This is a genomic window from Lysinibacillus mangiferihumi, assembly GCF_003049665.1.
In the GTDB taxonomy this organism is placed as follows: Bacteria; Bacillota; Bacilli; order Bacillales_A; family Planococcaceae; genus Lysinibacillus; species Lysinibacillus mangiferihumi.
Map to the genome: position 1 here is coordinate 1 of NZ_PYWM01000003.1, position 57671 is coordinate 57671.

The following is a 57671-nucleotide window of genomic DNA, read 5'->3' on the forward strand; positions in this document are numbered from 1 at the left end:
AGGGCTGAAAAGTCTGCAAGTTCGTTACGAAACTTTGCGTTACTCATCTTAATTGAACCGCCGTATACGGAACCGTACGTACGGTGGTGTGAGAGGTCGGGAGTTAATCACTCCCTCCTACTCGATTAGTACATCGTGTGTGGATAGAATGATTTTGAAACGCCACAAAATCTGTGCAAAACGCCACTAAATCAGAGAGAATCGCCACATAATTAAAATAAAACGCCACTAAACTAGTTTGAATCGCCACTAAAACGGACACATAGTAGCCACTTTCATCCGAGCCAAGTTTGGAATAAATATGTTACAGTAATGTTTTCATATAGGATGAAAGACAGATGTTTTTTCTTATGAAACTGTATTTTTACACGTCAGACGCGCCAAAAAATGTTATGATAAGTGTAGTTTTGTGAAAAACTTGATTTTAGTAAAGGAGCCGAAAATAATGTCATCAGCTTCTTATTTAACTGTAAAAGCGTTAACGAAATATATTAAACGAAAATTCGATGCAGATCCACATCTTCGTGAAGTTTATGTCAAAGGGGAGTTATCCAATGTTAAAGTACACCAATCGGGGCATATTTACTTTACGTTAAAAGATGATGGAGCACGGATTGCAGCAACGATGTTTAAAACTGCCGCAACAAAATTAGCATTCGAGCCAAAAGAGGGTATGCAAGTATTTATCCGAGGGGATGTAAACGTTTACGAAGGCTATGGTACATATCAATTATATGTGCAGGAAATGCAACCAGATGGAATCGGAAGCCTGTTTGTTGCTTTTAATCAACTGAAAGAACAGCTTCAAAAAGAAGGGCTTTTTAAACCTGAATGGAAACAGCCAATTCCAAAGTTTCCTGAAAAAATAGGTGTTTTAACATCCACTACTGGAGCCGCGATTCGAGATATTTGTACAACCTTAAAGCGACGGTATCCGCTTGCTGAAATCTTCATTTATCCAACCCTTGTACAAGGGGCACAAGCAGCACCAAGCATCGTACACAATATTGAACGCGCTAATCAAGATGCTGTTTGTGACGTCTTGTTAGTAGGACGGGGTGGAGGATCAATTGAAGATTTATGGGCGTTTAATGAGGAAGCTGTAGCACGTGCTATTTTCGATAGTCGGATTCCCATTATTAGCGCAGTAGGGCACGAAACGGATACGACGATTGCCGATTATGTAGCAGATTTACGTGCACCGACGCCTACTGCTGCCGCTGAAATGGCAGTTCCTGACCAGCAGGAATTGTATCAACGAGTGTTGACTCAAAAATCGCAGCTTCACCAAATCGTGAGGGCGCAACTTATAACGGAGCGACAACGTCTAAATAAGCTACAACAGTCCTATCCTTTAGCGATGCCAGAAAGATTGTATCGTCCGTTTACCGAACGGTTAGCACAGCTTGAAACAACTTTACAAAAAGCGATGCAAGTAGATTTGATGAAAAAAGAAGCACAACTTCAAAAATTGCATAGCGCAGTAGAGCAGCAATCACCAAAAAAAGCGCTCGTTTTTCATCAAAGGGAATTAGAACAGCGCATTCAACAGCTAACACGTTCTGCAACACATTACGTAACAAAGCAAAAACAACAATTTGAGGCATCAGTAAGAACACTCGAAGCATTAAATCCGCTTGCTATTTTAACAAGAGGATTCACAGTCGCTTATAAAGATGACAAAGTGTTGAAATCGTCTACTGACTTAAAGCGGCAAGATCAACTAACATTGGCCTTCCACGATGGGAAAGTAATTGCCGAAGTGACAAATGTCTTGCCAAATAATAAGGAGGAATAGCAATGGCGAAGAAACAACAAACATTCGCAGAAGCAATGACGGCACTTGAAGAAATAGTCCGCCAATTAGAGCAGGGTGATGTGCCATTAGAAAATGCTATTGATTTATATAAACAGGGCATGGAGCTTTCACAGTTTTGCCATAGTAAACTACAGCATGCCGAGGAACAGTTAATTTCAATTGTTCAAGAAACAGGTGAAACAACAGTATTTGATCCGCTAAAGGGAGAGAACTAGTTAAAATGAACGAACAATTAAAACATTTTATTCAGAGCAACACACCACAAGTGGAGGCTGAGATGTTTGCACTTGTTGAGAAAATTGACGCACCAGCTCATTTAAAAGAGTCGATGCTATATTCATTAAAGGCAGGAGGCAAACGCATTCGCCCACTGTTTGTATTAGCAGTTTTAGAAATCTACGGTAAAGACCTAAAAGCAGGGCTTACAGTCGGTGCTGTTATTGAAATGATTCATACGTATTCTTTAATTCACGATGATTTACCGAGCATGGATAACGATGATTTCCGTCGTGGCAAACCAACTAACCATAAAGTGTTTGGCGATGCCCTTGCAACACTTGCAGGCGATGCGTTAAATACGCTAGCGTTTGGCATTTTAGCGCGCATGGATCTTTCAGCGGAGCAACGAATAGAACTTGTCAATCTTCTAAGCGTAGCAGCAGGTGCTGAAGGGATGGTTGGCGGTCAAGTACTGGATATGGAAGGTGAGCAACGCCAACTAAGCCTAACGGAACTAGAACATGTACATGTCAATAAAACAGGTGCACTTTTACGATTTAGTATTGAATCGGGTGCAGTATTAGCCAATGCTTCTCAAGAAGACCGAGCTACTTTAAAAGAATATGCGCATCATATTGGGCTGGCATTCCAAATCCAAGACGACATATTAGATATTGAAGGCACAACAGAGGAATTAGGCAAAACAGCAGGGAAGGATGTAGCGAGCGATAAAAGCACATATCCTGCATTACTAACATTAGCTGGAGCCAAAGAAAAACTTGCTGACCATTATCAGCTAGCTATTGCAGCACTGGATAACTTACAAGTAGATGTCAGCTTACTGCGTGAGTTTGCGGCCTATATTGTTCATCGTAAAAACTAAGAGAAAAAATGGGCGTTAAAGGGAAAGAATATGCTAGAATAGGTGAGGACGTTTGCCAAGAGGCAAACAATAAAGTGTTCGTACTTTTAGCATATGGATAACACTGTTATAATGGTGGAAACACGATTGCGGTGAATAATTTATTGAAAAGGTGTGTGAGAAAGGTGGATTTAAACAAGATTTCTAGTCCATCCTTTTTAAAAAACTTAGATAAGAGAGAGCTTGAACAACTTGCAAAAGAAATTCGAACTTTCTTAATTGAAAAATGTTCTGTCACAGGTGGTCATATCGGCCCGAACCTGGGTGTTGTGGAGCTGACAATTATGCTTCATAAAATGTTTGACAGTCCAAAAGATAAGTTTTTATGGGATGTTGGCCACCAAGCTTACGTGCATAAAATTTTGACAGGTCGTGCGAGTCAATTTGACACTTTGCGTCAGTTCAAAGGGCTTTGTGGTTTTCCAAAGCTTGTGGAGAGTGAACATGATGAATGGGAAACGGGTCATAGCTCGACATCGTTGTCAGCAGCCATGGGTATGGCAGCAGCACGTGATATTAAAAACGAAAAAAACTTCGTCGTACCGATTATTGGGGACGGAGCTTTAACTGGCGGTATGGCTCTTGAGGCATTAAATCATATAGGGCATGCAAAAACTAATATGATTGTCATCTTAAATGACAACGAAATGTCCATTGCACCGAATGTTGGCGCATTACACAGCGTATTAGGTCGCTTGCGAACTGCCAAAGAATATTCAAAAGCCAAAGAAGAATTAGAATCGTTAATTAATAAAATTCCGCTTTTAGGTGGGAAGCTAGCTTCAACTGCTGAACGCTTGAAAGATAGTTTGAAATATCTAGTCGTTTCTGGTGTCTTCTTTGAGGAATTAGGCTTTAAATATTTAGGACCAATTGATGGTCACGACTTTGAGGCGCTTGAAACTACTTTATCCTATGCTAAAAAAGTAAAAGGCCCAGTGCTTGTGCATGTCATTACGAAAAAAGGAAAAGGCTACAAACCAGCGGAAGACGATACAATCGGGAATTGGCATGGGACAGGTCCATATAAAATGGAGACCGGTGCCTTTGTTAAATCTGAAACAAAAGGTCCTGCGTGGAGTAGTTTAATCGCTGAAACCGTTCGTAAAATTGCACATGAAGATGAACGCATTGTGACGATTACGCCAGCGATGCCTGTTGGCTCAAAATTACAAGGGATTCAAAAAGACTTTCCTAAACGCTTTTTTGATGTCGGCATAGCTGAACAACATGCCGCAACGATGGCTGCAGGTCTTGCTACTCAAAAAATGAAGCCGTTTTTAGCGATTTATTCAACATTTTTACAGCGTGCATATGACCAAGTTCTACATGATATTGCGCGTCCAAATTTAAACGTTTTCATTGGGATTGATCGTGCTGGCTTAGTTGGTGCAGATGGTGAAACACACCAAGGTGTCTTTGATATAGCATTCCTTCGCCATATTCCCAACATGACGATCATGATGCCAAAGGATGAGAATGAAGGTCAACATATGGTGAAAACAGCCATTGATTATAACGGGGGACCGATTGCCCTTCGTTATCCACGTGGAAATGGGATTGGTGTCCCGCTCGATGAGGAGCTTATGACTTTACCAATAGGCAGTTGGGAAGTGCTACGTGAGGGGAAAGATGCGACGATATTAACATTCGGCACAACTATTCCAATGGCAATGGAAGCAGCGCATATGCTCGCGCAACAAGGCGTAGAAATTGAAGTGGTGAATGCTCGCTTTATTAAGCCGATGGATGAAGATATGCTGCATCGTATATTTACTAGCAATAAACCAGTGCTAACGATTGAAGAAGCGGTATTACAGGGGGGCTTTGGTAGTGGTGTCTTAGAATTTGCGCACGACCATAGTTATTTCACTGCAATTATTGATCGAATGGGCATTCCAGATCAATTTATTGAGCATGGAAACGTAGACCAACTGCTAGCGGAAATCCATATGACAGCAGAAGATACAGTAGCACGCATGCAAGTGTTACTACAACAAAAACAGCAAGTAGGTTTGAACAAATAATGACAAAACAACCGAAAGAACGTGTAGACATTTTACTTGTAGAGCGTGGGCTTTGTGAGACGCGCGAGAAGGCAAAACGGTCCATTATGGCGGGCCTTGTCTTTTCTAATGAAATACGCATCGACAAAGCAGGAGAAAAAATTGCAATCGATGCACCGCTGCAAGTAAAAGGTTCGGATTTAAAATATGTGAGCCGTGGTGGCTTGAAACTAGAAAAAGCTTTGCAAATTTTTGATATGTCTGTAGAAGGGAAGCTGATGCTTGATATCGGCTCCTCTACAGGCGGTTTTACAGATTGTGCATTACAAAATGGTGCTCGACATTGTTATGCCTTAGATGTTGGCTCTAATCAGCTTGCGTGGAAAATTCGTTCAGATGAACGTGTAACGGTTATGGAAAAAACGAATTTCCGCTATACAACAGCGGCAGATTTGACGGAAGGTTTACCTGAGTTTGCTACAATCGATGTGAGTTTTATTTCACTATCATTGATTTTACCGGTGCTAAAAACGGTTTTAATGCCAGGTGGGGATGTCATGGCACTTGTTAAACCACAGTTTGAAGCAGGTAAAGAGAATGTTGGTAAAAAGGGTATCGTCCGTGATAAAAAAGTCCATCTTGATGTTCTAGAAAAAACCGCTGCTATGGCAACGGAAGTCGGCTTTGTTGTGAAGGATGCTTCTTTTTCGCCGATTACTGGCGGTGAGGGGAATATTGAATTTTTATTCCATTTAGTGAATCCTATAGGGGATGAAAGTATTCCACCATATACAGCTTTTAATGCACTCGTTGAAGAAGCGCATAGTGCACTAAAATAACACGTGCTCATTAAGTAGAGCCGTGTTTTTTCTTGTGCTTTTATGCTGAAAATGGTAGTGTAATTATACAAATATTTAACTATTTATAAGAGGTGAACGATATGAATAAAGGGCAAAGACATATACGGATTCGTGATATTATTGCAAATCATGAAATTGAAACACAAGATGATTTAGTCGATTTTTTAAAGGATGCAGGCTATAATGTGACACAAGCAACGGTCTCACGTGATATTAAAGAACTGCACTTAGTAAAAGTACCTTTGCAGGATGGACGCTATAAATATAGCTTACCCGCAGACCAACGATTCAATCCAGTACAAAAATTACATCGTGCATTAGCGGATGCTTTTGTGAGCATTGACGGAGCATCGCATTTCTTAGTAATGAAAGCACTCCCAGGTAATGCGAATGCTATTGCGTCATTACTGGATCATTTAGATTGGCCTGAAATTTTAGGTACGATTTCAGGGGATGATACTATTTTAATTATTTGTCGCGATGAAGCCGAGCGAGAAAATACAAAAAATCGCTTATTGGACATGCTATAAGAGTGAAACGAAAATCGATGGTTAACAGTTGCTTGCCCGTTTTTTAAAAAAGCGGTCATTTTGCATCTGATAGCAGAAGTTATAATAGCAGTTGAATTTAATTCAGAGGTGACAATTTGTGTTAAGAGAGCTTAGTATTCGAAATTTTGCCATCATTGAGGATTTAACGGTTAGTTTTTCGGATGGTTTAACTGTACTAACAGGAGAAACTGGTGCTGGGAAATCCATTATTATTGATGCGGTACATTTACTTGCTGGTGGTAGAGGTAATTCAGAATTTATTCGTCATGGTGCTAAAAAAGCTGAATTAGGCGGGTTGTTTCAAATATCAAGTACTGCACATCCTGTATATAAGAAACTAGAGGAAGCAGGCATTGAAATAGAAGAAGATTCTATTATTTTACGCCGCGATCTAAATGACTCTGGCAAAAGTGTTTGTCGGGTAAATGGCAAATTGGTACCTTTATCGGTTTTACGAGATATTGGTGCAAGTCTAATTGATATACATGGTCAGCATGAAAATCAAGAACTAATGGATGAAAAACAACATATTCATTTATTGGATCAATTTGCAGAAGCGCAACTATCACCGATTCTTGAACAATACAGTATTCAATATAACGAATATCGGGCATTAAAAAAAGAATTAGCCTCCATTTCTATTGATGAGCAGTTAATGGCACAACGCATTGATTTGTACCAATTCCAAATGAAAGAATTGGAAGATGCAAATTTAAAGCTTGGTGAAGAAGATGAGCTGTTAGATGAACGTCGTCGTCTAATGAATTTTAATAAAATTTTCGAACGTTCGAGTGCTGCCTATGAAGCAATTCAGGGAGAGACAAAAGGGCTTGACTGGATCGGTACAGCGATGGGCGCATTAGATGATGCGGCGGTCATCGATGAACAGTTTAAAGAGGCATCTGAGTCGGTAACAACTGCTTTTTACGCTTTACAGGATGCCGCCTATCAGGTGAAAAATGTATTAGATGAGTTAGAATTCGATCCTGCGCGATTAAATGAAGTTGAGCAACGCTTGGCACTTTTCCAAAACTTAAAGCGCAAATATGGCTCCACTGTTGAAGAAATGCTCGCCTATTATGAGAAGATTAAAACAGAGCTTAGTGAGCTTTTGAATCGTGATGAAATATTGCAATTAAAAGAACGAAAAGTACTTGAAATGGAAGTAGTATTAAGTGAACTTACTGAAAAACTTTCGCATGTTCGAAAAGCAGCAGCCAATGATTTAAGCGAGGCTATCATGGCAGAGCTACGTGAATTACATATGGAAAAAGCAAAATTTATTGTAAATTTTGATGCTTTACCTTACTTTGATGTCAATGGTAAAGACCAAGTGATCTTTTATATTTCAACGAATGTCGGGGAACCACCGAAATCTTTACCGAAAATTGCTTCAGGTGGGGAATTGTCGCGTATGATGTTAGCATTAAAAACGATTTTTTCTTCTTCCAATGGTGTAACATCCATTATTTTTGACGAAGTGGATACTGGCGTAAGTGGTCGTGTAGCGCAAGCAATCGCTGAAAAAATTGCAGCCATTTCTGTTAATTCTCAAGTTCTGTGTATTTCGCATTTACCTCAAGTGGCGGCGATGGCTGACCATCATTACTTCATTAAAAAAGAGGTTGAACATGATCGGACATTTACTTCTTTAGCAGAAATCGATACAGATGCTCGTATTGAAGAAGTGAGCAGAATGATGTCAGGTGCAGAAATTACCGATTTGACTTTACAGCATGCGACAGAATTGTTAAAAATGGCTAATGAGCGAAAAAAACAAATGCGCTAAATTAATAAGAAAATCCAGAGGCAGTCCAATGTTTCTGGGTTTTTTTCATTTTGCACAAATATTTACCGCTTATAAGAACCGCACAACAACACATAGTATAAAGACAAAAATCAAAAGGAGGTGTCGTATGAATCGTCGTTGGCGTCAATTTGTCATTTTGCCTATGCTCATCGTTTTGTTATTTATGCCCATTCAGGCTTTTGCGGCCAAAAAATTAATACCGATGGGTGAAGCAATTGGAATTCAACTTCAGTTATCACATGTCTTTGTTGCTCATGATGTGTTGTTAGCTTCCAATCAATGGATGAAAGGAGGCGCCGTTATCGAAAAAATAAATGATACAACGGTAAAAACACTCGCTGATGCCAAGCAAGCCATTGCTCGCCATGGGCTACAAAAATGGACGATAAAAAGTGAAGGAAAAGCAGTAACAGTTGACTTACAAAAACAAGAAGCAGAACATGTCATCTCTTTTTTAAAGGATGAAACAGATGGAGTAGGGACATTGACATACATTGATCCAGAGACATTAAATTACGGAGCATTAGGCCACCAGATTGTCGACTCAACTCTCCAAGAAGCACCTGTCTTCCGAGCAGGCTCCATTTTCTTAGCATCCATTCATCAAATCCGTAAAAGCCTACCTGGTCAACCCGGCTATAAAATTTCCTCCATTGAAAAACATCAGGAACGATTAGGGAGTATTGATAAAAATACGGTTTATGGAATTTTTGGCCGATGGGAAGATAGCTATCAACAAAGATTGCCCAAAGCCATCGAAATTATGCATGCAAAAGATATAAAATTGGGGAAGGCTGAAATTTATACAGCTATTGAAGGAAGTAAAGTCGAAACATTTTCCATTGAAATTACAAAAGTTGAAAATGAACGGCTTGAATTTATCGTTTCTGACGAAAAGCTTATTGAAAAAACAGGTGGCATTTTACAAGGTATGAGTGGTAGTCCCATCATACAGGATGGTCGTTTCGTTGGCGCTGTCACACATATGTTTGTTGAGGAACCGAAAAAAGGGGCTGCTATTACAGTGGCAGAAATGTTAAGAAAATCTTCATGAATGGGATGGAGCTGCCTTTGGTAGCTCCGTTCTTTCATGGAGAAAATAGGATATTTTAGCTCTTTCCCTAAGTATTTCATGGCTTTTGTGAACACTTTAGCGATACTTAAAAAAAAGTGTAGTTTTATCAGCATTTTTTCACTAAAATAAGTGATAAGTGTATTCGACAATTTGCTGTTACATATCGTAACTTGTCGAGAAAAAAAGAAAGTATCGGACTACATACTCATTTTTGGAAATTGAAAAGGTTTTTAACCCAAAAATGTCGAAAATTCCACAGTGTGTCAAAAAGACATTAGGGGTAACGGTTTTATGCTTTGAATAGTCAAAGCAAAGTCCAGAAGGAGGAATGGAAATGACAAAGGTAAAAGTGGCGATAGCAGATGATAATCGAGAATTATTAAAAACAATGGAGCATTATTTTCAAGGACATCCCGAAATTGAAATAATTGCAACGGCCTCGAATGGGAAAGTATGTCTTCAAATGCTTGAAGAATACACACCTGATATTTTATTACTGGATATAATTATGCCTCATCTAGATGGATTAGCAGTATTGGAAGCGATGTATCAAAATGATCGTATGTCTTCGATACAAGTCATTATGCTCACAGCATTTGGTCAAGAAGATGTAATGAAACAGGCAGTGGATTTAGGAGCATCGTACTTTATGCTAAAACCATTTGAATTCGACCAGCTTGTCCAAAAAATATTACATTGTGCTGGCCAAAAGGCTTCTATACCGAAAAAGGCGAGTGTATTACAGCCGACAACTCCTCAAAAATTAAATCAGCATCAGCTTGATAGCACCATTACAGCGATTATTAAAGAAATTGGCGTACCTGCTCATATTAAAGGTTACTCATATTTACGGGAAGCGATACAAATGGTGTTTGAAGATATCGAGTTATTAGGGTCTGTGACGAAAATTCTTTATCCAGAAATTGCAAAGAAATTCAACACAACACCGTCACGTGTAGAACGTGCGATTCGTCATGCCATTGAAGTCGCATGGAATCGTGGCAATTACGAGTCCATTTCGTCGATGTTTGGCTACACAGTGCACCACTTAAAGTCGAAGCCGACAAATAGCGAATTCATCGCCATGATTGCAGACAAGATTCGTATAGATATGATGGCGAGTTAATTAACAGTTATAACAGTTTACAGGACTTATTTAGAGAGATTCTTTAAAAATTTATAAAGTAGCTATAACAGTCATTACATTAAATTATGAAACACATTCATTTTTGGGATATCCCATTTATGGAGGTGTTTTTTTTTTTTTTTGCGAGATTTTGGCAAGAAACAAGTAATTAAAACGATACATATGCAAAAAAAGACGTTTTCAGGCAGATTTTAAAAATATTAATGCTTTATAAATAATGTTAATTTTTCGTTATAAATCTGTTAAAATCCTTATTTTTTGAAAAATATATGTTTTAAAATAATAGCGAGAAAAAATAAGGAGGTTAGATATGAGCCAAATTGAATTAGTTAAGATTTCAAAGATATACCAAAAAAAGCAAGCTGTATTGAATGAAATCGATTTAACAATTAACGAAGGTGAGTTCTTTGTCCTTGTTGGACCTTCTGGGTCTGGAAAGAGTACGTTACTTAGAATGATTGCAGGCCTTGAGGAAATTTCTGAAGGTATATTGAAAATGAATGGCAAAATAGTAAATCATATTCCACCAAAAGATCGGAATTTATCAATGGTTTTCCAAAATTATGCCTTATATCCGCATCTTTCTGTAGAACAAAACATTCTCTTTGGTTTACAGGCAAAAAAATTGAAGAAACAAGAGCGACAAAGAAGATTATATGAAGCTGCGGAAATGATGGGATTAATTGAATTGTTGGAACGTAAACCAAGAGAGTTATCCGGAGGTCAAAGGCAACGTGTAGCATTAGCGAGAGCGATTGTAAGTCAATCACCACTATGTTTAATGGATGAACCACTTTCAAATTTGGATGCAAAGTTGCGTGCGAATATGCGTGTTGAAATTCGTAGATTGCAAAAAAAGTTAGGAATGACAATGATTTATGTTACCCATGACCAAGTAGAAGCAATGACAATGGGAGACAGAATAATGGTCTTAAACGATGGGAAAATTCAACAAGTTGGAAAACCAATTACGCTTTATAACGAACCAGCTAATTTATTTGTTGCTTCTTTTATCGGTTCTCCAAAAATGAATTTGGGAAAAGCGATTCTTTCAGAAGATGGCAAGCAATTAGTAGTTGAAGGTCAACTTCATCTTGACATAAGTTCTATATTTGGTGAGGAACTACCGACAAATAGACAGTTAACGATTGGCATTCGAGCTGAGCATCTACTACCAGGAACAATTGAAAACATAAACTATCTTTTGGAAGCGGTGAATGTAGAACAATTAGGGAATGAAACATCAATAGCATTTGAGGTTGGTGCCGAGTTATGGACGGCTAGGTGGTCTGGACAATGGTTCATCAAAGTAGGGCAAAAAGTGCCAGTACAAATATTGCCCGAAAATCTATTATTCTTTGATTCGGAAACGGGCAATTTAATTCACTCAGTTTCTAAAGGTAGAATGCAAGAGGTTTTAACAACATGCGTATGACGAATTCTACTACTAATAATACAAGTAATACCCATCTTCTAGAAATAGAGCAAGTTAAAAAGAAAATCCGAATGAACAACTTTTATAAAGGGATGTTGTTTTTATTACCTTCTATTATGTTGTTTAGTGTTTTCTTGTTTTATCCTCTGTTTCGGACTATCTATTTAAGCTTTTTCTTAACGAAAGCAAGCGGTGATACGACTATATTTGTTGGGCTCGAAAACTATGTGAATATGTTCGCCTCACCTCTTTTTTTGAAAAGCATGAAATCTACGTTTTTATTTGTCTTCTATACGGTGCCCACTACCATCCTTATTAGTTTGTTCCTTGCTGTAATAGCCAATGAAAAACTAAAAGGAATTGGCTTTTTTCGAACGATATTTTCCTCCACTATGGGCGTATCCGTTGCCGCGGCTTCTGTATTATGGTTGTATCTGTTTAATCCGACGGTGGGATTATTCAACCAAATACTCGATATCTTTGGGTTTGAAGCGATTGGTTGGCTAACAGATCCAAAATGGGCACTTCTTTCTGTCTCTGCTACTACAATTTGGATGAACATAGGTTTTACCTTTTTAATTTTATTAAGTGGGTTGCAATCGATTGATTCATCTTTATATGAAAGTGCTGATATCGAAGGGGCAGGTTACTTCTATAAATTACGCAGAATAACTATTCCAATGCTGTCGCCCACGTTATTTTTTGTAATTACTGTAACAATTATTAATGCATTTCAATCGTTTGGGCAAATTGATATCTTAACACAGGGTGGACCAGTAAATGAAACGAATTTACTTGTTTACTCGATTTATCGAGAGGCTTTTGTAAATTATAGGTTTGGTTCAGCAAGTGCACAAGCCATTGTATTGTTCGTTTTAATCTTATTCATGACATACTTACAATTTAAGCTAGGTGAAAGGAAGGTTCATTACCAATGACAATGTCTACCAGCAGAAAAGTCATTTTTTATGTCATTCTCATCCTTTCAGCTTTACTGTTAGCTGGACCTATGATTTTGGCATTCGTGCTGAGCTTGATGACCAATCAAGATATTTTAACCGGTAACATACCGACTGCACTCACCGTTGACAATTATATTCGAGCATTTGAACGTTCACCTTTACTTAGTTATTTAATAAATAGCTTATTAGTGTCTATTGTTATTATGCTTGGACAACTACTGTTATCGAGTTTAGCAGCTTATGCCTTTGTGTTTTTAGAGTTTAAAGGGAGAGATATATTATTCTATATTTTTATTGCAACTTTGATGGTTCCATTTGAGGTTTCGGTTATTCCTAATTTTCATTTAATCCGTGATTTAGGTTGGATTGATTCTTATGCAGGGTTGACTATCCCTTTCTTTGCAACAGCTTTTGGAACCTTCTTACTTAGACAAAACTTTAAACAAATACCTAAGGAATTAAGAGAGGCAAGTCAAATTGCTGGTATAGGTGATGTTAAGTATTATCTAACAGTCGTATTACCTGTTGCAAAGTCTAGTTTAGTGACATTCGGGATATATGGTTTTTTATCCACGTGGAACATGTACTTATGGCCACTTTTAGCCACAACAAATGACAAGGTACGTACTGTACAAATCGGTTTGAAGCAATTACAGACCCAAGAGCAGGTAAATGAATGGGGTGTCATCATGGCAGGCGCAGTGATTGTCATTATTCCAACATTAATCTTACTGTTCTTTGGACAAAAGAAGCTTCAAAAAGGTCTAACGGAAGGTGCATTGAAGTAATCGAAATTATTTAAATCCCTTAAAAAAGGAGAAATAAGATGAGAAAATTATTTACATTTCTTACACTTGGAATTGTTGTATTGTTGTCAGCGTGTAGTTCAGAAGATAATTCTACACAAGGGCAAGAAGGAGACAAGCCAACGTCTACTGAAAATACACAGATGCAAGAGGTAACGTTTTGGCACTCGATGGGTGGAGCTGCCCAAGAATCGTTAAATAAAATTGTAGGAGATTTTAATAAATCGCAAGATAAAATTCATGTTAACGCGCTCTACCAAGGAACTTATGATGAATCGTTAACAAAGTTTAATGCAGTTGCTGGTTCAGATAGTGCACCGACAGTCATTCAAACATTTGAAATAGGTACAAAGGCGATGATTAACAGTGGACAAATTCTTCCTATTCAAGAGCTAATTGATGCAGACGGATATGATATGAGTGGATTAGAAGAAAATATTACAAAGTATTATTCGTTAGATGGGAAGTTCTATTCAATGCCCTTTAATTCTTCCACTCCAGTTATGTATTACAATAAAGATGCATTTAAAGCGGCAGGACTAAATCCAGATGCGCCACCAAAAACATTTGAGGAAGTAGCAGAAGCAAGTAAAGCAATCGTTGAATCTAATCCAAAAATGAAAGGTTTTGCATTACAAGCATACGGTTGGTTATGGGAGCAATTATTAGCCAACCAAGGCGCGTTATTATTAAATAATGACAATGGACGAAAAGAGACGCCTACGGAAATCGGTTGGTCGGAAGAAGAGGGCAAATCAATCCTCAACTGGGTGAAGAATATGGTTGATGATGGGACATTTGCTAATTATGGTACAAATTATGATAACATGATGGCTGGATTTTTGGCAGGGGATGTATCGATGTTTTTACAATCTTCTGCTAGTTCAGGGGATATTATTGACAATGCTCCATTTGAAGTAGGTATTGCTTATTTGCCTTATCCAGCAAATAAAGTTCGTCAAGGCGTTGTTATTGGGGGGGCTAGTCTCTGGATGATTGCTGATAAACCAGAGGCTGAGCAAAAAGCCGCTTGGGAATTTATGAAATATTTACAAACTCCAAAAGTTCAAGCAGAGTGGCATGTAGAAACAGGATACTTTGCCATTAATCCATCTGCATATCAAGAACAAATCGTGAAAGATGCTTGGGCTAAAAAACCCCAATTACAAGTTACAGTAGATCAGCTACAAGATACAAAAGCTTCATATGCAACACAAGGTGCGTTAATGGATATGCTTCCAGAAGGTCGTAAAATTATAGAAACGGCTCTTGAAACGATTTATAATGGCGGTGATGTTAATCAAGCACATCGTTCTGCTATTGAGCAATTTAATGCTGCCATCAAACAGGCCAATGCTGCAAGAGGCGAATAATTCATACATCACTAATTGTGAACATTGCTTGTAATTCATCCATAGCGCGAGAGCATACGAGATTATTGTTTCTGTTTAGGTTGGTCGTGGCGCTTCACAGTGAAAAACATAACGCCTTTTTAGACAGTTTACACGTACTGTTTAAAGAGGCGTCTTTTATATGCCGAAAATTTTATACTATTTTCGTCGTTAGATAAAAAATGAAAAGGGATATCCAATCATCAATAAAAGATGAATGGTATTATTGTTACAAAATGTAATATATACTATATAAAGCTTGAAAAATTGGAGGGGAATAAACATGGGGTTATTTGATGGGATAATGGGCAATGCAAGTGAAGTCAACTTGGATAAATTGCAGGAAGAAATGAAAGAGATATTAATACCGAATGAGACCATTCAAAATGCGTATAAAATTATTAGAGATACGTTTATTTTTACGAATAAGCGGTTAATTTTAATCGATAAACAAGGGGTAACGGGTAAGAAAACCGAATATCATTCAATTCCTTACAAAAATATTTTACATTTTTCAGTGGAAACGGCAGGCACATTTGATTTGGATGCAGAACTGAAAATTTGGATTTCAGGCAGCCAAGTGCCGATACAGAAAAATTTTAATAAATCGACTAACATTTATAAAGTGCAAAGTGTTTTAGCAGAATATGTGTTAGGTTAGTATTCAATGGGCGGTTAACAGGGTTAAAGCTGTTAATCGTTTTTTTGCCTTTATGGCTATAATAGGGACGGGGGATTATAAATGAAAAGCGTAAATTTTCAACTTGACCATCATAACTCATTAGAAATAACACAAATTAATGAGCAGTTATATGAGATGCGACTGAGCGTTAATGGAAGCATAAGTATTTTCTATTTAACGCGTGAACAATTATGCACGGATAGCAGAATTGAAGCATTTCAAGATAGATTAAGCAGTGACTTATTTACAGATAATAAATGACTAAAAGCCCAGAGTCTTTATGTAGGATACTTAAGTAAATTTGCAAATAAATAGTAAGTTAAAACGGTACTTTATGCAGTAATGTTCTACTTTAAGAAGTTTTTTAGTAGACAAGACCTAATGCAAAAAAATTAAAATGAGGATTTATGTGAATATAGCTATTTCTTTTTCAAAGTGTTCATAAAAATAACCTAAAAATTTACTGGGTTTTTATGCAATAATAACATTTCCACTTTTGCAACGAAGGAAAACATGCTTTTTTATAGTATATATCGTCTATTTTTTAGAGGAAAAAGGTTTGTGCTGTGCACAGAGCTTACTGATAAAGTAGGGGTATTTTCTTTATGAGTAGTGACAATTGTCTCTAAACAAATGTAAATAGATTGTATATACTTACATATAGAGGGAAGGAGGAGGTAGCGTGATTCTAGTTCGAAATGATAACTTCGAAATATCGGAAGAAAACGGGAAGGTATTTATGCTTACATACAGCGCTGGGTTTCCATTAAAAGAATTTGATGGCGTCTTACGTAGTCATCCACGACTAAAGTTATCTAATTTTTCTATATTAAAAACTGTACTAGCGACAGAAAGCACAAGTCCTGTTGAGATTGGACGCTGGCTTCCAAATGTGGAAGCTGAAATTGCTCGAGATAAAATGTCTGCCTCTATATTTATATATGAAACAGCTGATTATATTCAAAAGAATAAAGAAAAATTAACTGAACAAATTTTGGAAACATTAGCGGACCAAGGCATTATTTATGGCATTTTAGACTTTGATATTTCAAAGGTTGAACCTGGCAAAGCGTTTTTAATTGCGCAAGGAACGTCACCTGTGGCAGGTACGGATGCACAAATTACATATTTACCTAAACCTGAAAGAAAACCTGTCATTCGTGAAGATGGGAAAGCCGATTACTACGACATGAATTTTATTTCAGAAATTTCAGAAGGCTCTTGGCTCGGTGAGAAAATTCCTGCAACGATGGGCAAGCCTGGTCAAAATGTACTCGGTGAAATGATTGCGGCAGCACCTGGTCGTGATTTTCCTATTCGATATGACAAAAAATCAGCGTATGAAGTAGAAGAAGATGGTAAAATCGTCATTCGTTCGAAAATAGCGGGTGTGTTAGATGATGTCAAAGGTGCGATTGGTGTAAATCGCCATCTACCAATTCATGGAGATGTAGGCGTTGAGACGGGGAATTTAGAGTTTAATGGCTCTTTAAGCATTAAGGGAACCGTTACAACTGGCTATACTGTTATTGCAACAGGAGATATTTCCATTGAAGGTGCGGAAGGTGTAAGCGGCGCAAAACTAATTAAATCAATCGAAGGTGATGTATACATTCGAGGCGGTATTTTTGGTTTAGGTTCAACACTCGTTGAAGCCGGTGGTAATATTTTCGTGAAGCATGTCAATGAAGCTATTTTAGTCGCAGATGATAGTATTCATATCGGTTTTTATTCACTTGGATCACAACTTACTGCCCATTCCATTTTTGTCGATGAGCGCAGAGGAAAAATCATTGGTGGGCGTGCTGTTGCAAAAAATACAATTGTTACAGCCATTTCGGGAAACCGTTTAGAGCGGAGAACGGATTTAATCATTGAAAGTGTCAATAAACAGGAAAGTTATGCAATGATGCAAGACAAAGCAACACAGCTAAAGCAATTGCAATCCGATATTTCAGAGCGTGAAGCGAAGATTACAAGTTTACTACCGCTGCTTAAGCAAATGTCTACACAGCAAATTGCTGCCTTTGAAGAAACAAAGCAAAGCTTATCAAAGTTAAAAGCAGAAGCGGTGACGCTAGATCGTGAAATTAAGTTAATGATGGATGAAATGCGTCATGCTGGAAAAGAAGAAATCATTGTTACAAAGGAAGCCTATCCTGGTACCTATATTCAAATTGGCAAAAAGTCCTCGTTGTTAAATAAAATGACGAACGGAAAATTTTTACTGGAGTTTGGTGAGCTGAATGTATAATGAATCATTCATCCCTGTGTTTGCGCATCGCGGGGCGTCTGCTTATGCGCTAGAAAATAGTTTCAAAGCGTTTGAAAAAGCATTAGAGCTAGGTGCCAATGGGATTGAGTTAGATATTCAGCTATCAAAAGAAGGGATACCTGTTGTTTACCATGATCCGCAATTATCAAGATTAGTAGGCAGTAATAAGCTAGTGAATGATTGCACAATAGCGGAATTGCAGAGCTTTAAATTAGGGAAGCCGTGGAGAAGGTTTTTTTCATCGTATAGAATTCCGACATTTGAAGCGGTTTTAGCATGGGCAAATAAACACCAACTCCCACTGAATATTGAATTAAAATCGACCATTCTTGACAATCAAGATGCGCTCGTTCAACTGCTTCAAGGGCTTAAATTACCAGCAGGTAGCCATTTTTCATCGTTTCATTATGAGCTGTTAGAGGTTGTGAAACGTCATGCGCCACAGCATGAAACAGCGCTAATCGCCACAAAAAAATTAAAATGGGATTTGCTGAGTGATTATAAGGCAATTGATTGTGTTCATATGCATAAAAAGTATTATAAACCCCGCTATTTAGAGGCATGTGTAGCTAGTGCTAAGACATGTCGCTTTTATGCGATTGATGGCAGTGAAAAGTTTTTGACGAATCCACATACATCCGTAGTAGGGTGGATTACGGATTTTCCGGATAAAGTTATCCATGTACAGCTACGTCAATAAAAATAGCTATCCAGTAAGTCACAAAGTTCTGTGGCCTATTTGGATAGCTATTTTTATTTTTTTTGGAAGCGCGGAGCCACTTTTCCTTTTTTTCGATCGCGGTGTAGTAAAAAGCCTGCGAAAAAGCCAAAGCCGACAACAAAGAAAATGATGCCAACAACAAATTGCAGCCATAAAAATGGGAAAGGTGAGATGAGCTTACCGAATAATGTATCACGCATAAATTTAATGCCACCTGCGGCCATTAGACCTGGAATTAGCATGACAATAAACGCAGCAAAACGAGCCATACATGTCCCTCCTCATACCTAACTTTAATTGTACCTGTGGATAATGGAATGTCAAGAAAGCCTATGAATCTAAGGAGTCTGGTAAAAGCGCAGGAAGAAGCTCAAAAACTAGTAATTCGTAACTGAATTTTTAGAAAATTCTTACTTAGTAGGAAAAGTGTAATAATAGTTGCGAAATTGTGAATTTGTCAGTATTGTAAAATTAAATGGAGCGATATTATCCATTGCAAAACAGTTTTATCATTTTTTTAAAATTTGATTGGGATGGGCATTAGGGGTTGCACTTTCCAAAGCAAAGGGGCGAGTTTTCATGGAAATCTTCAAGTATATGGAAAAGTATGATTATGAACAATTGGTATTTTGCCAAGACAAAGCATCTGGGTTAAAAGCGATTATCGCTATCCATGACACAACACTTGGGCCAGCATTAGGTGGTGCTCGTATGTGGACCTACGCGACAGAAGAAAATGCGATTGAGGATGCATTAAGATTAGCACGCGGGATGACATATAAAAATGCAGCTGCTGGTTTAAACCTTGGCGGTGGAAAAACGGTCATTATTGGGGACCCATTTAAAGATAAAAACGAAGAAATGTTCCGTGCTTTAGGTCGTTTCATTCAAGGACTAAACGGTCGCTATATTACAGCTGAGGATGTTGGTACAACCGTAACAGATATGGATTTAATCCACGAGGAAACAAATTACGTTACAGGTATTTCGCCAGCGTTTGGTTCATCGGGTAATCCTTCACCAGTAACTGCTTATGGCGTTTATCGTGGCATGAAAGCAGCGGCGAAAGAAGCATTTGGTACGGATATGCTAGAAGGTCGTACTATATCGGTACAAGGGCTAGGAAACGTTGCTTACAAGCTTTGCGAATATTTACATAATGAAGGTGCAAAACTTGTAGTAACAGATATTAACCAAGCGGCTATTGATCGTGTTGTCAATGATTTTGGCGCTACAGCAGTTGCACCTGATGAAATCTATTCACAAGAAGTTGATATTTTCTCACCGTGTGCACTTGGCGCAATTTTAAATGATGAAACGATTCCGCAATTAAAAGCAAAAGTTATCGCTGGTTCTGCTAATAACCAACTACAAGATTCACGACATGGAGATTATTTACACGAGCTAGGCATTGTTTATGCACCTGACTATGTTATTAATGCAGGTGGTGTAATCAATGTCGCAGACGAATTATACGGCTATAATCGTGAACGCGCGATGAAACGTGTAGATGGTATTTACGATAGTATTGAAAAGATCTTTGAAATTTCCAAACGTGATAGTATTCCAACATATGTTGCGGCAAATCGTTTGGCAGAAGAACGTATTGCTCGCGTAGCGAAATCGCGTAGCCAGTTCTTAAAAAATGAAAAAAATATTTTGAACGGCCGTTAACAACGTCTATTCGCTAAAGAGAAGTCGCATTGTCGACTTCTTCTGTTTAAATAGTAGTAAATAAATGTCTAGGCTAATAGATTCGTCATTACAATAAATGACGTACACCTTTCATTGCAATGTCTTTAAGATAGAGATTGTTGCCTGTGGCGATACAGCGCTTTTCCTCGATGGATTGCACTATGACGCCAGTTAGGAGAGAGAGGCTTTAGCACTTTTCTCATAAGGAGGAATAACATATGGCTCAAAATTATGATGTTGTTATTTTAGGGGGAGGGACAGGTGGCTACGTTGCAGCAATTCGTGCGGCACAATTAGGCTTAAAAACAGCTATTGTGGAACGTGAACGACTTGGTGGTACTTGTCTACATAAAGGCTGTATTCCGAGTAAAGCATTACTTCGAAGTGCTGAAGTATATCGTATGGCCAATAAAACCGCGAGTGAATTTGGCGTAGACATTACAGGTGTTACCTTGCAATTCAATAAGGTGCAAGCGCGCAAACAAGCAATAGTAGAGCAATTAAGCCAAGGTGTGAATACACTGATGAAAAAAGGCAAAATTGATGTCTATGAAGGAACAGGTCGAATTTTAGGTCCATCTATTTTCTCACCAATGCCAGGTACTATATCAGTAGAGATGCGCAATGGTGAGGAAAATGAAATGCTTGTTCCTACCAATGTTGTCATTGCAACAGGATCGAAGCCACGAGGAATGGCAGGATTAACGGTTGATGGGAAGTATGTCATGAATTCTGACCATGCATTGCAAATGGAAGAATTACCGACTTCATTATTGATTGTTGGTGGTGGTGTAATCGGCATCGAGTGGGCATCTATGCTTTGTGATTTTGGAGTAGCTGTAACTGTAATTGAATACGGTTCTACGATTTTACCAGCTGAGGATGCAGATATTGTAAAAGAAGTGACAAAACAGCTTGAAAATCGTGGTGTGCGCATTGTGACGAATGCTCGGTTAAATACAGATAGCTTTAAAATAGAAAATGATAACGTTTACATTTCGGCGAAGCTTCAGGATAATGAGGAGCGATTTGAAGCAGAGAAATTATTACTTTGTGTTGGACGTGAAGCAAATATACATGGCATTGGTTTAGAAAATACCGATATTGAAATCGACAACGGCTTTATTCAAGTACGCGATTCTTATCAAACAAAGGAATCACATATGTATGCTATTGGAGATGTGATTGGTGGTTTACAATTGGCGCACGTTGCCTCACATGAAGGCTTGTCCGCTATTGAACATATTGCGACAGGAAAAGTAGCGCCGTTAGATGTTTTGCAAGTACCGAAATGTGTCTATTCCTTCCCAGAAGTGGCTAGTATCGGTTTAACGGAAAGTGCTGCTCGCGAAAAAGGGCATGTATTAAAAATTGGTAAATTTCCGTTTAAAGCAATAGGTAAGGCGCTTGTTAATGGAGAATCAGATGGTTTTGTTAAAATAATAGCCGATGAAAAAACGGACGATATTTTGGGTATTCATATGGTAGGGCCGCATGTGACGGATTTAATAGGAGAAGCTTCATTAGCGAAATTATTAGATGCAACTCCTTGGGAAATTAGTCAAGCAATCCATCCACATCCATCATTAAATGAAGTATTAGTGGAGTCAGCTTTAGCTGTCGATAAGCGAGCTATTCATTTTTAATGCGTTTATAGACATTTCGCCGAATTGTAACAAATAAAAAGACCGACGTAAATTGTGATACTAAAGGAGCTTGTGCGCAAAATACAGGCACTTTAGCACGTTTTCTAATGCGAAAGGGGTGTTCATATGCAAGACGTTCAACTGAAACATGAAGATTTAGGGTTAACGAATGAAGAAGTCCTTGCTATGTTCGAAACGATGTTAATGGCAAGAAGATTAGATGAGCGCATGTGGTTATTAAACCGTTCAGGTAAAATTCCATTTGTAATTTCTTGTCAGGGACAGGAGGCTGCACAAGTTGGAGCAGCATTTGCGCTAGATAAAAATAAAGATTATATTGCACCGTATTATCGAGATATGGGCGTAGTTTTACATTTTGGTATGACGCCAAAAGAGCTGATGTTATCAGCATTTGCAAAGGCTGAAGATCCAAACTCTGGCGGCCGCCAAATGCCTGGGCATTTTGGGCAAAAGAAAAACCGCATTTTGACTGGTTCTTCACCCGTAACAACACAAGTACCGCATGCTGTTGGGGTGGCGCTTGCGGGGCGCTTGCAAAAGGAGGATTTCATCGCCTTTGTTACGTTAGGAGAAGGTTCTTCCAACCAAGGTGATTTCCATGAAGGGGCGAATTTTGCTGGTGTGCATAAACTACCCGTAATTATAATGGTAGAAAACAATCAATATGCGATTTCAGTACCAGTGGAACGTCAGTTAGGTTGTGCAAAAGTATCCGATCGTGGTATTGGCTATGGCATGCCAGGCGTAACAGTAGACGGCAAATGTCCACTACAAGTTTATAAGGTTGTCAAAGAGGCGGCAGAACGCGCTCGTAGCGGTGAAGGGCCAAGTTTAATAGAAACGGTGACATTCCGTTTAACTGCACACTCTTCGGATGATGATGATCGTCAATACCGTACAGCTGAAGATATCGCGGAAGGCAAAGCGAAGGATCCGATTGTATTGTTTGAGAAGTATTTACAAGATGCTGGCATTATGACGGAATCTCTTCGTACTGAAATAGAGGAGCGTGTGATGGCCGAAGTAAATGAAGCGACGGACTATGCAGAGGCAGCTCCTTACGCTATACCAGAGGATGCCTTGAAGTACGTATATGCACCAGTGGACGGAGGTGACGTGTAATGGCAGTAATGTCTTATATTGATGCGATTACATTAGCGATGAAGGAAGAAATGGAACGAGATGAACGAGTTTTCATTTTAGGAGAGGACGTTGGTCGTAAAGGTGGCGTTTTCAAAGCAACGACTGGTCTTTATGAGCAGTTTGGGGAGTATCGTGTGTTAGATACACCGCTTGCGGAAAGTGCGATTGCAGGAGTTGGTATTGGCGCGGCAATGTACGGCATGCGTCCAATTGCTGAAATGCAGTTTGCAGACTTTATTATGCCTGCTGTGAACCAAATTGTATCGGAAGCTGCGAAAATCCGTTATCGCTCCAATAATGACTGGACTTGTCCAATTGTAGTCCGTGCTCCTTTTGGTGGTGGGATTCACGGAGCGCTTTACCATTCACAATCGGTAGAAGCACTTTTTGCTGGAACACCCGGTTTGAAAATTGTTATTCCTTCCACTCCGTATGATGCGAAAGGCTTGTTAAAGGCAGCAATTCGTGATGAAGATCCGGTATTATTCTTTGAACATAAGCGTGCGTATCGCCTAATCAAAGGGGAAGTCCCATTAGACGATTATACATTACCAATCGGCAAGGCAGATGTGAAGCGAGAAGGGGAAGACGTTACGGTCATTACGTATGGTCTAGCCGTTCATTTCGCTTTACAGGCAGCCGAGCGTTTAGCGGCAGATGGCATCTCTGTCCATATTTTAGATTTACGTACAGTGTATCCGTTAGATAAAGAAGCCATTATTGAAGCGGCAAGTAAAACAGGAAAAGTATTGCTTGTAACAGAAGATAACAAGGAAGGCAGTATTATAAGTGAGGTTGCGGCCATTATCGCAGAACATTGCTTATTTGACCTTGATGCGCCTATTCAACGTTTAGCTGGACCAGATGTACCTGCAATGCCATATGCGCCTACAATGGAAAAGTTTTTCATGATAAATCCTGAAAAAGTAGAGCGGGCATTGAGAGATTTAGCTGCATTCTAAAAATCTCCTATCTCATGTAAGAAAAGGAGATGCATATCTAATTGGTAGTCTCTTTTGAGTAGGCTTAAAGGCTTGCGAAAAAAAGTTGAAGCTTCTCAACTAGTTGCCTCGAATTTTGCAATGGCATGCTGTACATGGACAATTCAAAATTTGGGTTGACTAGATGGGGGCGTAATTGATGGGAGGAAAAGATAATGGCGATTCAAAGCATTACGATGCCACAGCTCGGTGAAAGCGTAACAGAAGGTACAATCGAAAAATGGCTCGTACAACCAGGTGATACAGTAAAAAAATATGATCCATTAGCAGAAGTTGTGACGGATAAAGTAAATGCAGAAATCCCATCTTCTTTTGAAGGGGTCATTACAGAACTACTTGCAGAAGAAGGGCAAACGTTACCAGTTGGAGCAGTGGTTTGTTCCATTGAAATCGCAGGTGACGGTGAAGTGCCAGCGTCTCCACCTGTGAAAAAGTCAACAGTAAGTGCTGCAATATTAAATGCAGGGATTCAGAAAAAACAAGAGTCTCCGAAGGAAGTTACTGCACCTATTGCATCAGCAAATTCAGTGAGACAGCAAAAAAACCGCTATTCGCCTGCTGTACTTAGACTGGCGCAAGAACATGATATTCCACTTGAGCAAGTTGTTGGTACAGGAGAGGGTGGCCGTATTACACGAAAAGATCTACAACAACTCATTGACGCAGGAAATATACCAACGCCACAGGATGTAACACCTTCTGAGCCAGTTGCAGTTGCAACAACGGCTAGTAGCCAACCTGTTGCCGCTGTCGAAACACCAACAAAACCAATCGCATCCTCGCCAGTGTTGCAAACAGGCGACATTGAAATTCCGGTAACGAATGTACGCCGTGCCATTGCGAATAATATGGTACGTAGTGCTCAAGAAGTCCCACATGCTTGGATGATGATGGAAGTTGATGTAACGGATTTAGTGGCTTATCGGGATAGTATAAAGATGGACTTTAAGCAAAAGGAAGGTTTTAATATTACCTACTTTACGTTCTTTGTAAAGGCCGTTGCACAAGCTTTAAAAGAGTTCCCAATGATGAACTCTATGTGGGCGGGTGATAAAATTATCCAAAAACATGACATAAATATTTCCATTGCGGTAGCAACAGACGATGCACTTTTTGTCCCTGTTATAAAACACGCTGATGAAAAGTCCATTAAAGGGATTGCTAAAGAAATTCACGAGCTTGCCCAAAAAGTACGCACAGGAAAACTGACAATGGACAATATGCAGGGCGGTACTTTTACAGTTAATAATACGGGTGCTTTCGGTTCTGTGCAGTCGATGGGCATTATTAATTATCCGCAAGCTGCCATCTTACAAGTGGAAAGTATTGTAAAAAAACCAGTTGTTTTACCTGGTGGAATGTTTGCAGCACGCGATATCGTAAATTTATGTTTATCTTTAGATCATCGTGTATTAGATGGATTAGTTTGTGGTAAATTCCTAAATAGAGTAAAAGAAATACTCGAAAATACAAATAAATCTTCGACGTCAGTCTACTGATGACTTGTCGGAAACCTGTTGTATAACGGTTTCCGATTTTTTTTTGCTTTTCGAGTCGCAATTTGTCATGTAGAATAACAAATAGAAACTACTAAGGGGGGAAGCTGATTAAGCGTCCGCATGTCAAACAACATGAAAAATATTGAATTTGAAAAGCCGTCCTATTCAGAATGGCAAGATGCAGCAATCAAAGCTTTAAAAGGGAAACCATTCGAGTCTCTTTTAACGAAAACAAGTGAGGGTGTTACTTTAGAACCACTTTACACACAAGAAAGTTTAGTAGCAAAACTTGGAGATGAACTAGACAAACAAGTTGCCACAATCCGTTCCCTGCAAAATAGTCAAGTATTTCGTGTGGCACAGCAAGTTTATGCAGAAACAAGTGAAGCATTTTTTGCTCAACTTGATGATAGTTTAGCTCGTGGTAATGAGATTGTGACAATTGATAGCCGTGTAAACTTTGAATGGTCTGAAGAAATATTGGCACAACTAGCTCCTTATTTCTCTGAATATTCGTTTAAAATAACGGTAAAAGACGAGAATGATCCATTGTTAGCGGTATTTGACAACATCACAAATGAACAGCGTGAAACTGTGAATGGGTATATTGTAGCTAAAAACCCTATCAAGCTTGAAGGATTGCCAAATGTACGAACGATTAGTGCAAACACAGTAACTTACCATAATGAAGGCGCTAATGCCGTACAAGAATTAGCTTATGCACTTGCTATTGCAGCAAAATATGCAGAGCAAGAAGAAAACTTTGAAGCTTTTGCACAAAAATTTTATGTTTCATTTGCGATTGATACACAATTCTTCACAGAAATTGCGAAGTTACGTGCATTTAAAGTACTTTGGAAAGCGTTCTCATCTGCTTATGGTGTGGAAGAGAATGTGAAAATTCCAACACTTGCGGAAACTTCTCTACGAAGCTTCTCGAAATTGGATGTTTACGTAAATTTACTACGTGCAGCAAATGAAGCGCTTTCTGGATTAATTGGCGGTGCGGATGTATTTACAGTTCACCCACATGATGCATTAACGAAGCCTACAGAACAATCCGTTCGTATTGCTCGAAATGTATCTTTAGTGTTAAAAGAAGAAACAAATGTTTTAAAAATAACAGATCCTGCCGGTGGTTCATACTTCATTGAATCATTAACAGCGGACTTCGTAAAAGAAGCTTGGGCATTATTCTTAGAAATTGAAGCTGCTGGTGGAATGGACGCGTATGCGGCATCCGGTAAATTAGCAGAAGCATTAGAAGTATCTTACCAAGCGCGAATTAAAGCGGCACAAACACGCAAACAATCGGTTATCGGTACGAATATTTATGCTAATCCAGCAGATGTACTTGAAAGTGAAACGAACCCATTATTTGCAGATGTGAAGCGTATTTCGATTCCGTTTGAGCAACTGCGAGCACAAATGACTGCTGCCAATGTGAAAACAGGCATTCTAGCATTAGGTTCACTAAAAAGTTCAAAACCTCGTGCAGACTTTGTATCTGGTTTTTTAAACACTGTTGGTCTAGTACCAGAAAAAAGCGAACCAGTAGCAACAGTTGAGGAAGCGCTCGCTTGGCTAAATACAACAGAAGCAAAATATGTTGTTATTGCAGGCAATGACGATACTACAAAAGAATTAGTACCAGCGATTTTAGCTAAAAAACCAGCAAACGTAATTGTAGACGTTGCAGGTAAATTTAAAGACGAAGAAGAAGCTTGGTTAGCAAATGGCTTAAACGGCTTTATTTTCGCAGGACAGAACATCATTGAAAAATTAAATTCAGTGTTCGCTAGCATGAAGGAGGTCCAACGATGAGCAAGCCTAATTTTAGTGCAATTGAAATCGAAAACGTATTATCAACTGAAGCTCCTGCGGCGTCAGATGAAAAATTCATGACAAATGAAGGTATTGAAATTAAAGATATTTATACAAAAGATGACATTAAAGATGTGAAACATTTACATGATGTAGCTGGTATAGCACCGAATACACGTGGACCATACCCTACTATGTATGTTGCGCGTCCTTGGACAGTTCGTCAGTATGCAGGTTTCTCTACTGCTGAAGAATCAAATGCCTTTTATAAACGTAACCTTGCAATGGGTCAAAAAGGGCTTTCAGTTGCCTTTGACTTAGCAACGCACCGTGGTTATGATTCAGACCACCCACGCGTTACAGGTGATGTTGGTAAAGCTGGGGTTGCCATTGACTCTGTCGAAGATATGAAAATTTTATTTGATCAAATTCCGTTAGACCAAATGTCTGTATCTATGACGATGAATGGTGCTGTACTGCCAGTACTTGCCTTCTACATCGTTGCTGCTGAAGAGCAAGGGGTAACACCAGACCAGCTAGCTGGAACAATTCAAAATGATATTTTAAAAGAATACATGGTGCGTAACACATATATTTATCCACCTGCAATGTCGATGAAAATTATTGCGGACATCTTTGAATATACTGCGAAATTCATGCCGAAATTTAACTCTATTTCTATTTCGGGCTACCATATTCAAGAAGCAGGTGCAACAAACGATATTGAACTTGCCTACACGCTAGCCGACGGACTTGAGTATGTTCGTACAGGGTTAAAAGCGGGTATTGATATCGATGCCTTTGCACCACGTTTATCATTCTTCTGGGCAATTGGTATGAACTATTACATGGAAGTGGCAAAAATGCGTGCTGCACGCCGTATTTGGGCGCAAATGATGTCTACGTTCAATCCAAAAAATCCAAAGACATTAGCATTACGTACACACTCACAAACTTCTGGATGGTCTTTAACAGAGCAAGATCCATTCAATAACGTGACGCGTACATTAATCGAAGCCAATGCTTCATCAATGGGGCATACGCAATCTCTTCATACGAACGCACTTGACGAAGCAATTGCTTTACCAACAGATTTCTCTGCACGTATTGCACGTAATACGCAGTTATTCTTACAAGAAGAAACAGCCATGACAAAAGTGATTGATCCATGGGGTGGTTCATATTATGTTGAAAAACTAACAGATGAAATCACTGAATCTGCTTGGGCGTTAATCGAAGAAATTGAAGAGCTTGGTGGTATGGCAAAAGCGATTGAAACAGGTCTTCCAAAGATGAAGGTTGAAGAAGCTGCGGCGAAACGTCAGGCGAAAATTGACTCGAAATCAGAAACAATCGTTGGTGTGAACAAATATCGTCTGGACAAAGAAGAGCCAATCGACATTCTTGATATCGACAATACACTAGTACGTCAAAAGCAAATTGAGCGTTTAGATGCTATGAAAGCAGCTCGTGATGAGGCAGAAGTACAAAAACATCTTGCACGCTTAACGAAAGCTGCACAAGATGGTGAGGAAAACCTACTTGCAGTAGCGGTAGATGCAGCGCGTGCTCGTGCATCACTGGGAGAAATTTCTGATGCAATCGAAGTTGTATCTGGTCGTCATAAAGCCATCATCCGTTCCATTTCAGGCGTTTATTCTGCTAACTTCTCTGATGAAGAACAAATTACTGAAGTGAAAAATATGACAGATGAGTTCCTTGAAAATGAAGGTCGTCGCCCACGTATTTTAGTTGCGAAAATGGGACAAGACGGACATGACCGAGGTGCAAAAGTCATTGCAACTGGCTATGCTGACTTAGGGTTTGACGTAGATATTTCACCACTATTCATGACACCTGAAGAAACTGCGCAAATGGCTGTTGAAAATGACGTACATTGTATCGGCGTATCGTCATTAGCAGCAGGTCACAAAACTTTAGTACCTGCCCTGGTTTCTGAACTGAAAAAACTTGGGCGTGAAGATATTATCATTATCGTTGGCGGCGTTATTCCAGCACAAGATTATGAATTCCTTTATGAAGCAGGTGCTGTGGCGATCTTTGGTCCTGGTACAGTGATACCTGTATCTGCCATTAAAATTATTGAGGAAATCTATAAACGTTTAGGTTACGAGGAAGTGTCTAAATAATGGACAAAAACAAAGGGATGCAGGAAAGTGCTCTATTTGTCATGGGTGGCGTGGAAGCATCTCACGACGGTATGCAGTATGGTGTACCGAAAAAATTCCGAAAGAAAAAGGCGGACAACCTTAATATACAGAAGCTTGCACAAGATGTACGTGCAGGCTCACGTGTACAGTTGTCAAAAGCCATTACGCTCATTGAAAGTTCGAATAGTACCCATAAAGCACAGGCTCAGGAGTTATTACAGGAACTTTTACCGCATACAGGCAACAGTGTTCGTATAGGGATTACGGGAGTACCAGGGGCTGGTAAAAGCTCTTTCATTGAAGCTTTCGGAACGATGTTATGTGAGATGGGTAAAAAAGTAGCGGTCCTTGCAATAGACCCGAGTTCTTCATTATCAGGGGGCAGTATTTTAGGCGATAAAACGCGCATGGAAGAACTGGTGAAAAAGCCGAATGCATTCGTTCGTCCATCACCGTCTGCTGGTACCCTAGGGGGTGTCCATAAGAAGACGCGCGAAACGATGCTTGTATGTGAAGCAGCGGGCTACGATGTCATTTTAATTGAGACAGTTGGTGTTGGACAGAGTGAAACATACGTCCGCGGTATGGTCGATTTCTTCCTGTTGCTCGTGTTAACAGGTGCAGGAGATGAGCTTCAAGGTATGAAAAAGGGCATCATGGAATTGGCGGATGCAATTGTTGTGCATAAAGCGGATGGTGACAATGTTCGACTAGCGAAAAAAACCGTTTCCGAATACAAGCAAATATTGCATTTCCTTCAACCTGCAACACCAGGTTGGATGTCTACTGCCATGCCAGTTAGTTCGTGGGAGAAAAAGGGACTGGATAAAGTGTGGGATACAATCGGTGAATTTAGGCAGACGGTAGAAGCAAATAACTATTGGTCTATCCGACGTCAAAATCAAACGAGAGATTGGTTCCAATCTATGATTACAGATCATTTAATTGATGCATTTTATGGAGACCCAAATCGCAAGGAACAAGTGCAGTTACTAGAGCGCCAAATCCTCAATGGGCAACTAACAGTAACGCAAGGTGTAGATCGTTTATTTAGCGATGAGCAATCACAGAAATAATGTACGCTTTTATATGAGCATGTAGGTGCACAAAAGCATCACTTACTGCTATGATAGGAGATGTATGAGCGCTTTCAACCTAAAGTTATGCAAAGCAAATGAAGACAGCGCGAAATTGAAAGGAGCTATCGCTTTATGAATATGGATTACGATTTATTTATGCAAGAAATTTTAAAAACAGCACGTGCAGAAATTGAGGCTGCAGGATACGAGCAATTACGCACGCCTGAAGCTGTTGAAGAGGCGTTTGCTCGTCCAGGTACAACATTAGTTATGGTCAATTCAGTATGTGGCTGTGCAGGGGGCATTGCTCGTCCAGCAGCAGCGCAATGTGTGCATTACGATAAAAGACCAGATCATTTAGTTACTGTCTTTGCAGGTCAAGATAAAGAAGCGACAGCAGCTGCTCGTTATCACTTCGGTGAAGACCACTTACCATCTTCTCCATCATTTGTTCTTTTAAAAGATGGACAAGTCGTAGCAGAAGTGGGTCGCTATGAAATCGAAGGCCATGATCCAATGTCAGTAGTGACAAACTTACAAGCAAATTTTGAAGAATATTGTGAAGAGCTATAAAGTTTATTAACACCTACATGGTGCGCTCAACATAAGTTTAGCTTTTATTGATTTGACTAAAGTGACTAGTGCACTTTAGTCAAATCCTTTTGGAATTTTTGTAATATTGGCTAAATATATGTGCAACACAATAAAAGTTTAAATAGATAAGATGAGCTTCTAATGAATAACTATTCGTTATGAATGCTGCAGGATGGGAGGCAGTCGACTTGAAGAAATTTTCAATCGGCTATCGTACATTAAAAACAGCAGTCGGAGCAGCAATCGCCATTGCGATTGCGCAGTATTTTGAATTGGCTTCATATGCTTCAGCCGGTATTCTAACGATTCTATGTGTGCAGCCAACAAAGAAAAAATCCCTTCATGCTGCTTATACTCGCTTTGTCGCAAGCATTATTGGTATGCTGTATGCATTTTTGAGCTTTGAGCTATTTTCTTATCACCCGTTAACATTGGCAGGAATGCTTGTATTGTTTATACCGACGATTGTTTCGTTAAAGGTAGCAGATGGCTTTGTATCAAGTGCGGTGATTATTATGCATATTTACGCAGCTAAGGGCTTTTCGTATGATTTGGTAACGAATGAGTTAGCCTTGATGGCTATTGGTTATGGTACGGGAATCGCCATTAATATGTATATGCCAGACATTCAAAAGGAATTAAATTACTATAGAGTTAAAATAGAGGAACTTTACAGTAAGATTTTTTTAGAAATTGCCAGCTATTTAAGACAAGGTGATACGTTATGGGATGGACAAGAACTGATTCAAGCAGTCAAAACGTTGAATGATGCAAAATCATTAGCCTTTAAAGATGTAGAAAATCATTTTACTCGTAGACAAAATGACTATTATGTCTATTTCGATATGCGTGAGCAACAGCTTGAAATTATTGAACGAGTTCTCCCGAAAATAACGGCATTACCTGTTATAGTACAAGAGGCGGAAATTGTGGCAGACTTTGTCCAAGACCTTGGGGAGCATGTCCATTCAGGAAATACGGCAGGTCGTTATAGAGAAAAATTAGAGTTAGCGAAGAGAGATTTTGCGAAACTACCTTTACCTACAAACCATCAAGAGTTTATTGCGCAAGCAGCGCTTTATCAATTCATTGAAGAAATGGATCGGTATTTAGAAATAAAGCAATCATTTAAGGGTTTAAAGGTAGAAAGAAAGCGCCCACAGTAGCGTGGACGCTTTGCATTTTCTTAAACTAGCATTGATAAACCGAATGCAAGAGATGAGATGACCATGATGGCAATCATGGCATAAACAACGACTTTTTGAAATTTTTTATTACTCATATGCTCGTTCGCTCCTTCTTTTCTTATAAATAGTTTAGCAAATCTGAAAAATTTCTCAAGTAGTAGAGTTTTGACAAAAAAATCTGTAAAATAGGTTATGTACCATAACAGAAGGAGATGTCACCATGGAGAGAGTAGACCATATTGGGATTGCAGTGCGCGATCTAGATGAACGCATTACATATTATACAGAAACTTTAGGTTTAAAGTTGCTGAAAGTGGAAGAGGTTGAATCTCAACAGGTTCGTGTTGCTTTTATTGACGCTGGCAATGTGAAAATTGAGTTACTTGAACCGATGAGCGACAAAAGCGCTATTCACGGATTCATCGAAAAACGTGGCGAAGGCATTCACCATGTTGCATTCGGTGTAACAGGAATTCGTGAACGTATGGCAGAACTTCGTGAAAAAGGCGTGCGTCTTTTGTCGGAAGAGCCAGGACCAGGTGCAGGTGGCGCAGAGGTTGCTTTCATGCATCCTAAATCATCTTTCGGTGTGTTATATGAATTATGCGATAAAAGTGGAAAAGGGGAAAAGTGATTAGTATGGATATGTTCGACAAAATTAATGACTTATATGATCGTAAGACGGTAATTGAGCTTGGCGGTGGCTATGAACGCATCGAAAAGCAACATGATAAAGGTAAATTAACAGCTCGTGAGCGTATTGAATTATTACTAGACGAAGGTACGTTTTTCGAGATTAACCCATTCATTACACACCGTACAGTAGACTTCGGTATGGACAAAATGGAAGGCCCTGGCGATGGTGTAGTAACAGGCTTTGGTAAAATTAACGGACGTCCAGTTTACTTATTCTCTCAAGATTTCACTGTTTTTGGTGGAGCGCTTGGTGAAATGCACGCTAAAAAAATGGCGACAGTAATGGATCTAGCAGCTAAAAACGGCACACCGTTTATCGGTATTAACGATTCAGGTGGCGCGCGTATTCAAGAGGGTGTTCTTTCTCTTGATGGTTACGGACATATCTTCTACCGTAATGCGATTTACTCTGGAGTAATTCCACAAATCTCTGTTATTATGGGACCTTGTGCAGGTGGAGCTGTTTATTCTCCAGCTATCACAGACTTTATCTTAATGGTTGATAAAACATCTCAAATGTTTATTACTGGACCAAAAGTAATTGAAACAGTAACAGGTGAAAAAATCTCTGCTGAAGACCTAGGTGGTTCAAAAGTAAACAATGCAGTAAGTGGTAACGCTCACTTCCGTGCACCATCTGAAGAAGCGGCAATCAATCAAATTAAACAATTATTAAGCTATTTACCACAAAATAATAAAGAAAAAGCACCACGTCAACCACGACCAGAAGGTGACGATTACCGTCCAGAAATCGTGGATACTGTGCCAATCGAAACAACGCGCCCATACGATGTGCGTAAAGTTGTAGAACAAGTAGTGGACGAAGGTTCATTCATGGAAGTTCACTCAGAATTTGCGAAAAATGTCGTAGTTGGTTTTGCACGTATTGCTGGTGAATCTGTAGGTCTTGTATGTAACCAACCAAAAGTATTAGCTGGTGGTCTTGATATCGATTCTTCAGATAAGGCAGCTCGTTTCATTCGTACTTGTGATGCTTATAATGTGCCAATTATCACATTTGAAGACGTTTCTGGTTTCTTCCCAGGCGTAAAACAAGAGCACGGTGGTATTATCCGTCATGGTGCGAAAATCCTTTATGCATACTCTGAAGCAACTGTACCAAAAATTACAGTTATTCTACGTAAAGCATATGGTGGTGCGTACGTTGCACTTAACTCTAAATCAATCGGTGCTGACTTAGTATTCTCTTGGCCAAACGCTGAAATCGCAGTAATGGGTGCAGCAGGTGCAGCAAATATTATCTTTGCTCGTGAAATTGCGAAGTCTGAAGATCCAGAAGCAACTCGTGCAGCAAAAATTGAAGAGTACAAAGAGAAATTCGCAAATCCTTATGTTGCGGCATCTCGTGGTATGGTAGACGATGTTATTGATCCTCGTGATACGCGTATCAAACTTATTCAAGCTCTAGATATGTTGTCAAACAAGCACGAAACACGTCCAGAGAAAAAACACGGAAACATTCCACTATAAGTTGGACAAACCCAGTAGCCAGTTGGCTGCTGGGTTTTTTAGATGGAACGACTAAAAAATATATTGAAAAAATGACAGATAATTGAAACATTATGGCGACTCACCCGTACAAATAGGTAAGGGAGTTGAGATGAATGGAGTGGCAACAATTACAGTCTGAGCAGGAAAAACTTCATGCCCAGCTAAGAAATGTTAATAGATTAAGTGAAAAAAAGCTTTTAATTGAAGGACAAATCGAGCATGCAAGGCAGGAAATTTCCAAACATTCTATAGAACTCAATCAAATTCGAATCAAACTTGATAAGCTCGAAGGCTTTTCATTTATGAATATGATTCGAACTTGGACAGGGCAACAAGATGAGCTAAGAGCGGAGAAAGTCGATAAAGCAGCAATTTTGGAATTGAAAAGCAATGAAGCCAAAAAAATGCTATATGATTTAACAATCGACCTGGAGCAAGTGAATCACATGCTCACCCAATCGAATGAAAAACCATTGCAACAAGCGCTAAGTCGTCTACAAGAAAAAAAGCAAAGCTATCTTCAACTACACGAGCCTGAATATGCGCACAAATTGGAACAGCTTGCGAATGAAGAAGTGATGACGAAGCAGTTAATTTTTGAGATAACTGAAGCAGAGGAAGCGGGGGATATTGCGCTAACTAAATTAGGTCAGGCAGCAGCATCACTGCATTCAGCGAGCGGATTTTCCACATGGGATACGTTTTTTGGAGGTGGCATTATTGCCACACATTTAAAACATGATGCGCTTGATAAAACCGAAAGCTATCTTCATAATGCCCAAATTGCCTTGCAACGTTTTCATAATGAATTGCTTGATGTCCAAGATTTGTCTACCCAGTCTTTGCATGTTGAGGCAGATGGATTTGTAAAATTTGCGGATTATTTCTTTGATGATATTTTTTCTGCTTGGTCAGTCCATTCAAAAATATCAACAGCAAGAGAGCAAGTATCCCGTGTACAAGATGACGTACATAATACAATTAGACGTTTACAGGAAAAACATCATAAAGCAGTAGCTCATTTAGAAGAATTACAGAAGGAAAAAAAGGCGATTTTACAAATTTAACAGCGAAACCGAGTCAAAAGAGAAAAAGTGTTAGATTGCTTGTGAGCAATCTAACACTTTTTTTGCTGTGAACGCTAGGGCGCTTGCTAAAGGGTTACCAACGATTCATGGATTGCTACGGAATTAAAAGACAAAATAAAGAAGTTACTACTAGCGTATTATTCCAACTCTTCAGTCATTGTGCTAAACTAATACTTATATTATGACGTGGAAAACACGTAAATCAAGGGAGTCTTACAACATGACAAGTCGTTTAGTAGAAGAGTTTTTTGAGCTCGTACAAATCGATTCAGAAACAAAACATGAACAATTAATTGCGCCGGTATTAATCGACAAATTAACAGCACTTGGTTTTACAGTAGTGCAAGATGATGCACATACTCGAAATGGTCATGGAGCTGGCAATATTATTGCGACATTAAAAGGTTCATTAGACATTGAGCCAATCTATTTTACTTCTCATATGGATACAGTTGTACCAGGAAAGGGCATTAAACCGTCTCTACGTGAAGATGGTTACATCGTTTCTGATGGCACAACGATTTTAGGCGCAGACGATAAAGCGGGTCTAGCAGCGATGTTTGAAATGGTAAAACGCTTAAAAGAACAGCAAATTGAACATGGTGATATCGAGTTCATCATTACAGCAGGAGAAGAAAGCGGACTTGTGGGGGCGAAAGAATTGGACCCTTCAATTATTCGTGCAAAATACGGCTTTGCGGTAGATAGTGATGGCAAAGTAGGTGGAATCGTGACAGCAGCGCCATTCCAAGCGAAAATTTTTGCTAAAATCATCGGCAAAACAGCGCATGCAGGCGTTGCTCCTGAAAAAGGTGTGTCAGCGATTACAGTTGCGTCAAAATGTATTGCACAAATGAAGCTTGGGCGTTTGGACGAAGAAACAACAGCTAATATTGGTCGCTTTGAAGGCGGTCAAGCAACGAATATAGTGTGCGATGAAGTAACGATTTTAGCAGAAGCACGTTCTATTGATAAGACAAAACTTGACGCTCAAACGAAACATATGCAAGATACGTTTGAACAAGTTGCCGCTGCAATGGGGGCACGTGCAGAGATAGAAGTGAAACTAATGTATCCTGGTTTCCGTGTTACAGAGTCAGACAAAGTGGTTCAAGTAGCAATGGCAGCAGCCCGCAACATTGACCGCACGCCACAACTAGGTATATCTGGTGGCGGATCAGATGCCAATATTATTGCAGGCTTTGGTATCCCTACTGTGAACTTGTCAGTAGGCTATGAAGATATTCATACAACAAATGAAAAGATTCCTGTAGAAGAATTAGAAAAACTAGCAGATTTACTTGTGGAAATTGTGAAAGAGTCAGCTAAACACGAGCGCTAAAAAGAAGGAAGTGACCTAATGGAAAGTGTCAAGGCAGTAGTTTTCGCTTGTGGTACAGAAGAATATGCAGTACCGGTGGAGCAAGCAATCTCAATTGAAAAATTAGAGCAAATAACGCCCATTCCACATTTACCAAATTATTTATTAGGTTTTACAAGAAATCGAGGAGAGCTAATTCCTGTATTGGATTTTGAACGTATTCTCTATAATCGTTCATCAAATGCGGCTACAGCACGTATTATTGTCCTCAATACGGATGTCGTGAACTACGGCTTGCTCGTAACAGAGGCACGTGAAATTCTTGATTTAGATGATTCCATTTTAAAGCAAATGGGGCTTGTTAATTATTCCAAAACACGTTACTTTACGGCAGTGGCCAATTTAGAAAACCGTATGATTACGTATGTAGATCCTAAAATTCTTGTAAATTCTTTAGATGGCATTCGAGAAATTATCAATTATTTGCACAAAATGCTGGAAAATGAAAAAGAAAACGTAGAAGCATAAGTTTTGACAAACAAAAGGAATAACATAAAAACCCCCTCCAATGTTGGAGGGGGTTTTCATTTGGATTAAGAAAGTCGACCGCTATAGTCTTCAAACTTAAATTCACGAATGACTTTAATACCTTCTTCATCGTTATATGAAACGATAGATGGTAGGTTGACACCGTTAAACATATGGTTTTTAACCATCGAGTAGTGTGCCATATCTGTAAAGACAAGACGATCGCCTGGTTTTAGAGGTTCTTCAAATGAGTAATCACCGATAACATCACCTGCAAGGCATGTAAGTCCACCAAGGCGATATGTGTAAGCTAGCTCATTGGCTTGACCTGACCCGATAATCATCGGACGGTAAGGCATTTCAAGTACGTCTGGCATATGACAAGTTGCCGATGTATCTAAAATAGCTAAGTCCATGCCGTTTTTCTGAATATCAAGAACCGTTGCGACTAAGTAACCTGTATTTAGTGCTACTGCTTCACCAGGCTCTAAATACACAAGGAGATTGTACTTATCTTGAATATAATTAATGATATTCACTAGTTTTTCTACATCATAATCTTCACGCGTGATATGGTGACCACCGCCGAAGTTTAGCCATTTCATTTGGTGTAAAACATCACCAAATTTTTCTTCGACTTTTTCAATTATGCGCTCTAATGTATCTGAGTTTTGTTCACACATCGCATGGAAGTGTAAGCCATCAATACCGTCAAGCTGAGATTTGTCGAAATTAGCTAATGTTGTACCAAGACGAGAGTTCGTATAGCAAGGATCGTAAAGTGCTGTTTCAATTTCAGAGTACTCAGGATTAACACGAATACCACATTCAATTGTTTTGCCAGCAGCTTTTACTTTATCCTTGTACTGTGCCCATTGGTTGAAAGAGTTAAAGACGATGTGATCAACATAGCCAAGAAGCTCGTCCATTTCATGTTCTACATAAGCAGGTGCATAGACATGAACTTCTTTGCCCATTTTTTCATAGCCAAGACGGGCTTCGAAAAGTGAGCTTGATGTAATCCCAGCTAAGTATTCACCAACTAAAGGGAATGTTGAATGCATAGAAAACCCTTTTAGAGCAAGTAAAATACGGCAGCCCGTACGATCTTGTATCGACTTTAAAAGCTCAAGATTTTTTGTTAATAGTCGTTCATCCACTACATAAGAAGGTGATGGAACTTTTGTGAAATCAATTGGTTTCATCGGCTACTTTCCTTCGCTTCGATCTCTAAGTCAAGTAATTCTGGGTTATGGCTTTCTTGCCATGGTAGACCCCATTTGTTTAATGCATCCATAAATGGATCTGGATCGAATTCTTCTACGTTCCAGACACCTGGTTTTTGCCATTGACCGTTCATAACAAGCATTGCACCGATCATTGCTGGTACGCCAGTTGTGTAAGAAATCGCTTGAGAACCAACTTCGTTATAGCACGCTTCGTGGTCACATACGTTATACACGTAGTACGTTTTTTCCTTGCCATCTTTTAAACCACGGATGATACAGCCGATATTTGTTTTACCTTTTGTACGTGGTCCTAATGATGCTGGATCTGGTAATACGGCTTTCAAGAAGTGGATTGGCTGAATCATTTGCCCTTCGAATTCGATTGGTTCAATTGAAGTCATGCCTACATTCTCTAATACTTTTAAATGTGTTAAGTATTTTTCAGAGAATGTCATCCAGAATCGAATTTGCTTTAGACCTTTAATGTTTTTAGCAATTGATTCTAATTCTTCATGGTATAGCAGGTAAATATCTTTTGGCCCGATTTCTGGTAAGTTATACACTTCTTTTTTCTCAAGTGGTGCTGTTTCAATCCACTCGCCTTCTTTCCAGTAACGACCATTCGCTGTAATTTCGCGAATATTGATTTCTGGATTGAAGTTTGTTGCGAAATGATAACCGTGGTCACCAGCATTGGCATCTACGATATCGATATAGTGGATTTCGTCGAATTCATGTTTTTGAGCATGTGCTGTGAAAACGCCTGTTACACCAGGGTCAAAACCACTACCAAGTAATGCCGTTAAGCCAGCTTTTTCAAACTTCTCTTTATAAGCCCATTGCCATTTATATTCAAATTTTGCCGTTTCAGGTGGCTCGTAGTTTGCAGTATCCACATAGTGCACACCTGTCGCTAAGCAAGCATCCATAATCGTTAAGTCCTGATAAGGTAACGCTACGTTAATGACAACATCTGGTCCGAAACTTTTAATAAGTTCGATTAATTCATCTGTATTGTCAGCGTCTACCTGTGCAGTATGAATCTTTGTTTTTCCGCCGTCTAGTTTTTCTTTTAGAGCGTCACATTTTGAAACAGTTCTACTTGCGATACAAATTTCCTCAAATACGTCCGAATTTTGAACACACTTGTGTACCACAACACTGGCTACTCCGCCAGCTCCTATAATCAATGCTTTACCCAATTGTCTACCCCCAAGTTCATATAAAGTATTGTCAAACAAGCTGATTATACAGAAAATTGATTTACTACTCAATCATTGTTTTTAAATTTCTACAAAAAATTTTTTATTTCAACATTTATTAGCCGTAATTAGAGGGGGATACCCCGATAGCTGAGCACCTAACGCGTAAAAATCCACTGCGTATTATGGCCTGCACGACATAGGTTACAAATACGCTCATAGTTGAGTTATTGGGTTATGCTTTAGCGTAGATAGCAGAAGTCTCCATGGATTTTTACTTGGTAGTCATGCATCTTAAATTGTTTGAAAATTGTTTGAGTGACTGGCACTCAAAGGTGGGGTTCTGCATCGCCCCATAAATAAAAAATAATGATTAACAGCGTACTTAATAATCCCATCACGAGGCCATAGGTGCTGAAGGCCACTTGCACTTGACTTTGCACAGCATAAATAAAAATGGCTCCAAGTGTTAATAAATTGCCCATAATAAGTAATAACAGATGAAAACGTTTATTCATAGCAAGCCCCTCCTAAAATAAAATTTACTTGCCCCAAAGATGAAAATATTTTACTTCAATTATCTCATAATTCAGAAAAAATATCCAAATAATAACTATTATTATGTGAAAAAGTTTGAAAGATGGAGGGATTTATCTAAATTTCGTATGGAAATAATGGTTATTTTTCTATGAATGATGAATGGTGCTTTTTGAAGCTGACGTTGCAATGCGCTTGAAACAGATTATTTTTCATGGTGTTGCAAGTAGGCTGACATTATTTATATTAAAAAAACAGCATAAGAATGCATTGTTTTTATGATTATTGCTGTTTTTCGCTCTAAAGATGGTAAACTACCAATAAGAAAGCTCTTTGGTGAAGGTGAGGATTTTATCGTGATCAATCAATTTAATGAACAAGTACAACAAATAAATGAATTATTTGTCAGTGGACAAGTGAAAGAAAGCTATACCTTGGCGAAGGCATTATTAAAGAACGAATCATTTGAAGCAGATGATTCTTATCCTATTATTCAACAGCATGTGGCACTTTTAGAGGCTAATGGCTATGCTACTATGCCAGTCCACACTGCAGATAATGTGAAGCAAAGTGTCGAACGTGCGGATGGATCGTATCCAGAGCGTGATGTCCTTAGTGCCTATATTGGCAGTCAGGACGATGAGCAATTTGGTCGAGTGGTAGATGAATTATTAGCGGGGTCTATCGAAGCGCAAGCAAATGCTTACTATACAATGGCTGAATATTTTGTACTTGCAAAAGAGCCTGATAAAGCAATGGTACAATATGCGGAAGCGATTAAATTACAACCGAATATAGCACTGTATTGGGGAGCATTTGCGCAATTTATTAATCATATTGAAGCAAGCCCGTATTTGGCACTACGTCTTATTGAAGAGGCGATTCAACTAGATGGCATGAATGCTCGTTGGTATTATATTCAAGGGAATATATTTTTCCAGTTAGTTGCAGCTACCAAAAATTTAAGTTACTTACCGGCACTAGAGGAAGCTTGGTCGAAAGCCAAAAAACGCTGCTCTGCTAAGCAAGTGGCATTAAAGGTGGACATTGCTAAGTCAGAGGATTTATTAACACAGTGGAAGAAACAAATGCTATAAGGACGAGCTTTTTTTAATAATCTATCATAGTATTTCACGGGCGTTTATGCAGAGTTTACTTGTATATTTATGAATTGTTTGAGTGACTGGCACTTAGTAAATATGTGTTGCGACGGGAGTTTTAGTAGATATTTACTTGTATATTTATAAATTGTTTGAGTGGCAGGCACTATATTTCTGTATTTTTATGCTAGAATAGGATTATAAACGGACGTAAGAAGCTTATTTTATTGCATGAAAGAAGTGTTTGTTTGAGTTTATATGTTGCGTATGTATTAGTAGGGCTTGCTATAGCAATGCCTGTAGGTGCCATCACGGTCGAAATGACCAAGCAGGGGCTAAAAAATGGCTTTATGCATGGCTGGGCAGTAGGGCTTGGCGGTATGACGGTTGATGTAGTATTAGTTTTTGCTCTGTATATGGGGCTTGCTTCTATATTAGCTATGCCGCTAATTCAGCTGCCTATGTGGATTATTGGCGCCGGCTTCTTGTTTTTACTTGGGTTAGATTCTATTAAAAATGCCGATCAAGACATTACGCTAGCGGGTGAAAAGGTAACAAAATCATTTTTCGCATCGTATCGCAACGGGCTTTTGGTAGCCATTTCGCCAGGAAACCTTGTTTTTTGGGTAAATGTATTCGGTGTAGTTCTAGCAAAATCGTATGACAAAGGAGAGTCAGCAAGTTTCCTAGTAATAGCTGCTGGTATACTTAGCGGTATTATACTGCACGACATAGGTTTGATGACCATTGTTTCGGTTACACGTAAGGCGATGAGTCGAAAAATGATTAAAACCCTGACAATGATATCAGGCGTGTTATTGATTGGTTTCGCAGGTTACTTTATTTATGAATTTATTCAAGGAATTAAAATGTACAGATAATCGACAAAAGGCATTGAGAAGTAGATTCTCAATGCCTTTTTAGGTTGTCATCATCGTTATGCTGGAATTGTGCGATGTTCCTCAATGCAAGCGATTATTTCTTCCGCTACTTGATGTGCCAAAGTGAGTTCAGAAGTAAAGCCTACACAAGAACAATTCATCTCACCTAAAATATAGCAATCTTCGCCTGCCTCATTTGTATCTAGCATAAAATCGGCTGTCCAAATAAGTGGTAAATCATAATTACCTAATAAGTTGGTAACGAGTGGTAACTGTGTTAAGAAGTTTTGTACAAGTTGTTCCCAATCCTCTGGTTTATCGTAGCGATATTGCGCACCAGAGAAAAGTGTAGCACTAAAGGCATCTTCAGTATCGGCTGGTTTTTTATGTACCACGTGAACTGGTTTGTCACGCAACATAAATAAGCGGATTTCGCCTTCAGTAATACGAGGAAGGAAACGCATATCAATTAACATTCCATTTGTGCCAGTAATGTACTGCTCACAAAACGTCATAAATGCACCTAGCTCCCAATACTCTACATGATTATCTTTTGCTTCAGTACATTTAATTTTGGCATCAAGAGGTACTTCTGTTATGCCAGCAGCAAGGGGCTCTACTAATTTTACTCGCCAAATACCTTCGCCAGTTGAACCTCGATTTTGCTTTAAGACACGTTCCGTCAGTGCAAGGGAAGTAGGGAATTGTGCTTTAAATGCCTCAATCGTGTAATAAGCAAATGTATCATCTGGTACTAAATTAGTGGACACTAATTTCGATAATACATCTTTCGAACCGTAGCCAATCATTGCATCAGGATGCGGCATGCCAATAACACCTGCTGCACATAACTCTCGTAGCATCTCGAAATATTCTTCCTCATGTTCTAAATTACCAGGATTAATGCGAGATACATAGGCAACGCCATTTTCCTTCACATAATCAAAAATTTCGTCCTTTTTTGTTATATCAAAAAACATTACTTGCGCATCTTGTCCGCGTTGTTTAAGTGCATTGACCATCGGCATTGTATCAAGTCTGTAGCCGTCAGGTCCCTTGTCAGTGCCGCCTTGTACTTCGAAGAAAATAACTTTTTTATTCATATATAGCCTCCTTAACTTCTTGATATTTTTTAGTATACTGGACAAACAAGGAGAAAAGATATACGAAATATGTAAATTTTATATATAATTTCATGGTGAAAATGTTATCGTATAGTAGTTTACGACTAATTATTTTTTGAATAATCAAATTTCAAAGTTATTTACTAATAAACTGGATTTAAATTACAACTATAAGTTTTTCTTCTGAAACACCGTAAGATATAAAATCATACATAGAATCAGTAATGTGCCAATCATTTGGAAGCCTCCAAAAGGAATTTGCAACCAAAGAACACTTGTAATCACAGCCATTAAAGGTTCCAAACTACCAAGTAAGCTTGTTTCTTTTGGGGATAGGTAATGCAAACTGGCAATATAAAACCAAAATGCAAGCATCGTACCAAAAATAATGATAAAGAAAAAATAAGCAGTAGTCGCAAGTGTCCAAGTCGATAGCTCAATGTGCCAAGGTTGATAGAATATGCTCATTGTGACACCCCCAATGAGCATCGCCCAACCGACAACAAGTAAAGAATGGAATTGTTGTAAAAGCGGTACGGCATACAATGTATAAAAAGCGACAGCCAGACCGGATAACACACCCCAAAATACACTCATAAATGGAACTGAAAGTGTGGAAAATGAACCGTTTGTCAGCAATAAAGTCGTACCGATGAGTGTAAGTGATACAGCAATGCCATCTTGTTTGGTTAGTTTACTGTATTTTTTAATAATATAGTAACTGATAATGAAAAGTGGCGCTAAATACTGTAATAAAGTCGCTACAGCAGAATTACCGATTGCAATGGACATCATATATGTATATTGCACAGCAAGCATACCCAGTAGACTAAAGAGAATTTGTCTTAATGCATCTTGCTTTGTTCGCCACATAACAAAAATGGATTGGTGACGATGTGTTATTTTGTAAATGGCAATTAACAAGATACCGGCAACAAGCAGTCTGCTCGATACGAGCCAACCAACTTCAATATGTTCTTGCTGGAATAGTTTTTGCGCAACTGTTCCGCCAATTCCCCAAAAACTTGCCCCGAGAATGACAAGCATAAAACCAAAAGCACGGTTTTTATTATGTTGTTGATTCATTTTATAGCATCTCCTAAACTATCAATATAAAAAAATAGTATATAATTTTCATTGTAAAAAATATCGTATTAACGGTTTAAACTATCAATATATTGAGGTGTTTGCATTGACATTGACGCATATTAAAGTAGCGAAAGATTTACAAGAATTAACGATACATGGTTCGAATGCATTTCCAATTGCTTTATACGAAACGACATTACAAGTAGATCGGCTGGATTTTTTGCCATTACATTGGCATAAAGAAATACAGTTCGTCTATGTCAAAAGTGGACGTGTCAACTATCGTGTAGGTGCGGACATCATACTGCTTGAGGCGGGAGAAGGGTTATTTGTCAATGCAGCATGTTTACATGAAGCGAAACCAAATGAGGTGGACCAGTCGTTGCTGTTTTGTATAAATGTTGATCCGAAATTTTTAGGCGGACATGAAGGGAGTGTGTTGACATCTAAATATGTGCAACCATATGTAACCAATAATAGACTACCATTTGTTAAGCTTTCAGGTGAGCTAGCACAAGCTGTAGAATGTGTTGCCCAATTATTAAAGGAACGAAATGCCTTTTTTGAATTTCAGGTGTGGAGGGCATTGTTATCGATTTGGGAGGTTATTTTAATGCAATCGAAGCTTACTGAGGAAACGATACATGCTTCTATGATCGTGCAACATGAGCGTGCAAAAGAAATGCTTGACTACATTCATCGTCATTATCAAGAAAAAATAACCCTGGAAAAATTAGCTGCACATGTGTTTATCAGCAAGGCAGAATGCAGTCGTTTTTTTAAAAAAGTAGTCGGTATGACACCATTTACGTATCTATTACATTACCGTTTAAGAAAAAGTATGGAATTGTTGCGCGATAGTGACAAACCCATCACGTTTATTGCATCAGACACAGGCTTTAGTACAGTTAGTTACTATATTGAGCGCTTTAAAGCATATACGGGTTATTCACCACATGCGTATCGTAAAAGATTTTTAGTTGAACAGAGCAATACGTAGTGTTCGGAGAAAAGTGAATATTTCATGACATGCGCATACATAATAAACTTTGCTTTCCTTGTAAATTGTTTACAAATGATGCACTCTATTTTAAAATGAACTTAATAGTAAAGTTAACTTAACTATTAACCTAACTTAAAGGATGATTTTGTATGGACCAACATGATGACGCATTATATAACCTCGTACAGGAAATTAACGATGCGATTTATTCGATGGATAGCCATTTTATAAAAGTCCATCAGCATTTAGTAACAGATGATTTGTCTACAAAGCAAATGATACTTATGGATTATATCCATAAAAATAAAAGTGTAACCATTGGACAAATTGCTCACTATTTGAATATTACTTCAAGTGCTGTTGGTCAACTCGTGAGTAAACTTGAAGAACAACGATATGTAATCCGACAAATTAACCCCAAAAATCGCCGTGAAATTTTTGTCCACTTAGATATAGCGGGTAATCAGTATTTCAAGCGGGAAGAAGAAATAAAGCGCTATATTATTGCCAAGTATTACTCGAAACTTGAACGATCAGAATTAGTCCAATTGAAGGAGATTATTCAAAAATTAAATAACATTGTTTTGAAAGAAGGCATGGTAGAGGAAATATGAAAAGAGTGATGTCATTACGTGTAGCAGTCTAATACTTAAAGGGGAGATTCGAAATGATGGTCTTAAAAAAGAAACAAAACATCTGGATGGCGTTTTTAGTCGTTGTATTAGTTAGCAACTACTCGCTTTATAATACAGGATTAGGCATGTCCATTTTACCAACAGAAACAGCGGGCGTTGTATTTGGCTCATTACTCGACTTTATCATCGTAATACCAGTGCTATTTATGCTGTATAAACGAAAGTTTTCTATTAAGTATGCGATTGTTTTGGCCGCAACAGGTTGTATTGCTGCACGCTTCATTATTCCAATGGATCATTTGCAGCCGTATGTGGCGGTGACATGGGCTGGATTTGCAATTGAAGGGGTACTTATCGTGACCGAACTATTATTTGTTACAACGTTAGTATATTACTTACCTAAAATTATAGCAGATGTGCGGGCAAGTTCTTTACCTGACATTTTTTCTTTTCCACAAGCAGTTGAAAAACATGCTCCAAAGTATCGGATTATACAGATGCTGTGTACAGATTTACTCGTTCTTTACTACGGATTTGCAAGTTGGAAGCGAAAAGAACGGGCGGGATTAACGTTACATAAAAACTCTAGCTATATCGCCTTTCAGATGATGATGATTCATGCCATCGTGATAGAGACTATTGGTATCCACTGGTGGCTTCATGAGAAATCCATGCTATTATCCATCTTATTACTCATCATAAATATTTACTCTGTCTTATTTTTTATAGCTGATATGCAGGCAATTCGCTTAAATCCTATTTACGCAACCTCTGACTCATTATATCTATCTTTAGGTTTAATGAAACGCACGACCATTCGCTTCGATGCGATTGAAAAAGTGGAAGAAAACCCAGAACTGTTAAAAGAAAAATTATCGAAAGATACAATCGATTTTATTGCACGTGACTTTGGAGAAGCCTATCCTCACATGATATTGCAGATGAAAGAACCGGTAGAAGTAACGTTTATGTTAGGTCTGAAAAAGCGTTATAACAAAGTGGCAATCAAAGTCGATCAAGCACAGGAATTAAGAGACCTATTACGCCGAGGTATGGAGGAAAATAAAGGGGAATAGGAAACAAATAAAGCCTTGCACAACGATGTGCGAGGCTTGTTGTGTTGTTACTCTAAAAAATGTTTCGTTTTTAAATACACCTTTATCTATTGCCCGATTAATTCCTTTCCTCTACATGCAAGGGGCAAGAGAACACGACTGTTATTTTTTACTAGGAAAAATGACATAAGAAAGGCTAATGACGGCATCGATTATTAAAACAATCCCCCAAATTTTCATTACTTGTAGTAGGGAAGACGTATCGGTATGTTGACCAATAAATACAATCATCGCATACAATAAACTAGTACTAATGATGTAGGCGAGAACATGTAAACCGAGCATTTTTACTTCATGGATTCCTTTCGCCAATCCTGTTAACCGCTGTTTTTCTATCGTGATTTTTAAAAACCATTGTTGAAACTTTTCATCTGCCCATGTAATCATGGTCTTCCCATAGGCAATCGAGACACCTATATAGATAGCGGCAATACCATGAGAAGCGGATGCTGGCGTACCAGCTTTTAAGTCCAGAGCAGTTAGTAAGATTAATAGGAGGTCTATAACAGGTGTAAGGGCAAAAAAGAAAATGCTTAGTTTTGGCTTGTTAAAACGGTATCTACAAACCAAAGCTATTAATATGACAATCCAAAATGCTATTTCTGCAGCGATAATCCAAGCAATCATAAAAACCCTCCATTATTTTGATACGGTTGTATTAAATAAAATTACCATAAAGTTTTAAATAATACAAATGTATTAAAATAGTCTATAATTGAAGTATGCCGAAAATAGTGAATCATGAAGAAAGAAAAGCGAGTATCGCGAAAGCCACGTGGAATGTAATTGCTAGGGATGGACTTAGAGGTGCTACAGTACGTTCAATTGCAAAGGAGGCAAATTTATCATTAGGTGCTGTTCGTTACTATTTTAACACGCATGAGGAATTAATCGTATTTGCGATGGAGTTAGTAGAGCAGCAAGTAAATGAGCGTATTGCCCAGCATTTACAAAAGCCACTACCGATTAAGCAAATTATTGTAGCAGTACTTTTGGAGCTCGTGCCAATCTCTGAACAACATATTATTGAAATGCAAGTTTGGCTAGAATTTGTTTCTTATAAGGTGCGAAGCGGAGAACCGTCAGAAGAAAATATATTGAGCGGTATTGAAAAGATATTTGCTTATTTACAACAACAAAATTTACTGCAAGATGGACTAGTACTACACGATGAAATTGTCCATTTACATGCATTTATTGATGGTCTTGCCCTGCATGTTTTAATGGGCTTAGTACCAATGGATAAAGTGCGACTTCAATGTTTAATTGAAAAAGAAATAGATAAAGTATTAAAACTATAAATCAAGTGTATTGCCCATCTAGTGTTAATCTAGATGGGCAATTGCTTTTAGTATGTCTTCACTAACAGCATCCCAAAATTGACGTTGTACGGCGTCGCAATACGTATAAAGGTGTTTACTTTGCACATGCTCATAAATTTCCTCTATTGCTTCCTTGTGGAAAGATAGACGATGATTCATTGTTTGACGTTCTTCCTCGATACACAATAACTTATAAATATCCGTCAGTCGTTCAAACTTTGCACACTTTTGTTTCGTATCCTCATATTGAACTTGATGAAACCTTCCTATGGCCGTATGCATTGAGATTTTTTCTCGATGTTCTGCTTGCAATGTTCGATATTCTTCTTGCCGAATAGCTACACGATACCAAAATTCATAACGCAACGGTAAATCTCTTATTTCGTAAGTAAGCAAAGTATTTAAAATACTGCTCATTTGTTCATATGTATCTAGCTTTTTATCTGTCTCCTTAAATAGTCCAAACATTTTGCCACCCCCCTGTTTTGATTAATACTACAACCTATGATAAAAACCCTTTAATATTTCTTGGGAAATAATACAACGTTGATAAAACGGGGTGAATCACCGATCAATCGAGTGAAATTTAGGATAGAATACCCTCGGAAAAAGCATTATCTGAATCATTTATGTAAAAATGCAAAAAAAGGCATTTACAAAAGGAAAAAGAATGTGTTAACTTAAAAACTATAGTTGGTTAACTTAAAGAGGGGGAGGTACAGTTGCAACACTTTTGGGTTGTTGGAACAGATACAGATGTTGGAAAAACATTTGTCACCACATTATTAATGCGTAATTTGCAAAAACAGGGCGTACGTGTAACGCCTTATAAACCAGTGCAAACTGGTGAAGTGTATGATGGTGAACAAGCCTATTACTTCGACACAGCGATGTATGAAAAATATTCCTTGCAATTGCTAGACAGAGAGAATTTAAATGGCTATTCATTTAAAGAGGCTGCATCGCCACATTTTGCGGCTCAACTGGAGGGGCAGCAAATTGACACACAGCAGTTATTAAAGCAAATGCAGCTTTTACAGCAAACATGGGATGTTGTTATTTGTGAAGGAGCGGGTGGGCTCTTTGTGCCATTAGATGCATGTGGCGAAACGACATTGTTGGATGTCATTGTTGAAAGTAAACTACCCGTTGTCGTGGTTACACGAACAGCACTAGGAACAATTAACCACACGCTCTTAACGTTAGAGGCATTGACTACACGGGAAATTGAAGTGCTTGGTCTTGTATTTAACGGTGATATGGGGAGCAGGATGGAGCAAGATAATATTCAAACGATTTTACAGTATTATACATTGCCCTTTATGACGATACCAAAGCTGGAAGAGCTGTCGGACATTAGTGAGTATACAATTACGGGCACATCATTGTTTGAAAGGCTGATTAGACGTGAAACAAGTATTAACTGAACTACAAGAAAAAGATTTACAACATGTCTGGCATCCTTGCTCACAAATGAAAGATTATGAGGCTTTTCCACCAATCGTTATTAAAAAAGGCCAAGGTGTATGGCTGTATGATGAACATAATCAACGCTATCTAGATGCGGTATCTTCATGGTGGGTAAATTTATTTGGACATGCCAATCCACGTATTAGCCAAGCATTAAGTGAACAAGCATTTACGTTGGAGCATACAATTTTTGCGAATTTTTCACATGAGCCAGCGATTAAACTCGCACAAAAATTAGTAGCTTTAACACCACAAAGTTTACAAAAAGTATTTTTTGCAGATAATGGTTCATCTGCTATAGAAGTCGCTTTAAAAATGAGTTTTCAATATCATATGCAAACGGGGAAAACGCAAAAAAAACGCTTTTTGGCATTAACGGATGCCTACCATGGTGAAACATTAGGTGCTTTATCCGTCGGTGGGGTAGATCTTTATAACGAAGTGTATCAACCACTGTTACTGGATACGGTACGAGCACAAGGCCCAGATTGTTTCCGTTGTCCATTTAAGCATCATCCGGATAGTTGCCATGCCCAATGTATTAGTTTTGTAGAGGATCAGTTGCGCATGCATCATCAGGAAATTACAGCGGTCATTATTGAGCCACTAATTCAAGCGGCAGCAGGGATGAAAATGTATCCAGCTATTTATTTGCGACGTTTACGTGAACTATGTACGCAATATGATGTGCATCTAATTGCAGACGAAATTGCTGTAGGTTTTGGGCGCACAGGTACACTTTTTGCCTGTGAGCAGGCTAATATCTCTCCGGATTTTATGTGTTTATCAAAAGGTTTAACAGGTGGGTATTTACCACTGTCTGTCGTAATGACGACGAATGAAGTATATCAGGCATTTTATGATGATTATGCCACGATGAAGGCGTTTTTACATTCACATAGTTACACAGGGAATACACTTGCCTGCCGTGTTGCTCTAGAGGTATTGGCGATATTTGAAGAGGAACAGTATATAGACGTTGTGCAAGACAAAGGTGAACGCATGCGAAAGCTAGCCTTGGAGGCTTTTAGTGATTTACCTTTTGTTGGTGAATATCGGCAAGTTGGGTTTGTCGGGGCGATTGAACTAGTGGCGAATCGCGATACCAAAGAGCCATTACCGAGTGAGGAGCGCATCGGCTATCAAATATACAAAAGAGCTTTAGCCAAAGGTTTACTTATTCGTCCACTTGGGAATGTTTTGTATTTCATGCCACCATATATTATAACGGACGACGAAATGCAATTTATGATTCAAACAACCAAAGATACAATTGTTCAATTTTTTGAAGAGCGGGAGGGATGAGGGCATGTTGAAACGACAATCAACGTTATCACTTGTGATGATTGCGATGTTTGCTGCATTAACAGCCGTGGGTGCCTTTATTAAAATTCCATTACCGCTCGTGCCGTTTACATTACAAATTGTCTTTGTCTTTTTAGCGGGCTGCTTACTCGGTGGTCGCAATGGATTTCAAAGTCAGCTAGTTTACATAGGAATAGGTTTAGTTGGCTTGCCAGTTTTTACACAAGGTGGAGGCATTACATATGTATTGCAGCCGACTTTTGGTTACTTAATAGGATTTGCTCTTGCTGCATTAGTAATCGGCTATATGATTGATCGAGTAGAATCACCAACGAAAAAGCATTTCATTGTTGCCAATATTATAGGGCTTATCATTATTTATGCAGTCGCCGTACCTTATTTATATGTAGCTTTAAATTTATGGTTAAACATGAAATCAAGTTGGTCTCATGTATTTTTAGTAGGCTTTGTCAATAGTATTGTTGCAGACTTTTGCTTAGCAATTGCTTCTGCCCTTTTAGCTGAACGTCTATACAAAGTATTTCGTTCCGCTAGAGCTATAAAACTTGTGCAAATTGAAAAGGAGAATGTTTAGTGAATTGGTTACAATTAGCAGATGAAGTGATTGCAGGCAAGGTAATTAGCGATGATGAGGCACTTGCCATTTTAAATAGTGATGATGATGATATTTTAAAGCTAATGGACGGCGCATTTGCCATTCGTAAGCACTATTACGGTAAAAAAGTAAAGTTAAATATGATTATGAATGCTAAAAGTGGCTATTGCCCAGAGGATTGTGGCTATTGCTCGCAGTCATCTAAATCAACCGCTCCTATTGAGAAATATCCGTTCATTACAAAAGAGGAAATATTGGCGGGGGCAAAGCGTGCATTTGAAAATAAAATTGGTACGTATTGCATCGTCGCAAGCGGACGTGGGCCGACTCGTAAAGATGTCAATGTAGTGAGTGAAGCCGTTGAAGAAATTAAAGCAAAATATGGCTTAAAAGTTTGCGCTTGCTTAGGTTTACTAAAAGAAGAACAAGCACAACAATTAAAAGAAGCGGGTGTTGATCGCTACAATCATAACTTAAATACATCAGAGCGTCACCATTCCTATATTACGACGACGCACACATATGAGGATCGTGTTAATACCGTTGAGGTTGTAAAGAAACATGGTATTTCCCCATGTTCTGGAGCCATTATTGGGATGAAAGAAACGAAAATGGATGTCGTGGAAATTGCACGCGCATTGCATCAGTTGGACGCGGATTCAATTCCAGTTAACTTCTTACATGCAATTGATGGGACGAAACTTGAAGGAACACAGGACTTAAATCCTCGCTATTGCTTAAAAGTATTAGCGTTATTCCGCTACATGAATCCTTCGAAGGAAATTAGAATTTCCGGTGGTCGCGAAGTCAATTTAGGATTCCTTCAGCCATTTGGACTGTATGCAGCAAATAGTATTTTTGTTGGGGATTACTTGACTACTGAAGGACAAGAAGCCAATAGCGATTATCGTATGCTTGAAGATTTGGGCTTTGAAATCGAGCTGACACAAAAGCAAGAAGAAGCATTTTGTTCTTAATTCATTAATAACAATCATTATGAAATAAAATCTACTACTACACAATATGATTACCTAAAAACCGTTTGAGCGTCGTGGAAAAAGCGCACAGACGGTTTTTTGGTCGATAAAAGAGAAGGAGAAAGGTAAATAAATGGTTCCGATAATATACCTATAAAATGATGGTTTTCACAAAATGTTCAATGAAAGCGTTTTGAAATTGAACAGTTTGTGAAGGGCTTCACATAAAGCTTTATTTTTTAAAAAAAGAGCGTAAAATGAAAATTAGCAAGAGTTGTTATAAGACAGTTTGTTCTTTGTATCACATGTTAGGTGATTGTTATATTACAAAAATAATAGGTAAGGGAGAGGTTAAGATGTGGGTTATTACAGTTTTTGAGAAAAAAAATGTGCGTATTTTTGAATATACAAACAAAAATGAGGCAACAGCCGCATTAGCAAAATTTAAGAAAAATGCCGTATTAACATATACAAAATAATACTTGTTTCGGTTTAAATCTAAAAATAACCCCTCATTGTACAATATAACGTACAATGAGGGGTTTTGTTAATGAAAAAGTATGGAGAAAGCACTGAAAACTAATAAAATTGCCATGAAAATATTGAATGGTTGATGATACTGTAAAAGTACTTTTCGAAAGGTAGAGCCAAATAGAGCCCAGCTAAATGTACTGATAATCCCGACAAACCCTAAAAATAATGCAAATAAAAGGTAACTCATATAGGAAGTGTAATACGGCAAAATATAGGTCGCAACGACCGTAATGCCAAACAAAATTCCTTTTGGATTGACGAACTGTAGAAAGGCTCCAAGTAGTAAAAGGTTTCGTTTATGCTCCTCTAGATGGTTAGGATTCGAATCTACGTGGTCTTTGGTTGTCGCAATTTTAAAAGCTAAATACAACATATAGCCTACCCCTAAAATCGTTAGTGGTAATGTAATAATGGGCATAATTTGACTAACAGCAAAATTAAAAAAACTACTTAAAGCGGTTATTGTAAAGAAGCCAATGCCCACACCGAGACAAAACTGCATCGTTTTTTTAAATCCATATTGGTTGGCATAGGCCATTGCCATAATGTTGTTCGGCCCGGGTGTAAAGCTTGTAATGATAACGAATACTAAAAAGGATATGTAAGGCATTTTAGACCTCCTTGTTATTTGTACGTTATATCGTCCTAAATAAACTATATAACGTCCTGTTTTTTATTATACATAAAGGTCGTTATATTGTACAATTTTTTAAGGGGTGCTTGATTTGGAGGAAATTCATTTAATTTTTGCAAGGAATTTAAAAGCGATTCGCGAAAAAGAAAAACTTAGTTTAGAAAAAGTGTCTCAGCTATGTGGCGTTAGTAAAACGATGATTGGGCAAATTGAAAGAGGCGAGTCTAGTCCAACGCTTACAACTATCTGGAAAATCGCAACAGGTTTAAAGGTTTCCTTTACGGCTCTTATCCATCAGCCGCAGTCGGAAACAGAAGTCGTGCTGAAAAAGGATATACCAGTATTATCAGAAGATAATGGGAAATATAGAGTGTATCCAAATTTTCCATTTCAAGAAGATAGTCGTTTTGAAATCTATACAATAGAGATTGATCAGGGTGGTCAATTAAGCGCAGAGGGTCATAAAGAAGGCACAGAGGAATTTATTACTGTTTTTGCAGGGGAACTAATGATTTGTGTCAATGACCATAACTACACTTTAAAAAGTGGTGATTCCATCCGATTTAAAGCAGACAGACCGCATGACTATCGTAATGCAGGTGATACATTAACGAAGTTAGGCATGACCATCTATTATCCGAATGAAAGATAAAAATCGGATGTGCGCTTATGGATAGCGCTCATCCGATTTTTTTAACTTATAAAATGCTGCCTAAACGTTTAATGCCTTCACGAATAATGTCAGGTGTTGCATTTGTATAGTTCAGACGCATCGTGTTTACACCTGTTTTTGACGTATAGAAGGGATCGCCAGGAACGAAAGCGACCTTTTGTTCCATTGCTTTATTAAAGACGTCCAATGCTGCAGCACCGTTAGTCATTGTCGCCCAAATGAACATCCCACCATCTGGACGAGTGTATTCAACATGTGCAGGGAAGAATTCCTGCATCGCACCTAGCATTGCATCAGATTGATTTTTATATAAAGCAATGATTTTTTTTACGTGTTCTGTATAATCATTATTTGCTAAGTAATCATAAATCACATATTGTGAGAAAATGTTTGTGTGTAGGTCAGTTGCTTGTTTTGCTGTTTCAATATGTTTCATTAACACTTTATTTTTCGTAATAATAAAGCCAAGGCGCATACCTGGTGTAACTGTTTTAGAGAAAGAACCTAGTAAAATACTATTTTCGAGTTTTCCGGCACCGATATAAGGAAGTGGTTCACCTTGGAAGCGTAGTTCTCCATATGGATCATCTTCAATTAATGCTACGTCGTATTTAGCAATAATGTCATATATTTGTTGACGTTTTTCTTTTGAATACGTAAGACCCGTTGGATTTTGGAAGTTAGGTACTGTATAGATGAATTTCACGTTTGGCTGCTGTAAAGCATTCTCTAATTCTTCTAAATTAAGGCCATCGTTTTCAAGGGTTACGCCATAGAAATTAGGCTCACTTAATGTGAAGGCTTGAATCGCGCCTAAATAGCCTGGTTCCTCAATGACAATGCCATCCCCTTTATTAATAAGTACTTTACCAATTAGTTCAAGCGCTTGCTGTGAACCAGTTGTAATCAATATATCATCTGCGCTAATATCTAACCCATGAACACGTTTGTATTTAGCTGCGATGTATTCACGTAAAGGTGCATAGCCTTGTGTAGATGAATATTGGAATAATCGACTGCCATTTTCACTAATCGCATGGTCAACAGATGCTTTTAATGCATCGATTGGGAAAGAGATGGGGTTTGGTAGCCCACCTGCAAAGGAAATGACATCCTCGGCATCCGTTACTTTTAAAATATTACGGATGAATGAAGATGGTGTGTTTAAGATTCTTTCAGAATATTGCATAATTTTATCGGTCCCTTTTTCTGATTTTTTAAAAATTATAGCATTGTAATCATTTGCATACAATATTATGATTGTATGCAAGACAATTATATATTGTATGCAAAGCCAAAAGAAAGGGGTTAAAGCATGCCATTTAACTCATTTGATGAATACCCAATGAGCTGGAAGCCCAATATAAGCAATATCTCAGCGCCAATTTATATCGCAATTGCAGAGCAGTTAGAACAGGATATTAAGGAAGGTGTTTTATTGCCAGGGACTAAGTTGCCACCACAACGCGAACTGGCTGATTTTTTAGATGTCAATTTAAGTACAATTACAAGAGCGTTTAAGCTGTGCGGACAAAAGGGACTAATTTATGCCTCGATTGGGAGTGGTACATTTGTTTCTTCTGATGCAGCGGCAAATAAAATTTTATTACCGACAAGTAATGCTGGTCATTTAATCGAGTTAGGTTCGGTCTTACCAGATGCTTATGCGAATGAAGAAATAACACGTTATATGAAGAAAATGCTGAATGATTCTAATGTCAGCAAGTTATTTCAATATGGTCGACCAGAAGGGAATGCATGGCAAACTGAAGCAGCAGCAAAACTTTTAGAAAAAGTTGGATTTCAAACGGATCAACCAATATTGCTTGGTGCAGGAGGTCAAAATGCAATTGTCGGCACATTAGCCGCTTTATTTCATCCAGGAGATCGTATTGGAACAGATCCCATTACATATGCAGGAATCAAAACGGCTGCTAATATGCTTGGTATTCAACTAGTAGCCATTCAGCAAAAAAATGGAGAGATGACAAAAGAAGGACTATTGTATGCTTGTAAAAATGAACATATTAAAGGTCTTTATGTGATTCCAGATTTTCATAACCCTACAACCCATACAATGTCTATGGAAACAAGAAAAATGATAGCAGAAGTGGCTAGGCAAAAGGGATTAATCGTGATAGAGGACGCCATTTATAGCTTTTTGAAGGAGCAGCCACTAGCGCCAATCGCCTTTTATGCACCGGAAAAGGTAGTGTATATTGCCAGTGTGTCCAAAACGATATCACCTGGTTTAAGGTTATCCTTTATTGTGACGCCTAGTGCATTAAGAAAGAAAATTATTGAAACACTATATAATATCAATATTTCGGTATCACCTGTTATGGTGGAGCTTACAGCAAGACTAATTCAAGATGGTGTTGCGCAAACGATATTAGAGAAACATCGCTTATATGCTAAACAACAAAATGCGCTTGTGAATCAGTATTTAGGGGAATACAATATTTTAGGTGATGATGAATGCATGTTTAGATGGCTTCTATTGCCGAAAAAATTTACTGGCGTGCAGTTTGAATTACTT

Annotated in this window: 56 protein-coding genes (1 of these 56 running past the window's edge); 45 read left to right on the plus strand and 11 right to left on the minus strand. The window is 38.5% G+C overall.

Annotated elements, in window-relative coordinates; all coding sequences use genetic code 11:
- Nucleotides 1-445: 445 nt before the first annotated feature.
- From xseA to C9J37_RS03810, 17 genes are all read left to right on the plus strand, one after another.
- Nucleotides 446-1798 (plus strand): exodeoxyribonuclease VII large subunit, encoded by a 1353-nt coding sequence (gene xseA / locus C9J37_RS03730; protein WP_107894315.1) that lies wholly within the window; start codon nt 446-448, stop codon nt 1796-1798.
- Between the two features lie 2 nt (nt 1799-1800).
- On the plus strand, nt 1801-2034 hold the full coding sequence (gene xseB / locus C9J37_RS03735) for an exodeoxyribonuclease VII small subunit (RefSeq protein ID WP_024361176.1): 234 nt from the start codon (nt 1801-1803) through the stop codon (nt 2032-2034).
- Nucleotides 2035-2039: 5 nt separating this feature from the next.
- Complete coding sequence (locus C9J37_RS03740) at nt 2040-2921, plus strand: polyprenyl synthetase family protein (RefSeq protein WP_024361175.1); 882 nt, start codon at nt 2040-2042, stop codon at nt 2919-2921.
- Between the two features lie 164 nt (nt 2922-3085).
- Nucleotides 3086-4987 (plus strand): 1-deoxy-D-xylulose-5-phosphate synthase, encoded by a 1902-nt coding sequence (dxs, locus tag C9J37_RS03745; RefSeq protein ID WP_107894316.1) that lies wholly within the window; start codon nt 3086-3088, stop codon nt 4985-4987.
- Nucleotides 4987-5805 carry a TlyA family RNA methyltransferase gene (locus C9J37_RS03750; protein ID WP_024361173.1) on the plus strand — a complete coding sequence of 273 codons (819 nt, stop codon included), beginning with the start codon at nt 4987-4989 and terminating at the stop codon, nt 5803-5805. Before dxs ends, C9J37_RS03750 begins: the two co-directional genes overlap by 1 nt.
- 101 nt (nt 5806-5906) lie before the next feature.
- Nucleotides 5907-6356, plus strand: coding sequence for a transcriptional regulator AhrC/ArgR (ahrC, locus tag C9J37_RS03755; RefSeq protein ID WP_024361172.1), 450 nt, complete (start codon nt 5907-5909; stop codon nt 6354-6356).
- A 118-nt stretch (nt 6357-6474) separates the two neighbouring features.
- Complete coding sequence (recN, locus tag C9J37_RS03760) at nt 6475-8166, plus strand: DNA repair protein RecN (protein ID WP_107894317.1); 1692 nt, start codon at nt 6475-6477, stop codon at nt 8164-8166.
- A gap of 127 nt (nt 8167-8293) precedes the next feature.
- Complete coding sequence (locus C9J37_RS03765) at nt 8294-9241, plus strand: SpoIVB peptidase S55 domain-containing protein (RefSeq protein ID WP_107894318.1); 948 nt, start codon at nt 8294-8296, stop codon at nt 9239-9241.
- Between the two features lie 355 nt (nt 9242-9596).
- The gene (gene spo0A / locus C9J37_RS03770; protein WP_024361169.1) at nt 9597-10388 is read left to right on the plus strand and encodes a sporulation transcription factor Spo0A; all 792 of its coding nucleotides are present in this window, start codon (nt 9597-9599) and stop codon (nt 10386-10388) included.
- A 331-nt stretch (nt 10389-10719) separates the two neighbouring features.
- The gene (locus C9J37_RS03775; RefSeq protein WP_107894319.1) at nt 10720-11844 is read left to right on the plus strand and encodes an ABC transporter ATP-binding protein; all 1125 of its coding nucleotides are present in this window, start codon (nt 10720-10722) and stop codon (nt 11842-11844) included.
- A gap of 71 nt (nt 11845-11915) precedes the next feature.
- On the plus strand, nt 11916-12782 hold the full coding sequence (locus C9J37_RS03780; RefSeq protein ID WP_235617026.1) for a carbohydrate ABC transporter permease: 867 nt from the start codon (nt 11916-11918) through the stop codon (nt 12780-12782).
- Nucleotides 12783-12784: 2 nt separating this feature from the next.
- Nucleotides 12785-13594, plus strand: coding sequence for a carbohydrate ABC transporter permease (locus C9J37_RS03785; protein WP_407656227.1), 810 nt, complete (start codon nt 12785-12787; stop codon nt 13592-13594).
- Between the two features lie 38 nt (nt 13595-13632).
- A complete protein-coding gene (locus tag C9J37_RS03790) occupies nt 13633-14985 on the plus strand; it encodes an ABC transporter substrate-binding protein (protein ID WP_107894321.1) in 1353 nt (450 codons plus the stop codon).
- Nucleotides 14986-15286: 301 nt separating this feature from the next.
- The gene (locus tag C9J37_RS03795) at nt 15287-15664 is read left to right on the plus strand and encodes a PH domain-containing protein (protein WP_107894322.1); all 378 of its coding nucleotides are present in this window, start codon (nt 15287-15289) and stop codon (nt 15662-15664) included.
- A gap of 81 nt (nt 15665-15745) precedes the next feature.
- Nucleotides 15746-15946, plus strand: a complete 201-nt coding sequence (locus tag C9J37_RS03800; RefSeq protein ID WP_107894323.1) for a hypothetical protein — start codon at nt 15746-15748, stop codon at nt 15944-15946.
- A 421-nt stretch (nt 15947-16367) separates the two neighbouring features.
- Entirely contained in the window at nt 16368-17939 is a 1572-nt protein-coding gene (locus C9J37_RS03805; protein ID WP_025219919.1) for a flagellar assembly protein A, read from the plus strand.
- Nucleotides 17932-18660, plus strand: a complete 729-nt coding sequence (locus C9J37_RS03810) for a glycerophosphodiester phosphodiesterase (RefSeq protein WP_024361160.1) — start codon at nt 17932-17934, stop codon at nt 18658-18660. The genes C9J37_RS03805 and C9J37_RS03810 overlap by 8 nt, the downstream gene beginning before the upstream one ends.
- A 53-nt stretch (nt 18661-18713) precedes the next feature.
- Here C9J37_RS03810 and C9J37_RS03815 read toward each other — a convergent pair whose 3' ends face one another.
- Nucleotides 18714-18950, minus strand: a complete 237-nt coding sequence (locus C9J37_RS03815; RefSeq protein ID WP_010859733.1) for a DUF2627 family protein — start codon at nt 18948-18950, stop codon at nt 18714-18716.
- Nucleotides 18951-19260: 310 nt separating this feature from the next.
- Here C9J37_RS03815 and C9J37_RS03820 point away from each other — a divergent pair, with 310 nt between their 5' ends.
- From C9J37_RS03820 to C9J37_RS03865, 10 genes are all read left to right on the plus strand, one after another.
- Entirely contained in the window at nt 19261-20355 is a 1095-nt protein-coding gene (locus C9J37_RS03820; protein ID WP_107894324.1) for a Leu/Phe/Val dehydrogenase, read from the plus strand.
- 239 nt (nt 20356-20594) lie between these two features.
- Entirely contained in the window at nt 20595-22022 is a 1428-nt protein-coding gene (gene lpdA, locus C9J37_RS03825; protein ID WP_107894325.1) for a dihydrolipoyl dehydrogenase, read from the plus strand.
- Nucleotides 22023-22148: 126 nt separating this feature from the next.
- Complete coding sequence (locus tag C9J37_RS03830) at nt 22149-23165, plus strand: thiamine pyrophosphate-dependent dehydrogenase E1 component subunit alpha (RefSeq protein WP_107894326.1); 1017 nt, start codon at nt 22149-22151, stop codon at nt 23163-23165.
- Nucleotides 23165-24148 (plus strand): alpha-ketoacid dehydrogenase subunit beta, encoded by a 984-nt coding sequence (locus tag C9J37_RS03835; protein ID WP_024361156.1) that lies wholly within the window; start codon nt 23165-23167, stop codon nt 24146-24148. Before C9J37_RS03830 ends, C9J37_RS03835 begins: the two co-directional genes overlap by 1 nt.
- A gap of 194 nt (nt 24149-24342) precedes the next feature.
- Complete coding sequence (locus C9J37_RS03840; RefSeq protein ID WP_107894327.1) at nt 24343-25686, plus strand: dihydrolipoamide acetyltransferase family protein; 1344 nt, start codon at nt 24343-24345, stop codon at nt 25684-25686.
- Between the two features lie 120 nt (nt 25687-25806).
- On the plus strand, nt 25807-27510 hold the full coding sequence (locus tag C9J37_RS03845; protein ID WP_025219914.1) for a methylmalonyl-CoA mutase family protein: 1704 nt from the start codon (nt 25807-25809) through the stop codon (nt 27508-27510).
- Nucleotides 27507-29660 (plus strand): methylmalonyl-CoA mutase, encoded by a 2154-nt coding sequence (gene scpA / locus C9J37_RS03850; protein ID WP_107894328.1) that lies wholly within the window; start codon nt 27507-27509, stop codon nt 29658-29660. The genes C9J37_RS03845 and scpA overlap by 4 nt, the downstream gene beginning before the upstream one ends.
- Nucleotides 29660-30757, plus strand: coding sequence for a methylmalonyl Co-A mutase-associated GTPase MeaB (gene meaB / locus C9J37_RS03855; protein WP_107894329.1), 1098 nt, complete (start codon nt 29660-29662; stop codon nt 30755-30757). The genes scpA and meaB overlap by 1 nt, the downstream gene beginning before the upstream one ends.
- A 135-nt stretch (nt 30758-30892) precedes the next feature.
- A complete protein-coding gene (locus tag C9J37_RS03860) occupies nt 30893-31333 on the plus strand; it encodes a BrxA/BrxB family bacilliredoxin (protein ID WP_024361151.1) in 441 nt (146 codons plus the stop codon).
- A 179-nt stretch (nt 31334-31512) separates the two neighbouring features.
- Nucleotides 31513-32520: an aromatic acid exporter family protein gene (locus C9J37_RS03865; protein WP_029747083.1), complete on the plus strand. Its 1008-nt coding sequence runs from the start codon at nt 31513-31515 to the stop codon at nt 32518-32520.
- Between the two features lie 20 nt (nt 32521-32540).
- Here the strand turns inward: C9J37_RS03865 and prli42 are convergent, their stop codons facing one another.
- Nucleotides 32541-32636 carry a stressosome-associated protein Prli42 gene (gene prli42, locus C9J37_RS27970; protein WP_152490651.1) on the minus strand — a complete coding sequence of 32 codons (96 nt, stop codon included), beginning with the start codon at nt 32634-32636 and terminating at the stop codon, nt 32541-32543.
- Nucleotides 32637-32761: 125 nt separating this feature from the next.
- Between prli42 and mce the strand changes: the two genes are divergently transcribed.
- The 5 genes from mce (at nt 32762) to C9J37_RS03890 (ending at nt 37686) form a co-directional block, all read left to right on the plus strand.
- A complete protein-coding gene (gene mce / locus C9J37_RS03870; protein ID WP_024361149.1) occupies nt 32762-33175 on the plus strand; it encodes a methylmalonyl-CoA epimerase in 414 nt (137 codons plus the stop codon).
- 5 nt (nt 33176-33180) lie between these two features.
- Complete coding sequence (locus C9J37_RS03875) at nt 33181-34728, plus strand: acyl-CoA carboxylase subunit beta (RefSeq protein ID WP_025219913.1); 1548 nt, start codon at nt 33181-33183, stop codon at nt 34726-34728.
- Nucleotides 34729-34862: 134 nt separating this feature from the next.
- Nucleotides 34863-35816, plus strand: coding sequence for a hypothetical protein (locus C9J37_RS03880; RefSeq protein ID WP_107894330.1), 954 nt, complete (start codon nt 34863-34865; stop codon nt 35814-35816).
- Nucleotides 35817-36057: 241 nt separating this feature from the next.
- Nucleotides 36058-37179, plus strand: coding sequence for a M20/M25/M40 family metallo-hydrolase (locus tag C9J37_RS03885; RefSeq protein WP_107894331.1), 1122 nt, complete (start codon nt 36058-36060; stop codon nt 37177-37179).
- An 18-nt stretch (nt 37180-37197) separates the two neighbouring features.
- On the plus strand, nt 37198-37686 hold the full coding sequence (locus C9J37_RS03890) for a chemotaxis protein CheW (RefSeq protein WP_107894332.1): 489 nt from the start codon (nt 37198-37200) through the stop codon (nt 37684-37686).
- A gap of 65 nt (nt 37687-37751) precedes the next feature.
- Here the strand turns inward: C9J37_RS03890 and nspC are convergent, their stop codons facing one another.
- The 3 genes from nspC to C9J37_RS03905 form a co-directional block, all read right to left on the minus strand.
- Nucleotides 37752-38891, minus strand: a complete 1140-nt coding sequence (gene nspC, locus C9J37_RS03895) for a carboxynorspermidine decarboxylase (RefSeq protein ID WP_024361144.1) — start codon at nt 38889-38891, stop codon at nt 37752-37754.
- Entirely contained in the window at nt 38888-40117 is a 1230-nt protein-coding gene (locus tag C9J37_RS03900; RefSeq protein ID WP_024361143.1) for a saccharopine dehydrogenase family protein, read from the minus strand. The genes nspC and C9J37_RS03900 overlap by 4 nt, the downstream gene beginning before the upstream one ends.
- Before the next feature lie 329 nt (nt 40118-40446).
- The gene (locus C9J37_RS03905) at nt 40447-40635 is read right to left on the minus strand and encodes a hypothetical protein (RefSeq protein ID WP_024361142.1); all 189 of its coding nucleotides are present in this window, start codon (nt 40633-40635) and stop codon (nt 40447-40449) included.
- Between the two features lie 297 nt (nt 40636-40932).
- On the opposite strand from C9J37_RS03905, the gene C9J37_RS03910 reads away from it, so the two are divergent.
- On the plus strand, nt 40933-41751 hold the full coding sequence (locus C9J37_RS03910; RefSeq protein ID WP_235617019.1) for a tetratricopeptide repeat protein: 819 nt from the start codon (nt 40933-40935) through the stop codon (nt 41749-41751).
- A gap of 251 nt (nt 41752-42002) precedes the next feature.
- The gene (locus C9J37_RS03915; protein WP_107894333.1) at nt 42003-42635 is read left to right on the plus strand and encodes a LysE family transporter; all 633 of its coding nucleotides are present in this window, start codon (nt 42003-42005) and stop codon (nt 42633-42635) included.
- A gap of 56 nt (nt 42636-42691) precedes the next feature.
- On the opposite strand, the gene C9J37_RS03920 is transcribed toward C9J37_RS03915, so the two are convergent.
- Complete coding sequence (locus C9J37_RS03920; protein ID WP_107894334.1) at nt 42692-43738, minus strand: Cj0069 family protein; 1047 nt, start codon at nt 43736-43738, stop codon at nt 42692-42694.
- A 189-nt stretch (nt 43739-43927) separates the two neighbouring features.
- Nucleotides 43928-44845 carry an EamA family transporter gene (locus tag C9J37_RS03925; protein WP_107894335.1) on the minus strand — a complete coding sequence of 306 codons (918 nt, stop codon included), beginning with the start codon at nt 44843-44845 and terminating at the stop codon, nt 43928-43930.
- 106 nt (nt 44846-44951) lie between these two features.
- Here C9J37_RS03925 and C9J37_RS03930 point away from each other — a divergent pair, with 106 nt between their 5' ends.
- From C9J37_RS03930 to C9J37_RS03940, 3 genes are all read left to right on the plus strand, one after another.
- Nucleotides 44952-45848: an AraC family transcriptional regulator gene (locus C9J37_RS03930; RefSeq protein WP_107894336.1), complete on the plus strand. Its 897-nt coding sequence runs from the start codon at nt 44952-44954 to the stop codon at nt 45846-45848.
- Nucleotides 45849-46000: 152 nt separating this feature from the next.
- Nucleotides 46001-46465, plus strand: a complete 465-nt coding sequence (locus C9J37_RS03935; RefSeq protein WP_107894337.1) for a MarR family winged helix-turn-helix transcriptional regulator — start codon at nt 46001-46003, stop codon at nt 46463-46465.
- Between the two features lie 53 nt (nt 46466-46518).
- Nucleotides 46519-47562, plus strand: coding sequence for a beta-carotene 15,15'-monooxygenase (locus C9J37_RS03940; protein ID WP_107894338.1), 1044 nt, complete (start codon nt 46519-46521; stop codon nt 47560-47562).
- 141 nt (nt 47563-47703) lie between these two features.
- On the opposite strand, the gene C9J37_RS03945 is transcribed toward C9J37_RS03940, so the two are convergent.
- Entirely contained in the window at nt 47704-48228 is a 525-nt protein-coding gene (locus tag C9J37_RS03945) for a hypothetical protein (RefSeq protein WP_107894339.1), read from the minus strand.
- Nucleotides 48229-48335: 107 nt separating this feature from the next.
- Between C9J37_RS03945 and C9J37_RS03950 the strand changes: the two genes are divergently transcribed.
- Nucleotides 48336-48902, plus strand: coding sequence for a TetR/AcrR family transcriptional regulator (locus C9J37_RS03950; protein WP_167397252.1), 567 nt, complete (start codon nt 48336-48338; stop codon nt 48900-48902).
- Between the two features lie 24 nt (nt 48903-48926).
- Here C9J37_RS03950 and C9J37_RS03955 read toward each other — a convergent pair whose 3' ends face one another.
- A complete protein-coding gene (locus C9J37_RS03955) occupies nt 48927-49391 on the minus strand; it encodes a hypothetical protein (protein ID WP_107894341.1) in 465 nt (154 codons plus the stop codon).
- 254 nt (nt 49392-49645) lie between these two features.
- Here C9J37_RS03955 and bioD point away from each other — a divergent pair, with 254 nt between their 5' ends.
- From bioD to C9J37_RS29375, 5 genes are all read left to right on the plus strand, one after another.
- Nucleotides 49646-50350 carry a dethiobiotin synthase gene (gene bioD, locus C9J37_RS03960; protein ID WP_107894342.1) on the plus strand — a complete coding sequence of 235 codons (705 nt, stop codon included), beginning with the start codon at nt 49646-49648 and terminating at the stop codon, nt 50348-50350.
- Complete coding sequence (bioA, locus tag C9J37_RS03965) at nt 50331-51698, plus strand: adenosylmethionine--8-amino-7-oxononanoate transaminase (RefSeq protein WP_107894343.1); 1368 nt, start codon at nt 50331-50333, stop codon at nt 51696-51698. The genes bioD and bioA overlap by 20 nt, the downstream gene beginning before the upstream one ends.
- A 4-nt stretch (nt 51699-51702) precedes the next feature.
- Nucleotides 51703-52293 carry a biotin transporter BioY gene (locus tag C9J37_RS03970; protein ID WP_069513121.1) on the plus strand — a complete coding sequence of 197 codons (591 nt, stop codon included), beginning with the start codon at nt 51703-51705 and terminating at the stop codon, nt 52291-52293.
- Complete coding sequence (gene bioB / locus C9J37_RS03975) at nt 52293-53291, plus strand: biotin synthase BioB (RefSeq protein ID WP_024361129.1); 999 nt, start codon at nt 52293-52295, stop codon at nt 53289-53291. The genes C9J37_RS03970 and bioB overlap by 1 nt, the downstream gene beginning before the upstream one ends.
- Before the next feature lie 356 nt (nt 53292-53647).
- The gene (locus C9J37_RS29375; RefSeq protein WP_255313762.1) at nt 53648-53770 is read left to right on the plus strand and encodes a hypothetical protein; all 123 of its coding nucleotides are present in this window, start codon (nt 53648-53650) and stop codon (nt 53768-53770) included.
- Between the two features lie 68 nt (nt 53771-53838).
- On the opposite strand, the gene C9J37_RS03980 is transcribed toward C9J37_RS29375, so the two are convergent.
- On the minus strand, nt 53839-54435 hold the full coding sequence (locus tag C9J37_RS03980; protein ID WP_107894344.1) for a LysE family translocator: 597 nt from the start codon (nt 54433-54435) through the stop codon (nt 53839-53841).
- A 115-nt stretch (nt 54436-54550) separates the two neighbouring features.
- Here C9J37_RS03980 and C9J37_RS03985 point away from each other — a divergent pair, with 115 nt between their 5' ends.
- Nucleotides 54551-55111, plus strand: coding sequence for a helix-turn-helix domain-containing protein (locus tag C9J37_RS03985; RefSeq protein WP_107894345.1), 561 nt, complete (start codon nt 54551-54553; stop codon nt 55109-55111).
- A gap of 46 nt (nt 55112-55157) precedes the next feature.
- Here the strand turns inward: C9J37_RS03985 and C9J37_RS03990 are convergent, their stop codons facing one another.
- Nucleotides 55158-56321 (minus strand): aminotransferase-like domain-containing protein, encoded by a 1164-nt coding sequence (locus C9J37_RS03990; protein WP_107894346.1) that lies wholly within the window; start codon nt 56319-56321, stop codon nt 55158-55160.
- 126 nt (nt 56322-56447) lie between these two features.
- Between C9J37_RS03990 and C9J37_RS03995 the strand changes: the two genes are divergently transcribed.
- Nucleotides 56448-57671 carry the 5' portion of an aminotransferase-like domain-containing protein gene (locus C9J37_RS03995; RefSeq protein ID WP_107894347.1) on the plus strand. The gene runs 180 nt beyond the window's last position, so only the first 1224 of its 1404 coding nucleotides appear in the window; the start codon lies at nt 56448-56450; its stop codon lies beyond the right edge, outside the window.

Bases quoted from the DNA above. Each gene is read 5' to 3' on its own strand.
- C9J37_RS03845 (WP_025219914.1), top strand. From the start codon at position 25,807: ATGTCAAACAACATGAAAAATATTGAATTTGAAAAGCCGTCCTATTCA.
- C9J37_RS03790 (WP_107894321.1), top strand. From the start codon at position 13,633: ATGAGAAAATTATTTACATTTCTTACACTTGGAATTGTTGTATTGTTG.
- C9J37_RS03940 (WP_107894338.1), top strand. From the start codon at position 46,519: ATGATGGTCTTAAAAAAGAAACAAAACATCTGGATGGCGTTTTTAGTC.
- C9J37_RS03935 (WP_107894337.1), top strand. From the start codon at position 46,001: ATGGACCAACATGATGACGCATTATATAACCTCGTACAGGAAATTAAC.
- C9J37_RS03880 (WP_107894330.1), top strand. From the start codon at position 34,863: ATGGAGTGGCAACAATTACAGTCTGAGCAGGAAAAACTTCATGCCCAG.
- C9J37_RS03905 (WP_024361142.1), bottom strand. From the start codon at position 40,635: ATGAATAAACGTTTTCATCTGTTATTACTTATTATGGGCAATTTATTA.
- C9J37_RS03830 (WP_107894326.1), top strand. From the start codon at position 22,149: ATGCAAGACGTTCAACTGAAACATGAAGATTTAGGGTTAACGAATGAA.
- spo0A (WP_024361169.1), top strand. From the start codon at position 9,597: ATGACAAAGGTAAAAGTGGCGATAGCAGATGATAATCGAGAATTATTA.
- C9J37_RS03945 (WP_107894339.1), bottom strand. From the start codon at position 48,228: ATGATTGCTTGGATTATCGCTGCAGAAATAGCATTTTGGATTGTCATA.
- C9J37_RS03775 (WP_107894319.1), top strand. From the start codon at position 10,720: ATGAGCCAAATTGAATTAGTTAAGATTTCAAAGATATACCAAAAAAAG.
- C9J37_RS03890 (WP_107894332.1), top strand. From the start codon at position 37,198: ATGGAAAGTGTCAAGGCAGTAGTTTTCGCTTGTGGTACAGAAGAATAT.
- nspC (WP_024361144.1), bottom strand. From the start codon at position 38,891: ATGAAACCAATTGATTTCACAAAAGTTCCATCACCTTCTTATGTAGTG.
- C9J37_RS03740 (WP_024361175.1), top strand. From the start codon at position 2,040: ATGAACGAACAATTAAAACATTTTATTCAGAGCAACACACCACAAGTG.
- C9J37_RS03865 (WP_029747083.1), top strand. From the start codon at position 31,513: ATGAATGCTGCAGGATGGGAGGCAGTCGACTTGAAGAAATTTTCAATC.
- C9J37_RS03920 (WP_107894334.1), bottom strand. From the start codon at position 43,738: ATGAATAAAAAAGTTATTTTCTTCGAAGTACAAGGCGGCACTGACAAG.
- ahrC (WP_024361172.1), top strand. From the start codon at position 5,907: ATGAATAAAGGGCAAAGACATATACGGATTCGTGATATTATTGCAAAT.
- C9J37_RS03910 (WP_235617019.1), top strand. From the start codon at position 40,933: ATGATTATTGCTGTTTTTCGCTCTAAAGATGGTAAACTACCAATAAGA.
- C9J37_RS03810 (WP_024361160.1), top strand. From the start codon at position 17,932: ATGTATAATGAATCATTCATCCCTGTGTTTGCGCATCGCGGGGCGTCT.
- C9J37_RS03860 (WP_024361151.1), top strand. From the start codon at position 30,893: ATGAATATGGATTACGATTTATTTATGCAAGAAATTTTAAAAACAGCA.
- C9J37_RS03820 (WP_107894324.1), top strand. From the start codon at position 19,261: ATGGAAATCTTCAAGTATATGGAAAAGTATGATTATGAACAATTGGTA.
- C9J37_RS03785 (WP_407656227.1), top strand. From the start codon at position 12,785: ATGTCTACCAGCAGAAAAGTCATTTTTTATGTCATTCTCATCCTTTCA.
- mce (WP_024361149.1), top strand. From the start codon at position 32,762: ATGGAGAGAGTAGACCATATTGGGATTGCAGTGCGCGATCTAGATGAA.
- xseA (WP_107894315.1), top strand. From the start codon at position 446: ATGTCATCAGCTTCTTATTTAACTGTAAAAGCGTTAACGAAATATATT.
- meaB (WP_107894329.1), top strand. From the start codon at position 29,660: ATGGACAAAAACAAAGGGATGCAGGAAAGTGCTCTATTTGTCATGGGT.
- C9J37_RS03885 (WP_107894331.1), top strand. From the start codon at position 36,058: ATGACAAGTCGTTTAGTAGAAGAGTTTTTTGAGCTCGTACAAATCGAT.
- C9J37_RS03750 (WP_024361173.1), top strand. From the start codon at position 4,987: ATGACAAAACAACCGAAAGAACGTGTAGACATTTTACTTGTAGAGCGT.
- C9J37_RS03765 (WP_107894318.1), top strand. From the start codon at position 8,294: ATGAATCGTCGTTGGCGTCAATTTGTCATTTTGCCTATGCTCATCGTT.
- C9J37_RS03835 (WP_024361156.1), top strand. From the start codon at position 23,165: ATGGCAGTAATGTCTTATATTGATGCGATTACATTAGCGATGAAGGAA.
- xseB (WP_024361176.1), top strand. From the start codon at position 1,801: ATGGCGAAGAAACAACAAACATTCGCAGAAGCAATGACGGCACTTGAA.
- C9J37_RS03815 (WP_010859733.1), bottom strand. From the start codon at position 18,950: ATGGCTCGTTTTGCTGCGTTTATTGTCATGCTAATTCCAGGTCTAATG.
- C9J37_RS03990 (WP_107894346.1), bottom strand. From the start codon at position 56,321: ATGCAATATTCTGAAAGAATCTTAAACACACCATCTTCATTCATCCGT.
- C9J37_RS03795 (WP_107894322.1), top strand. From the start codon at position 15,287: ATGGGGTTATTTGATGGGATAATGGGCAATGCAAGTGAAGTCAACTTG.
- C9J37_RS03925 (WP_107894335.1), bottom strand. From the start codon at position 44,845: ATGAATCAACAACATAATAAAAACCGTGCTTTTGGTTTTATGCTTGTC.
- prli42 (WP_152490651.1), bottom strand. From the start codon at position 32,636: ATGAGTAATAAAAAATTTCAAAAAGTCGTTGTTTATGCCATGATTGCC.
- C9J37_RS03980 (WP_107894344.1), bottom strand. From the start codon at position 54,435: ATGCCTTACATATCCTTTTTAGTATTCGTTATCATTACAAGCTTTACA.
- scpA (WP_107894328.1), top strand. From the start codon at position 27,507: ATGAGCAAGCCTAATTTTAGTGCAATTGAAATCGAAAACGTATTATCA.
- C9J37_RS03800 (WP_107894323.1), top strand. From the start codon at position 15,746: ATGAAAAGCGTAAATTTTCAACTTGACCATCATAACTCATTAGAAATA.
- C9J37_RS03970 (WP_069513121.1), top strand. From the start codon at position 51,703: ATGTTGAAACGACAATCAACGTTATCACTTGTGATGATTGCGATGTTT.
- C9J37_RS03875 (WP_025219913.1), top strand. From the start codon at position 33,181: ATGGATATGTTCGACAAAATTAATGACTTATATGATCGTAAGACGGTA.
- C9J37_RS29375 (WP_255313762.1), top strand. From the start codon at position 53,648: ATGTGGGTTATTACAGTTTTTGAGAAAAAAAATGTGCGTATTTTTGAA.
- C9J37_RS03955 (WP_107894341.1), bottom strand. From the start codon at position 49,391: ATGTTTGGACTATTTAAGGAGACAGATAAAAAGCTAGATACATATGAA.
- C9J37_RS03780 (WP_235617026.1), top strand. From the start codon at position 11,916: ATGAACAACTTTTATAAAGGGATGTTGTTTTTATTACCTTCTATTATG.
- C9J37_RS03840 (WP_107894327.1), top strand. From the start codon at position 24,343: ATGGCGATTCAAAGCATTACGATGCCACAGCTCGGTGAAAGCGTAACA.
- lpdA (WP_107894325.1), top strand. From the start codon at position 20,595: ATGGCTCAAAATTATGATGTTGTTATTTTAGGGGGAGGGACAGGTGGC.